We start from the raw sequence: 40,576 nt of genomic DNA on the forward strand, positions 1-40,576 counted from the left end.
CAGGTGCGCGTACTCGGGGATGTCAGTGATCGCCATCGTTTCCGTCTATCTCCAAACCCATCGACTACGTAACCGTAACTTACGCAATCGTAAGTTACGGTTACGTAGTTGTCCAGTACCGCCCGCCTCCCGATCCGGGCGACAGGCAACACACAGGCACGGCGCAGGCCGTCCCAAGCTCCGGCCCATACGTTCTTACGCATGGCAAAGATGACGAAGGTCACGGTAATCGCAGGTTCGGCGCTCGCCGCCGGAACGATCATGATGGGCGCCTTCGCCCCCATCGCGTCGGCGGCACCCAGCGGTCCCCAGAACCAAAGCAACCAGAACCAAAGCAACCAGAACCCCGGCAATCACCAGCAGACACCCACCCAGAAGCGGATCACCACGTTCGGATCGTGCGCCGCGCTCAACCGCACCTACCCGCACGGCGTGGCCCGCGCCGGCGCCCGCGACCGCACCACCCAAGGCCGGCGGCAGGTGCGCGGCTACACAGTGAACACCAACGTCTACAACCACAACAAGCGCCTCGACTACGACAACGACGGCATCGCCTGCGAGCGCTGAGCCCGCCGCCGACACAGCCTTCCGGTCCGGGTCCCCTCCCTCTCCGGCCGTGAGAAAAGGGTGTGTCTCCCCGATCCCCCATAGGATCGGGGAGACACACCCTTTTGCGGTCTCCGATGTTTGTGACCTACTGGCCTCACACGTCGAGCGTGCAATCCCCCGCGGCGGCGCTGACACAGGTCTGCACACGCTCGCCTTCCACGTGTTCGACGCCGGTGCGCAGGTCGCGGACAGCGCCCTTGTCGATCATGACCACGCAGCTCTGGCAGATGCCCATCCGGCAACCGAACGGCATCAGCACGCCCTCGTTCTCGCCGGCCTCCAGCAGGGTGGTCGCGCCGTCGACGGTCGCGGACTTCCCACTGCGGCCGAACGTCACCTGCCCACCCTGCGCACCCGACGCGCCGCGTTCGAGGGCGAAACGTTCGATGTGCAGGTTGCCGGGGGCACCCGCGTCGGCGAACGTCCGCTCAAGCAACTCCAGGAACCCGGCCGGACCACAGGCCCAGGCCTGCCGGTCGGCGAGATCGGGACAGAGTTCGGCGATGCGCCGCTCGGTCAGCTTGCCGCCCGAGCGCGTGAACACGGTGTGCACGGTGGCGAAGCCGTCCCGGGACAACTCGTCGAGTTCGTCACCGAACAGCAGGTCGTCGGGGGTCGGCGCCGAATGGACGACGACGAGATCGGTGCGCTGCCCGCGATGACGGATCATCCGCAGCATCGAGATGATTGGGGTGATCCCACTGCCGGCGGTGGCGAACAGGATCTTCTCCGGCAGCGGATCGGGCAGCACGAACTCACCGCGCGGGGCGGCCAGACGGACGATGGTTCCCGGCTGCAGGCCGTTGACCAGGTGCGTCGACAGGAAGCCCTCGGGCATCGCCTTGACCGTGATCGAGATCGTCTTGTCAGCCTGCGAGATGTCTGGCACCGAGGTCAGCGAATACGAGCGCCACGTCCAGCGGCCGTCCACCAGCACCCCGATACCGACGTACTGGCCGGCGGCGTAGTCGAAGGAGAACCCCCAGCCCGGTTTGATGCGGATGGTGGCCGAATCCTCGGTCTCGCCGGTGACCGACACGATCTTGCCGCGCAGCTCACGGGCAGACCACAGCGGATTGGCCAGGTGCAGATAGTCGTCGGGCAGCAGCGGCGTGGTGATCCGGGCGGCGGCGGCCCGGACCCAGTTGGCCGCGCGGTTACGCGAGGCCACCTCGGCAACCGGCGCCTCGAAACGTTCCCGCCAGGACCGCGAACGGGGCTCCCGATCGCCGGTTCCGCGTTCCTGCACACCCATGACCATGAACACCTTCAATCCCAGTTACGGAGACAACCTACGCTTGCGTAGGTTACGGTACCGGAACCTGACGTCGGCGGCCACCTCGGTGCGGGTTCGGTCAGAGCAGTTCGAGCAGGAACGGCAGCTCCTGCGTCGCATACCAGGCCAGATCGAAGTCCTCCACATCGCCGACGGCCAGCTCGGCATCCTCATCGCCGAGGTCCGCCGCGTCGACGACGAGCACCGCCGCGCGCACCGCATCTTCTGCATCGGAGACGTCGACATGCACCGACGCGATCGCCGACAGCGGTACCGGCCCGGGCACCTTGACCACCGCGGCGTCGAGATCGGGCCGCGGCTTCACCTCGTCGACATCGGCGGCCACCACCACCCGGCGCGGCGGGAATCGCGGCCTCTCACCGGCCGGTCCTGACCCGTCCGACTGCCCCGGCCCGTCCGCTTCTGCGGCCAGCAGGCGCAGCGAAGCCCTGGCCGCCTCCCGCATCGCAGCCTCCGACAGTTCTTCGTCGTCACCGGACAGATACGCCTCGCGCAGGGCCGGTGTGAGCGCGAACGCGGTACCGCCAATCGGCGTGAACTCCCCCACCTCGTTGAGCCGCATCAGCATCGCCAAGGTCGCAGGCAGGTAAACCCTCATGACCGGCAAGCCTAACCGCTTCTCGCAGTGCGTCTCACAGCACGGCGAAGAGCTCATCGTAGGACTCGGTGACGTACTCGGCCATCGCACCCAGGTCCGGTAGCACCCCTTGGTCGGCGATGAACGAGAACAGCAATGCGCCACAGTATTCGACGACGCCGATCGCCAGCGCATGCTGCTGCATGAATGCCGGCACCGCGTAGAGTTCCGAAACCTTCTGCCCCGCAATGTATCTGCGCGATATCGGGGCACTGGGCATGGTCACCGGGACGTTGTAGGGACGACTCGTGATACTGCTGAGCGCCCGGGAGCTGAACTCTGGAAAGGGCACCACGCCCAGTTCGGGAAGGATCGGGCGGATGCCCATCGACACCCGGCGCGAGGAATGCGCGTAGCGATTGGCCAGACCGGCGACCTGCACCAGCCGCATCGACGGGTTGTCTTCTCCGACAGGAAGATCGGTGACGAATCCGGGTGTTCCGACGGCCACCGTCCGAGGTTCGGCATCCATCCGCCGCTGCACCGACGGGTCACGCGAGGACAGCGGCAACACCACCCGCACCGTGTCACCCGGCGCGATCGTCGCCTCCACCGACAGCTTCCAGCGCCGCAGCACCCCGCTGATGATGGACAGCACGACATCGTTGACCGTGCAGTTATAGCGTTCGGCGATCTTGGCGCAGCCCCGGCGCTGTACCGACGCCTCGGCGAACGAGCGGGTGGGAGTGCTCGAGCGGTTCAGCGGACTCGCCGGCGCCGAATCCATAACCTGCTGAACCAGCGAGCCGGTGCGCCGCACCGTGCGCCCGGCCAGCGAACGGACCTCGGCGACCAGGCCGTTGCCGGTGAGGACCGAGCTGACCAGGTCACCCGGCCGCGCCACCGCCTCGGCGATGGCACCCAGCGCCAACTGTGAACCGCTCGGCACCGACCGCGCCATCCACAGATCCTCGGGCATCTTCTCCTGCTCGCGGGTCTCGTCGGTGAGGACCTCGCTGATCTCGCGATGGGTGTCCTCGTCGACCAGACAGCGATGCGACTTGGTCAGGACGGCCAGCTTGCCGTCGGCCAGGCCCTCGATCAGGTATGCCTCCCATAGCGGCCGCGTCCGGTCCAATGGCCGCGACATGATGCGCGCCACCAGGTCGTCGAGCTGTGCGGGACCCCCCGGCGCGGGCAGCCCGGCACGCCGGATGTGGAAATTGATGTCGAAGTCGGGATCGTCGGCCCACACCGGGCGGGCCAGACCCATCGTCACCGGGATGACCAGCTGCCGGTACCGCGGCACCAGCTGCAGGCGGTTCTCGATGAGCTCCACCAGGTGCTTGTAGTCGAGCACCGGCCGCTTCGTGGCGGAAGCGTCCTTCGCCGAGGCCGCCTTGCCGGATGCGGCGCCGCCCTTGGCCGTGCCGGGGCCGTCCGGGGTGACGATCAGCAGGGCACCGAGGTGCGTCGTCGATCCGGCCTCGTCGAGGAAGTAGAACGTCGCATCCCGGGGACTCAGCCGCGCCATGGGGCACCTCGATCCATCACCGGCATAACGGTACCCGGTGCCCACAGCCGTGTCGGGCGATCCCCGCTCCACCCGCACCGTCCCGCTCAGCAGAAGTCGAGTGCGGTGAGCTGCCACCGGTACTCCCAGCGCGCCGGCATGAGCACGTCCGCGTCGATCGGCCGGGGAATCCTGTGCGGCGAGCGTACGGCGACGCCGCAGAAGGCACGCACGCGGCCCCCGATCGTGTAGCTGCCGAAGATGCGCGCCGTAGCCTCGCCGCTCATCTGCACGTGGACGCGACGCAGTGTCGCCGAACCCGCGGCCGCCGGTGCGAGATCCCGCGCGTGCGGTCGCACCCCGAGCTGTCTCAGGACTCTGAACCTGTCGGTCAGTTCCGGTGACACGGACGTGGACAGCTGCCCGAAACCGCGGCGGCCGTCGAGCGCCTCGAACAGGACTGTGAGGGCGCCGACTGCGAACCTGCGCACCACGGCGCCCTCGTGACGGACGCCGGCAGGTTCGGGCTCGGGGCGATTGCCGTCCGGGACCTGCCGCGCCGTTGTGCGGTTACGGGACGCGACGAGCGCGGCCGGGTGTTCGTAGTCCGGGGCGGATCGAATCACGACTCGCGGTGTGTGTATGGGGAGCGGTGTCTGCATGGGGAGCGGTGTCTGCATGGGGATCAGACGCAGCGAAACACCGTTTGGTTCCATCCGAACCGGAATTTTTTTCACCAAATAAAGTGCAACGGCGTGCCGCCCCGCGACACGCCGTTACATGGATCTTTCCGACCTCAGTTCCGCTGCTTCTTCGACTTCGGTGGCTTGGTACGATTCTTCGAGTTGGCCCGCTTGGCGGCCCGGCGGTCCCGGCGGGGCGCCGCCAGGACCGGATCGCCCTCTTCCTGCTCGTCGGTGAGGGTCTCGACGCCGCCGTCCTCGGCCGGACCGGTGTAGATCACGCCCGAGGCCGACGTGCTCTGGTCGGCGCCACTCGCCCGCAACGCCGCCGGGGCCCGATTGCCCGCGGACTCCGTATCGGCGTCGGCACCGGCAGCCGCCGCCGACAACCTCGGCGCCGGCACAGGCTTGATCAGCGACGGCGCGGGCTCGATCTCCTGCGTCTGCACCTGCACGTTGTACAGGAAGCCGAGGGCCTCCTCCTTGATGCCCTCGAGCATCCCGGTGAACATGTCGTAACCCTCACGCTGGTACTCGGCGACCGGATCACGCTGGGCCATCGACCGCAGATGAATGCCTTCGCGCAGATAATCCATCTCATAGAGATGATCGCGCCACTTGCGGTCGATCACGTTGAGCAGGATGCTGCGCTCGAGTTGACGCATCGCGCCCTCGCCGGCGACCTGATCGATCTCGGCCTCACGCGCGGCATACGCCTTGTGGGCGTCGTCGAGCAGCGCGTCGCGCAGTTCTTCGGGGGTGACGTCGTCTCGCGCCCCGTCGATGTCGGTGCGGAAGACCAGGTCGGGATCGAGGTCGAGCGGGTACAGGGTCCGCATGGCGCGCCATAGTTCGTCGACGTCCCAGTCCTCGGCATAGCCCTCGGCGGTGGCACCGTCGACGTAGGCGCTGACGACGTCGTCGATCATCCGCTGCACCTCGTCGGCGTGATCCTCGCCTTCGAGGATGGTGCGGCGTTCTCCGTAGATGACCTTGCGCTGCTCGTTCATCACCTCGTCGTACTTGAGGACGTTCTTGCGGACCTCGAAGTTCTGCTGCTCGACCTGCGTCTGCGCACTGCGGATGGCCTTGGTGACCATCTTGGCCTCGATCGGCACGTCGTCGGGCAGGTTGACACGGGTCATGATCATCTCGAGCGCCGCGCCGTTGAACCGGCGCATCAACTCGTCGCCGAGCGAGAGGTAGAAACGGGACTCGCCCGGGTCGCCCTGACGGCCGGAGCGGCCACGCAGCTGGTTGTCGATACGCCGTGATTCGTGGCGTTCGGTGCCCAGCACGTACAGGCCGCCGGCCTCGCGCACGGCCTTGGCCTGCTCGGCGGCGTTGTCCCGGGCGACCGCGATGGCCTCGTCCCACGCCGCCTCGTACTCCTCCGGCGTCGTCACCGGGTCGAGTCCGGCCTTGCGCAGACGCATGTCGGCGATGATGTCGGGGTTACCCCCGAGCACGACGTCGGTACCGCGGCCGGCCATGTTGGTGGCGACGGTGACCGCGCCGAGCGTGCCGGCCTCGGCCACGATCTGCGCTTCCTGCTCGTGATACTTGGCGTTGAGCACCGAATGCGGGATACCGCGCTTCTCGAGCTGGCGCGACAGGTACTCGGAGCGTTCGACGCTCGTGGTACCGATCAGCACCGGTTGCCCCTTCTCGTGACGTTCGGTGATGTCGTCGACGACCGCGGCGAACTTGGCCTCCTCGGTCTTGTAGATGAGGTCGGTCTGATCCTTGCGGATCATCGGCTTGTTGGTGGGGATCGGCAGCACACCGAGCTTGTAGATCTGGTCGAACTCGGCGGCCTCGGTCTCGGCGGTGCCGGTCATTCCCGCGAGCTTGTCGTACATGCGGAAATAGTTCTGCAGCGTGATCGTGGCCAGCGTCTGGTTCTCGGCCTTGATCTCCACCTTTTCCTTGGCCTCGATGGCCTGGTGGAGTCCCTCGTTGAAGCGGCGGCCGTCGAGCACACGGCCGGTGAACTCGTCGACGATCACCACCTCGCCGTTGCGGACGATGTAGTCCTTGTCGCGGTGGAACAGTTCCTTGACCTTGATGGCGTTGTTCAGGTAGCCGACCAGCTGCGAGTTGGCCGCCTCGTACAGGTTGTCGATGCCGAGCTGATCCTCGACGAACTCGACGCCCGCCTCATGCACGCCCACGGTTTTCTTCTTGATATCGACCTCGTAGTGGACGTCCTTGTCCAGCAACGGTGCGATGCGGGCGAACTCGGCGTACCACTTGCTCGACGAGTCGGTGGGGCCCGAGATGATCAGCGGGGTGCGGGCCTCGTCGATGAGGATCGAGTCGACCTCGTCGACGATCGCGAAGTTGTAGCCACGCTGAACGAGTTCATCGAGCGTGTGTGCCATGTTGTCTTTGAGATAGTCGAAGCCGAATTCGTTGTTGGTGCCGTAGGTGATGTCGGCGTGATAGGCGTCGCGGCGCGCGGCGGGACTCATCCCGGTGAGGATCACCGCGGTCTCCAGGCCCAGGAAGCGGTGCACCCGGCCCATCCACTCGGAGTCACGTTTGGCCAGGTAATCGTTGACGGTGACCACGTGCACGCCGTCGCCGGAGATCGCGTTGAGGTAGGCGGGCAGTACACAGGTCAGGGTCTTGCCCTCACCGGTCTTCATCTCGGCGATATTGCCGTAGTGCAGCGCCGCACCGCCCATGATCTGGACATGGAAGTGCTTCTGGTCGAGCACTCGCCAAGCGGCCTCCCTGGCCACCGCGAACGCCTCGACAAGCAACTCGTCGAGCGACTCGCCGCCGGCGTAGCGCTTCTTGAACTCGTCGGTCTTGGCGCTCAGCTCCGCGTCGGACAAGGCCTCCATCTCGTCGGAGAGCGCCTCTACGTGCGATGCGATCGCATCGAGCCGTTTAACCATGCGGCCCTCGCCCATGCGCAGCAGCTTGTTCAGCACCGTGTTGCCAATCCTCACTGAAGTCCCTCGGAACCGTCCGTCCGACGCCCCGAATTCCCAACTCTGATCGTCAGAGCATAGATCGCAGCCCATCGTACTCAGGCAGTCTGAGTAGACGCTTACCGGCACACTCGCAGGCCGACGGCCCACTGCCGGGGTGGGGTACGTGTGCATACCCCACCCCGGCAGTGGTGTTTTTCGATACGTGCTACCGGCGCATACGGCCGTCAGTGCGTCTCGGCCAGGCGGATCAGTCCGTAGTCGAACGCATGCCGGCGGTACACGACGGACGGTTTGTCGGTTTCCTTGTCGTGGAACAGGAAGAAGTCGTGCCCGACCAGTTCCATCTCGTACAGCGCGTCATCGACGGTCATCGGCGGCGCCTTGTGCTCCTTGATGCGGACGATCTGTCCGGGGCTGTGCTCGGTGACGCCGTCGTCCCAGGTCTGTTCGACGTCGTCGGCGACGGGGCGCGTCAGCGTCTCGGTGAGCTGATCGCCACGCAGTGGCGGTGCGCCGACCTCGGTCGCCGCGGCCACCGATATCGGGGTGCGGCTGCCCCGCGAGACGCGCCGGCGGTCCTTGACCCGGCGCAGACCGGATTCGAGCTTGCTGACGGCCGATTCGAGTGCGGCGTAGAAGTTTTCACCACTGGCCTGCCCGCGTACCACCGGACCCTTGCCCTTGGCGGTGAGTTCCACCTGCTGACACACCTTGGACAGCCTGCGGTTGCGTTCGTGGCTCAGCCGTACGTCGAAGCGGAAGATCCCAGGATCGAATCGTTCGAGCCGAGCGAGTTTGTCACGGACGTGGACCCGGTAGTGGTCGGGTATCACCACGTTCCGGCCGGTGAATTCGACGGCGGCGTCAGGCTCCGCGGGCTCGGCGGACTGGACGGTCCCCGGCGGCACGACGAATGCCGACTCGATTTCGTCGTCGCGGATCGTGCGCGCGTCGACTTTTGATTCACGCTGGCCCTTGCGGTGGATGACACTGGACATGCAATTTCCTCCTGTGTTGCTTCCCGGGCCCACGCGGTCACCGTTGTTCGCGATCGGACAGACAGTTCTCCGGATATCTCCGAAACCAAGGCGAATCCTATTGTGCTGAAAAGGAATCTCACCTGCGGTGGCGGTGCGGTCGACGGATTGTGCCCGCCTCGGCGAATCCGGACGGCTCCGAATTCCGTGGGTCGGGGATGGTGGCCATGCCAGCCGACGGCTGACACTCACGAACGCGCTATCACCTCCCTGGCGCACGAACCGCCCTCTCCCGGCGGCCCCGGGCGGCCGTCGTCATCGACGGTCACCCAACGTGTATTCGACCGTAGCCCTAAGTTCGGCGGACGGCTACGTTTCCGGTCAGCATGTCGGTCAGTGGGAACGAATTGATCCGCCGGACCGTCTCCGCGCCGAGTGTGGACAACGCCGTTGGCTCCGGCCGCGCGCACTGGCAGGGTGAACCGGATGAGCACGCAACAACAGTGGAAGGCATTCTGCCGGAAAGTGGTTCGCGCGGGCGCCGATCTGGCCGTACCGCTGTGCTGCGGGGGGTGCGATAGTCCGGGTATCGGGTGGTGTCCGCGCTGCGCCGCGGTGCTGGCCGATTCACCCGAACAGGTGACCACCCGGGTCCCGGTTCCGGCGCCGGCGTGGGCGTGTGCCCGCTACCGGGGCCCGGCCCGGCGCGCGGTCATCGCGGCGAAGGACCACGGCCGGACCGACCTGGCGGCCCCGCTCGGCGACGCACTGGCACACGCGCTTCGTACCCTTGCCCGCTGGGGTGAGCTTCCCGATGTCACTCTGCTGCAACTCGTGCCGGCCCCGACTCGCGCCACCTCGGCCCGCCGCCGAGGCGGTGACCCGGTCACGGCAATGGCCCGGACCGCGGCGTCGCGACTCGGTCCCCGCGTCCGGGTGACGCCGGCCCTGTTCACGGCGGCCTGGACCGCGGACTCCGCCGGCCTGTCGGCACCCGAACGCGCCCGCAACCTCTCGGGCAGAGTCCGGCTGCGAAGGGACGCGCACCTGCATCCGCGCGCCGTCACCGTTCTCATCGACGACGTGATCACCACCGGCACCACCGCCGCCGAGTCCGCCCGCGTACTCGCCGCCCACGGCATCCACCTCGACGCCGTCCTCGTCATCGCCGCGGCGTGATGGTGAGCCCATGCCCTGGGCACCCGGATCGTGATATGACTTGGCGGTATGGCGGGTGTTAACGGAATAGCTCAGAACATGCCGCGCAGGATTCTTTTCGCCATCGGCACCGAAACCTACACCGACAACGAGTATGACGATCGGGACATGGTGCCGGATATCTTGGGCGGCATCGTCGATCTGTTGACGCCATTGGGATTCGAGACGCGTTTCGCCCCATCGGGATATCTGCTGGACCCAGGCCGAAACGTATTCCGTGAGGCGATCCGGCGGGCCAGAGCCGAAGGCGAGATCGTCGTGATCTATTACACCGGCCACGGCGACGACATCAAACACGAGGGTTACCACCTCATTACCACCGACTTCGATAAGGCGAGCCTCCCGGACACCGGCGTGAAGGTCGTTGATGTTCCACCGCTCATCGCCAACCGCACCGACACCGGCGATCTCCACCCGGAGCAGGCACTCACCCTGATCATTCTCGACTGCTGCTTCTCCGGGGGCGGCGCACTCGAGGTATTGCAAGACGCACTGCTCACGCAGCGAAAGAACCCGGTACACACCAACCTGTGGATCTGGGCCACGGCCGGCGACAGACAGTGGGCCGGCGCAGGGCTGTTCACCAAATCGCTGGCGCAGGCATTGACCGATACGACTGTCGGCGCATCACCGCGTGAAATACCCCTGCTCACCCTCCTCGGGAAGGTGAACACCGGACTCGAACGCTCGCAAGCAAATCAGACGTCTGAACTCTTTCCTCCGAATGGCCGACTCACCGGCAATCCACCGTTCTTCCCCAACCCGGGCTTTATGCCCGACGTCGCCGGCCTCACCGTCGATGCCCAGCACTGGACGTCGAAGGCACGTGGCACCGACAGCCCCGCGGCCACGGGGTTCTACCTGGCCGGACGCACCGGACGCCTCCGGGCGGCAACCGACCTCGCACAGTGGATCACCGATCCTGACGAGACCGAGCTCGCTGTCGTCACCGGCAGCCCCGGAACCGGCAAGTCGTCGCTGCTGGCACTGATGACACTCCTGGCCGACGACGCCACCCGCGACAACCTCTTGCGGCACACGACAACGACCTCACTCGCGCATCAAGCCGCGCAATCGTTGCCCGGAGCGACCGATATCGTCGCCATTCACGCCCGGGGCCTCAATGCCGATCAGATCGGGGCGCGTATCGCGACCGACCTCGAACTGGACGCGCACGGGGCACACTCACTCCTCGAACTGCTGCGAAACAACGCATCACCACCGGGGCGGATAGTTTTGGTCGACGCGGTCGACGAGGCCACCAAACCGCACTCGGTCCGCGACGACCTGCTCCTGCCACTGACGCAGTGCGGGGTTCGCGTCGTCTTCGGCGCACGACGACACGTTCTGCCGCCCCCTGACATGCCGGCGATGACGCTCGACCTGGATACGGCCGCATATCACGACCCTGCCGCACTCACCGACTACATATCGCACCTACTCGCTGCAACGCACGAACCGGATACCGACAGTCCGTATGCGCTCGGGCATCCCGACACGGTTGCCGTCGCATCTGCCATCGCCGATCGTGCGACCGATCACCGCGTCGAATCTTTTCTCGTGGCCCGGGTGATCGCGCACGCGCTACGCGCACGCCCGGAGCGTGTCGACCCGTCAACCGCGCATTGGACCGAACTGCTGCCGAACGGCCTCAGTGACGCCTTCAAAGAAGATCTCGACCGATTCGGCGCCCGAGCGCCCACCATGCGTGCGCTGCTCGAGGCTCTCGCCTGGGCTCGCGGGCCGGGACTGCCGTGGGAAATGATCTGGGTGCAGATCGCCCGAACGCTCGCGGGACTACGCAACGAGGACGCACACCTGCACACTTCTGTCGGCGACGCCCCCATCAGCGATGACGATGTGCGCACGCTCCTGAATGACGCGGGCGCCTTCATCATCGAAGACCTCGGCCCGGGCGGACGCTCGGTCTTTCGCCCGTTCCACGAAGAGTTGTCACGATATCTGCGGCTGTCGGCAACCGCCCCCACCGAATCGGGCAATGCCGAAGCAGGCACCAAAGATATCGAGTACGAGATCACCCGTGCACTTGTGCGCACCGTCCCCACAGACAGCACCGATGCCCGGCGTTGGGACCGCGCCCACCCCTATGTCAGCACCTACCTCGCCCAGCACGCGTACGCCGGGCCGGCCGGAACCCTCGACGACCTGATCAGGGACGGCGGGTTCCTCGCCACGGCCGATCCCATGACTCTGACACCACTGCTCATCGACGCGACCCCGGCAAGCACCGAGATCGTCCGTGTCTACCGCCGCGCCCGACCGCTGCTCGGGGACGACCCCACAGCCAATCTCGCGTATGTGCTCGAGAGCGCGGCGGCGGTCGGCGCACTTTCCCTCATCAACCCGGCAGGATTCGCTCCGCTGTACCGCACACTGTGGAGCAATATCTCAACTGACGACAGTGTCCTCACAATCATCGCTCACTCGGGCCCGGTACGGGCGCTCGCGGTCATCGCCACCAGCACCGGCGACCCACTCCTGGCCTCAGCCGGCGACGACGGCACCATCCGACTCTGGAACCCCCACACCGGCACCCCACACGGCCACCCACTCACCGGCCATACGGGCCCGGTGCGGGCGCTCACGGTGACCACCAGCTGCACCGGTGACCCGCTCCTGGCCTCAGCCGGCGACGACGGCACGATCCGACTCTGGAACCCCCACACCGGCACTCCCCATGGCACCCCACTCGTCGGCCATACCGGCCCGGTCCGGGCGCTCACGACCATCACCTGCACCGGAGAAACCCTCCTGGCCTCCGGCGGCGCCGACCGAACCATCCGATTCTGGAACCCCCACACGGGTACCGCCCGCGGCAAACCACTCACCGGCCACGACGACAAGGTGTCGGCGCTCGCGGTCACCACCACCGACACAGGCGAGCCCCTGCTGGCCTCCGCGAGTGCGGACCTCACAATCCGGCTCTGGAACCCCTACACCGGCACCCCACACGGCCACCCACTCACCGGCCACACCGGCTGGGTGAGCGCGCTCGCGGCCATCGGCGACAGCACGGGCGAACCCCTCCTTGCCTCAGCAGGCAAAGACGGAACCATCCGGCTCTGGAACCCCCGCACCGGAACCGCCCACGGTCACCCACTTACCGGCCACGACGGCCCGGTGTCAGCGCTCGCGGTCACCACCACCAGCACCGGAGACACCCTCCTGGCCTCCGCCGGCACCGACAGGACTATCCGCCTCTGGAACCCCCACACCGGGACAATCGTCGAGGTACTTCGCCGGCGGATCGCGCCGGCCACATTGCTCGGAAACGGATCGCGACTGGTCATCGGCGATAGCGAAGGCCTGACGACGATCGAACTGAATTGACACCGCCGACGAGAGTGCATCTTCGGTGTCATTCCCGTTACGGCAGGACCGGGATCGCGCCCGGGGTCATCGCGGTCTCGACTTCGGTCCAGTATTGGTCGGGTTCGCCGTTGGTGCGGCCGAGGCTGAGGACGCCGCGGCTGTCGCCGACGTAGACGGTGGCCACATCCGCGGCGACCGATCGGACGGGGGGTGACAGGTTGCCGCTGAGCAGGCCGACGGCCTGGGTGCCGTTGATGGACAGTTGCAGGACCGGTGATTCGGGTGAGTCACGGGCGAGCATCAGGGTGGTGGGTGAGGCCCAGTCGATGGCGGTGACTCTGCTGCCGACGTTGTAGGCGGCGATTCTGGGGCCGGTGAGCATGACGCGGCCTTCGGCGTTGGTGGCGACGACGGCGAAGACGAGTTGCCCGTCGACGACCATGGCGATGCGCACGCCGTCGGGTGCGACCTGGAGATCTGTGATGGCTCCGCGAACGAGGTTGTTGACTGCGGTGATGTCGACGGCGGCGGCGTGGTCGATGCCGTCGTCTTCGCGTTGCCATCGCTGGACGCGGCCGTCGACGACGGCCCACAGGGTGCCGGAGGTGCGCCCGAACGACGGCCGGGTGATGGCGGCTCCGGAGACGAGGGTGGCCAGTACGCCGCCGTAAGGTGCGACCACGAGTTCGGAGGATGCCGCTCCGGGACTGCGGGCCAGGACTCCGGCGACACGCTTGCCGTCGGCCGAGATGGTCGCGATGCGCAGGTCGTCGCCGGCGCCGAGTTCACCGGTGACGGGTGTGGTGGTGGTGTCACCGACGTGCAGCAGCGCCCCGTCGCGGATGACGTGGAGTCCTATGTCGGTGCCGACCGCCCCATTCGGGTCGAATTGCTCCACGTCGGTGGTCTTCCAGCCTTTGGGCCGGTCGGTTCGCAGTGGGACGCCGTCGTCGGTGATCTGGTAGGGCCCACCGATTTCGAGGCCTTCGAAGGTGTACACGATCTGGGCGACCATCACGTGTTCGTCGGTGTCGGAGAGTCCGCCGACTCCGGTGAGCGGCACTTGGACTCCGCCGTCACGCACGGCGCTCACTTTGCCGCGCAGCGCGGCGTTGCGGGGGAAGGCGGTGCCGGCGGCGGCTCGTAGGTCGGTCGACGGTCCGGCGATGAGCCGCTGGACAAGGGTGCCCGGATCGGTGTCGGTGCCCGCGTACAGCCAGCGCGGGTCGGGCACGAGAGCCGTGCGGTCGCTGTTGGGAAAGTACAGGGTGGCCGAGCGGTACAGCGATTCGAACTGATTCTTGTCGATGAGGGTGCCGTTGGGCAGCCGGCCGTCGATACGCCACTGGTCGTTGACGCGGCGCAGGTCGAAGGTGGCCGCGACACGTCCGGTGGCCGGTAGCAGTTGCCCGTCGGGTCGCAGGGTGCCCACGTTGTCACCGACCAGACGCAGTCGCACGGTGGTGGCGCTGCGTTCGTCGATGAATACGTTCACTTCGTCGACGACCACCATGTCGCCGCTGGAATCCCATTGCGCCGAGGCTGTTCTGGTGAGGAACTTGCGGGCGGCGCGGTAGTTGCCACGGGGGTTGGCGGTGGCTTTGACGAAGGCCCGCACGAGCGCTTCGGAGTCCATGTCCGGTTGTGGAACGGGGACGGCGTTGGGCGGGTTCTCACGCTGGAATGCGCGGATCGGCTGGGGTGAGGAGTTGTCGGGTATGGTTCCGCAGCCCCCGACGACCAGTGCGAGCACGGTGAGCAGCACCCCGATCACCGTCGCCCGGGTGCGGGCGGTCACGAGGTGTCTCCTTCGGTCGCCAGGACTCTGCCGTTGCCGGATTGTTTGAGCGGCAGTGGGCTACCGAGCAGTTTGTGGCCCCGCACGAGCGGCAGGGTGAGCCGGAAACAGGTGCCTTTGCCCGGTTCGCCCCACGCTTCGAGCCGGCCTTGGTGCAGGCGTGCGTCCTCGATGCTGATGGCCAGGCCGAGTCCGGTGCCACCGGAGCGGCGGACCCGGGACGGATCCGACCGCCAGAATCGGTTGAATACGAGTTTCTCTTCGCCTGGCCGCAGGCCGATGCCATTGTCGCGGACGGTGATCGCGACGGCGTCGCCGTCCGATCGCATGGTGAGGGTGACCGGCTTGTGCTCGCCGTGGTCGATGGCGTTGGCCAGCAGGTTGCGCAGGATCCGTTCGACGCGGCGCGGATCGATCTCGGCGAGGACGGGTTCGGCGGGCAGGTCGAGAACGAGTTCAGTACCGGTGTCATCGGCGAGGTGGCGGACGGTGGCCAGCGCCCCGTCGATGGGGATGGCCATGTCCATGCGTTCGGCGGCCAGTTCGGCCATGCCGGCGTCGTGGCGGGAGATCTCGAGCAGTTCGGTGAGCAGGGTTTCGAATCGGTCGAGTTCTTTGTCGAGGAGTTCGACGGATCGTTTGTACATGGGGTCGAGCTCGTCGCGGGCTTCGTAGAGCAGGTCCGAGGCCATGCGCACGGTTGTGAGCGGGGTGCGCAGTTCGTGGCTGACATCGGAGGTGAACTGGCGCTGGAGTCCGCCGAACTCCTCGAGGTGGGTGATCTGTTTGGACAGGCTCTCGGCCATATCGTTGAACGACGTCGCGAGCCGGGCGATGTCGTCCTCGCCGCGCACGGGCATGCGTTCCTTGAGGCGGCCGTCGGCGAATCGGACGGCGATTCGGGAGGCCGACCGGACAGGGATGACCACCTGCCGGGACACCAGCCACGCGATGGCGGCGAGCAATCCGAGCAGCACGACGGCACCGGTGAGCAGGGTGCCGCGCACGAGATTCACCATCTTTTGTTCATTGGTGAGCGGGAACACCAGGTACAGCTCAAGCCCGGCGATCGCCGAGTTGGTGGGCGTGCCGACGATGAGTGCGGGGACGTTGGTGCCGGAGCCGTTGTCGACGGACGAGTACTGGTAGGCGACCTGCCCGCCCTGCACCATGCTGCGCAGATTGGTGGGCACCTCGTTGGCCGGCCCGGCGATGGTTTCGTGGCCGTCGCGCACGGAGTTGCGCACCACCAGCACGGTGTCGAAGGACCCGACGTCGTCCGAACCCTGTCCGGAGTTGGTGCCACGGTCGGTGAGCAGCGACCGCGTCTGACGCAGCCGGGTCTCCGTCGACATGGCGCCGTCCGAACTCGACAGGTCGCGTTCGACGGTGACGCGGGCACGGTCGAGGGCTTCGGTGGCGGCGGCCAGTTTCACGTTGAGCAGGCTGTCGGTGATCTGGCTGACCAGCACCAGCCCGAGGACAAGCAGCACCACGAACGACAGCAGCAGCGTCGACACCACCACTCGCAGTTGCAGCGAGCGACGCCAGATCTTTCCGAAGGAGCGGCCGAAGCGTGCGGCTGCCCGTGTGATCCGCCCCAGGGTGCTGTTGATTCGCCTGGAACGTCGGATCACGGCGGTCCGGCCTTGTAACCGACCCCTCTCACGGTCAGCACGATCTCCGGGTTCTCCGGATCGGTTTCGACTTTCGCTCGCAGCCGCTGCACGTGGACGTTCACCAGACGGGTGTCGGCGGGGTGCCGATAGCCCCAGACCTGTTCGAGCAGGACGTCGCGGGTGAACACCTGCCGCGGTTTACGGGCGAGCGCCACGAGGAGATCGAATTCGAGGGGGGTAAGCGAGATGGGTACGCCGTCACGGCTGACCTTGTGCGCGGGAACGTCGATCTCGACGGGCCCGATCGACAGGAGTTCGGCGGGTTCGTCGTCGGTGCGGCGCAGCCGGGCCCGGATGCGGGCGACGAGTTCTTTCGGTTTGAACGGCTTGACCATGTAGTCGTCGGCGCCGGATTCGAGGCCCAGGACCACGTCGACGGTGTCGGACTTCGCGGTGAGCATGACGATGGGGACGCCGGAGTCGGCGCGCAGCACCCGGCACACGTCGATGCCGTTCATACCCGGCAGCATCAGGTCGAGCAGGACGAGGTCGGGCCGGATCTCGCGGACGGCGGACAGCGCCTGGGTTCCCTCCCCCACCACGAACGGTTCGAATCCCTCGCCACGAAGCACGATCGTCAGCATTTCGGCGAGCGCGGCGTCGTCGTCGACAACAAGGATCCGTGGCTTCATGGCTCCCATGGTGGCATCTTCGCCGGAAAACGACGACCATGACGCGCCGATCCGGTCGATACCCCACCCCCGACCTGGCCTTTTACCACCCGGGTCCGCCCGGCATCGGACCGCGGCGACGGTTACGATGTCCGGTCATGGGCCAACTCATCGCCATCGAAGGGCTCGACGGCGCGGGCAAGAACACTCTGGTGACCGCGCTGACCGCCATCTGGCAGTCAGCGGGGCTGCGCGTGGCGCACTTCACGTTCCCCCGCTACGGGCAGTCGGTGCACGCCGATCTCGCCTCGGAGGCGCTGCACGGCTCGCACGGGGATCTGTGTGAGAGCGTGTACGCGATGGCGTTGATGTTCGCGCTCGACCGGCGGGAGGCACGCAGTTCGATCGCCGCCGCGGCGGCCGACTGCGACATCGTCGTCTGCGACCGGTACGTGGCCTCGAACGCGGCCTACAACGCGGGCCGACTGCTTCAGGACGCCGGCGGCGAGGTGGTGTCGTGGGTGGACACGCTGGAGTTCGGCCGGTTCGGCCTGCCCGTCCCCGACCGGCACGTGCTGCTGGGCGTCACCCCGGAGGTCGCGATGTCGCGGGCACGGGGACGGGCGGAGTCCGACGCGGCTCGGATGCGCGACGTATACGAACGCGACGACAGTCTGCAGCGCCGCGTCGACGACGTCTATCACCAACTGGCGCAATCGAACTGGCGTTCCCCGTGGATTCTCACCGACGGTTCCGACCCGGCCGCACTCGCCGCCGAACTGCACCCGTGAACCACAGACACCCCCGTCGGATGGACGGGGGTGTCTGTATCACCGAACGACTTCCGTTCCGGCAGTTGACAACTCAGTAGCGGTAGTGCTCCGGCTTGTACGGGCCCTCGACGTCGACGCCGATGTAGTCGGCCTGCTCCTTGGTGAGCTTGGTCAGGGTTCCGCCGAGCGCTTCGACGTGGATGCGGGCGACCTTCTCGTCGAGATGCTTGGGCAGGCGGTACACCTCGTTGTCGTATTCGTCGTTCTTGGTCCACAGTTCGATCTGCGCGATGACCTGGTTGGAGAAGCTGTTGCTCATCACGAACGACGGATGGCCGGTGGCGTTGCCCAGGTTGAGCAGCCGGCCCTCGCTGAGCACGAGGATCGAGTTGCCCGACTCGAAGATCCACTTGTCGACCTGCGGCTTGATGTTGAGGCGAGTCGCCCCCGAGGACTCCAGCCCGGCCATGTCGATCTCGTTGTCGAAGTGGCCGATGTTGCCCAGGATGGCCTGGTTCTTCATCTGCTTCATGTGATCGAGCGTGATGATGCCCAGGTTGCCGGTGGAGGTGATGACGATGTCGGCGTCGCCGATCGCCTGCTCCACGGTCACCACGTCGAAGCCGTCCATGAGCGCCTGCAGCGCGTTGATCGGGTCGATCTCGGTGACCTGCACTCGTGCGCCCTGCCCGGCCAGCGACTCGGCGCAGCCCTTGCCGACGTCGCCGTAACCGCAGACGAGGATCTTCTTGCCGCCGATGAGGACGTCGGTGCCACGGTTGATACCGTCGACCAGCGAATGCCGGGTGCCGTACTTGTTGTCGAACTTGCTCTTGGTGACCGAGTCGTTGACGTTGATCGCGGGGAATGCCAGGTCGCCCGCGGCGGCGAACTGGTAGAGCCGCAGCACACCGGTGGTGGTCTCCTCGGTGACACCCCGCACGGAGTCGGAGATGGCCGACCACTTGGTCTTGTCGTTCTCGAACGAGACGCGCAGCAGTTCGAGGAACACCTTGTACTCGGCCGAATGATCGTCGTCGGCGGGTGGCACCACACCGGCTTTCTCGAACTCGGCGCCACGCAGCACCAGCATGGTGGCGTCGCCGCCGTCGTCGAGGATCATGTTGGCCGGCTCGCCGGGCCAGGTCAGCATCTGCTCGGCCGCCCACCAGTACTCTTCGAGGGTTTCGCCCTTCCACGCGAACACCGGCACGCCCTTGGGCTCGGAGACGGTGCCGTGCGGCCCGACGACCACGGCCGCGGCCGCATGGTCCTGGGTGGAGAAGATGTTGCACGACGCCCAGCGCACCTCGGCACCGAGGGCCACCAGGGTCTCGATGAGCACCGCGGTCTGCACCGTCATATGAAGCGAACCGGAGATCCGCGCGCCCTTGAGCGGCAGCACGTCGGCGTATTCGCGGCGCAGCGACATCAGACCGGGCATCTCGTGTTCGGCCAGGTCGATCTCCTTGCGCCCGAAATCGGCCAAAGACAGGTCGGCGACCTTGAAGTCGATCCCGTTCAGCGTGTCGACAGACGTCATCTATAACCCTTCGTCGATGCGCGGCGCTGTTTCTCGGCCGGCGCGTAAGCAGTCGACACCGAGGCTATCGGACGCCCTCCGGTTAGGGTGCCCTCAGGTGCGGGTACGGATCAGCCCGGGCCCTTGCCGAGGTCGACCTCCGGAGCCTCGCCGGGTCCGGACACCGACGCGAGCTCGCCGCGCTCGCGTCGCGCGAAGACGGAGTTGCGGCGGCCGAACGCGAAGTAGATGACCAGGCCGATCGCCATCCACACGAGGAACCGCAGCCAAGTCTCGATCGACAGATTGAGCATGAGCCACAGGCAGGCGAGCACCGAGAGGATCGGGATCACCGGCATCAGCGGGACCTTGAATCCCCGCGACAGCTCGGGCCGGGTCCGCCGCAGAACCACCACACCGATGCTGACCAGCACGAATGCGAACAGGGTGCCGATGTTGACCATCTCCTCGAGGGTGCCCATCGGGAAGATCGCCGCCAGCACGGCCGAGGTGACGCCGACGATGACGGTCAGCCGGGCGGGTGTGCCGCGCTTTCCGGTGTGTGCCAGCGAACGCGGCAGCAAACCGTCGCGCGACATCGCGAACGCCACCCGCGTCTGGCCCAGCAGCATCACCATGACCACGGTGGTCAGGCCCGCGATGGCGCCGAGGTTGATGATCCAGCCCACCCAGGTGACGCCACGGATCTCGAATGCGGTGGTCAGTGTGCTGTCACCGGCCAGGTCGGTGTAGGGCACCATGCCGGTGAGCACCAGCGTGACCAACACGTAGAGCACGGTCACGATGGCCAGCGAGCCGAGGATTCCCCGCGGCAGCGCCCGCTGCGGGTCCTTGGTCTCCTCCGCGGTCGTCGCCACGACATCGAAGCCGATGAAGGCGAAGAACACCAGCGATGCCGCTGCGAGCAGCCCGTACCAGCCGAAGTCGGTGTCGCCGCCGCCGGTGAGGGCTGAGAACAGCGTCTGGTGGATGCCCGATCCGGTGTCCGACGGCACCGAGTCGGGGATGTACGGGCTGTAGTTGGACGTCTTGATGTAGAACGCGCCGACGATGATCATCAGCAGCACCACACCCACCTTGATGGAGGTGATGACGAGCGAGACCCGCGAGGAGATCTTGGTGCCCAGCGCCAGCAACACGGTCAGGACCGCGATCAGCAGCACCGCACCCCAGTCGAAATCGAATCCGATATCGACGGTGGTGGTGATGTCGAGGAAGTCTCCCAGGTAGGCGGACCATCCCTTGCTCACCACCGACGCGGCCAGCGCCAGTTCCAGCATCAGGTCCCAGCCGATGATCCAAGCCAGGAACTCGCCGAACGTGGCGAAGGTGAAGGTGTAAGCACTGCCGGCGACCGGCACCGTCGAGGCGAACTCGGCGTAACAGAGCGCGGCCAGGCCGCATGCGACGGCGGCGATCACGAACGCCAGCGACACCGACGGGCCTGCGACGTTGCCGGCGGTGCGCGCGGTGAGCGTGAAGATGCCGGCACCGACGACGACCGCCACGCCGAAGACCGTCAGGTCCCAGGCGGTGAGGTCCTTGCGGAGTTTGGAATCGGGTTCGTCGGTGTCGGCTATCGACTGCTCGACCGACTTGACGCGACTGAACAGGGAACTCATTCGACAACCCCCGGACCTGTCTGGGCGAGAACGCTTCGGACCATGGGCGTTACGTTAGTTGACCGCTCCGTGGTCGATGTCGGGTTCGAGGTAGATCAGCCGCGCCTGCGGAAGTGCCGTGCGCACACGCAGTTCGGCCGCGTTGATGGTGTCGGCGATCTTGCCGATGTCGCTGCCCGGGGAGATGGCGATCTTGGCAGCCACCAGCATCTCGTCGGGACCGAGGTACTGGGTCTTCATATGGATGACCCGGTCGACGCCGTCGGCCGCGGTGAGTTCGGCCAGCAGTGCCTTCTCCTCGGCGTCGGTGGCTCCCTCACCGATCAGCAGGCTCTGCATCTCGACGATCAGGATGATCGCGATGACGCCCAGCAGCACACCGATCGACAGGGTGCCGACACCGTCCCAGACCGCGTTGTCGGTGATCATCGTCAGGCCGACACCGCCGAGCGCCAGGACCAGGCCGACGAGCGCACCGGTGTCCTCCAGCAGCACGACGGGCAACTCGGGGGTGCGTGCGTTGCGGATGAACTGCCACCAGGTGGCCCCGCCCTTGAGCGGCTTGGACTCCTTGTAGGCGGTGCGGAAACTGTAGCCTTCCAGGGCAATCGCGACCACCAGGATCACCACGGCCACGATCGGCGATTCGAGTCCGTGGTCGTCGGCGTGCCGGATCTTTTCGATGCCCTCGTAGATCGCGAACATCGACCCGAGCGTGAACAGCACCAGCGCCACCACGAACGAGTAGAAGTAGCGGCTGCGGCCGTACCCGAACGGGTGCAGGCGGTTGGCCTGCTTGGCCGCCCGGTTCTGGCCGAACAGCAGCAGCCCCTGGTTGGATGTGTCGGCCACCGAGTGCACCGCCTCGGCGATCATCGATGACGATCCGGTGATCAGGAAGCCGATGAACTTGGCGGTGGCGATTCCTGCGTTCGCCAGCAGCGCGGCGATGATCGCGCGCTTGGATCCCTCTGCGGACACGTCTCTCCTGGGTGTGGCGACGGTGCGGCCGGCCGCACCGGATCGGCAGCGCGGCGGTCCTCACGCCACGCTGACCGAGCCGCACGGGGCGCGGCTCGGTCAGCGTTGACGATACTGCCACGGCGGGCGAACGCCCCACCGAACCGGACGAATTCCCCGCCTGATCGCGGGGCCAGGTCAGGCGAAGCTGTCGCGCACCCGGCGGTCGGCGTTGCGCATCATGATGCCCGCGTTCTCGACGCCGCTGCCGAGACCGTTCAGCTGGGCCCGGGCGTCGGCGAAAGCGCTGTCCCACTTGGCCTGTGACGCGAGATAGGCTGCGGCGCCCTCCTGCGACTGCCAGTTGGCGCCGAGCTTGTTGACCTGCGCCTTGAGCTCGTCGGCGAGGGCGCCGAGTTTGGCGAACTGGCTCTTGAGGTCGCCGGACAGGGTGTCGAGGCCGGCGAAGTTGTAGGCGATGACGCCGTTGTTGGACATGGATGTACTCCTGACGGTTGTGGGGTCTGTGCGGGACGAGCGGGTTGATCAGGCGTGGGATCAGAGCTTGAGTGGCGATCCGCCGCCCACGCTCTGCGTCACCACGCCCGCGACCTCGGAGTCCTGACTGTCGTAGCCCTTGAAACTCGTGGTCAGGTTGGCCTCGATCTCGTCGAGTGCGGTGTTGAGCCGGGTGGCGAGGTCCTGCCAGTTGTTGTGGGTGTTGCCGAAGGCGGTGGCCGCCTGACCGCTCCAGCTCGCCTGGCCCGTACCGGCCGACGTCCGGATCTGGTTCAGGATGCCTTTCATCTCGCCGACGATGGTGCCGATGGAATCAGCCGACGACTGGCTGGCGGCCAGGTCGATGGAAACTCCGTTGGATGAACCGAACTGCATTGTTTCCTCCTCTTGTGTCATAACCGACCTGTTTGCCGATTATGTTGTGCTGTTGGTGAAGTGATGATCGGTCGGCAAGCGTGACCGCTACGCGCCGGCGGAAGGCGACAGGTTCAGCCGGAGGGCGATATCGGGCGCCGCTTGTTGTGCGGCACTGTGCTGTGCGGCACTGCCGGGGTCGTCGTCCGCACCGAAAACGGCCGGAGCGGTCGATCCGGCCTCACCGACGACACGACGCCCGTTGTCCTCACTGACCAGGTAGGCGGCGCCGCCCTGCGTCCCCTCACCCCCACCGCGGCCGGCAGCCCCGGCAGGTGCAGCGACCATCGGCGCGCCGGCACCGTACCCGTTGCCGCCGGCCGGGTTCCGGGCCACCGGCGTGGCGGTCGCCGAGGGTTCGGCGGCGGTGGGCACGGCCGGCCGGTAGGTTCCGGCCGGGGTCTGCGGCGAGGGCGATCCCGTCGGGGTGGCTCCGGCATTGCCGTACGGACCCGCCGACGGAACCCTGTCCGCCGAGGCCGTCCGCACCGCGGGATCGATCTTCTGCGCCGGCACCGGCCGCTCGTTGATGGTCGTGGGCACCGTGGCCACCGGCACACGTGTTGCGGTGGGAACCGTATTCGTGGCTGTCGGGGTGACCGGTGGCGCCAGTTGGGTCGGCAGTTGCCTCACCGCCCCAACGACCGGCGTGACTGTGTCGACCACGGATCCGGCCACCGAGAACGGGTTGATGCCCTTGATACCCGGCACATTGGTCACCTTGATCTTGACGCCGTTGGTGGTCATGTGGGTGGTGGGCCCGAGCAGTTGGGCACGGGTTGCGGTGACCACGGCGATCGCCTGCGAGAGCCCTTCGGCCGCGAAGCCGAGCGCGAGGCCCTGCCCGGCGGGCGTCACGATGATCGGCAGTGTCGCACCGATCTTGCTCACCGTCGCCGCGATGATCCCCTGGATCTGGCTGAGCCCGGTTCCGACGATGGCCGCCGCGGTCTGGATGTCGATCGACATCGTCGTGCCTTGGCGTGACACGGCCGTGGTGTCGGCGGTGACCTTGACGTTCTTGACGACGGCGGCTTCGGAGGCCTGACCGTCCCACACCTGCGCGGCCACCTTCAATGCACCCGACGATGTCGATACCGCGGTGTCGAGCACCCCCGACAACGCTGTGAACAGCTTCGACGGGTCGATGGCGGCGGTCGCCAGGTTGCCGGTGCCGAAGCCGCCGAGCAGGTCGGTGAGCGGTTTGAGCAGCGCGGTCAGGTCGAGCATGGGCAGGTTCGGCAGTCCCGGCAGAGGCGGCACCTCGGGCACCTGGGGCAGAGCGGGCAGCTTCAGGCTGGCCAAGACGTCACCGACCGGCCGATCCAGGATCGGACCGAGTGGTGTCGCGGCGATCATGTCGTTAACCGATACCTCCGAGACCGATCGGTTCACGGCGCCCGTGGCGCCGGACTCCGAACTGAAAGTCACTGCCTGGACGGATGATTCGCTTCCATTACCCGTCCCCGCCCCTGCCGATGACGCGGATGCCGGCGCCGATGTCGCGCGAGGTGCGCCGGCCGTGCTCATACCCGCATCCCGACGGTCCGGGTGATGCCGCTCGCACCGTCGGTGTCCGTGTTCTCGAAGTCCGCGGCCCCACCGATGGCGGCAGCGGCCGTCCCCAGGTGCACCGCGGCCACTTCGCTCACCGATGCCAGGTGGTTGGTCTGCGCACCGATGAACGAGGCCAGGAACTCCTGGCCGATGAGGCCGAACACCGGGATGAGTGCCAGCGTGTTTGCCCCGGCGTTGATGGCGCCGGCACCCGCTATGGCGACTCCCGTGGACGCCGCGCTCGCTCCGTAACCGCGCACCGCATCAGGAATGACAACAGTCGTGCTCACAGATTCCCCCTTCCTACGAACCCGGGTCCACCGCTCGGCACACCCGACGTCGCTCTATTTCCAATTTCATTGATCCACAAGGGAATCCGATCGATGCAGGCGATAGCCACGACACACCCGGCACCCGGATTCACACAGGATGAATCAGCATGTTCCGACAGGAGTACGAACCAACGCCGGATCAGGCGTGATTCGACCAGGACGTCGCGACGCGGTCAGCGAGGACGGCTGCCGAGAAGTTCGGCGAACGACTCGGCGAACTCCTCGGTGACCCGGGCGCGCTGCGCGAACGCCCGCTGAGCCGCCAAAGCCGCTGTGGCAACTACTGTTTCGCCGAGCCGCGCCGCACCGAGACGATCAGCACGCGGCGACAACACGATCTCCCGCACCCCGCCGACACCGTCGACCTCGATGGATACCAGACCATCCGGGGATGTCTCCCGAACCGTGATCGCCCCGAGTCGGTCCGAGAAGTCCTGCATCCGGCTCAGTTGCGCGCGCGCCCGAGCCTCCAATTCGTCCATCCCCCAAGTCATGTGAACGAGTCACCGGCCCGTCGGACGCACAGCGAAGTCGTCATGCTCGCCACGACGTTCGAAGTCGGCGAGCTCGTCGGCCGTCGGCAGCCCCATGGCGCCGATGATGCCGGCATCCACGCCGTCGTCGAGAAGTCTTGCGCGGAGACGGATTCCGGATACCATCGCGGCGCCGCGGCACAGCGCTGTCAATTCTGCGGCCAGGCCGGTCATGTCGCGCCGCATTTCACCCTCGGCGATCTTGACGGACACCGGCAAGCCCTGATGTGTGGCGGTCACGGTGACCGCCCCGCTGCGGGAGCGGACCGTCGTCAATGCGTCGGCGAATCCGCTGGAACAATCGCTCTGCGCCCTGGCCGACCATCTGTCGGTGAATGTTGTGCTTTCCACTCCGAATACCCCCGTATCGTTGCGATGCGCGCCTGGCGGCACCGTCTCAAACATTCGCAGAACTACATCAAATGCGCCGTACTGCAATGATCTTGACTACCGAGCCGACAAAACCGCCGAATGATGATTGTCCGGTTTGTCGTTGCGATGTGCAGATAGTGCCACATCCGTCGAGTGCTGACCATAGGCCCACCTCGGTCCTGTGGATAACCCCGGCGCACTTCCGTCGGCAATTTTGTCAGCATTGCTAACAATCGAAGTTGCCATTCAGGCATTGGTAACAAACGCATAACGGACTGGATGCGGAGTTGTGATCACGGTCGCAGCCCGGCTAGTCTTCAGGCGAAACTCCGGGAAGAAGGCCGGGAGTTCGGCTCGCATGATTGAAAAGAGATTCTCGATGCACAAGACCCGTGGTGGCGGAAGCGACCCCCTCGCTCAGATCCTCAACGTCCTGAACGGCAACGGAACCAACACCGGCTCTTCGGCGGGGCAGACGTCCACCGGCTCGTCCGCCTAGAACACGCACCGGACAAACCGTCTCGCGCGCAGCCGCGGGGCGGTTTTCTGCTGTCCGGAAGGCTTCACGGTACCGATCGACTACGGCGCCGGCTCCCATTCCAGGACCCACACCGTAGGACCATCAGTGAGCGTGTAGCTGCCCACTTCCACAGCACCGAACTTGCGAATATAGGCGTCGGCCAGGTCGCGATCACCGGCCCGGACGACGGCCGACAAGCCACGCCTGCGGCCTTCGGCGATCAGTGGCTGCAGCGCCACCCACAGCACGCCGGAGCGGCGATAGTCCGGTGCCACGGCCGCGAGAACCACACTGGCCACATCCGCGCCGGGTACGGATGCCTGTTCGGCATCGCTGTTCTCCTTGAACCGGGCCATGAACGCATCGTTGCCACCGACAAGTTCACGCCCCTCCTCGACGTGTTCGGGCAGCGGCGGCACTTTCACATGGTCGGGAGCCGTCCACACCACGACCCCGCACAGTTCGCCCGACCCGGTGAACGCGCCGTTCACCCCCGACGTCCGCTTGGGGTTGAGCTCGATCTCGGCAAACCAGCGCGCGAGCCGCGGCGACATGAGATCACCGAACAACCAGTTCAGATGCGGGATATCGGGGATACCCCGCGCCACGATCTCCACCGCCCGCGCCCGCTCCGCGGGATCATCGAGCCTGACGGGGCGCGCCACCATCTCACTGACCGATACAGACATTCAGACCTCCGAAAATCCTTGTGCGGCAGCGATAACGAGCCGTCTCCGGTGACCGCCGCTAAGCAGCCCGCCCACCGCCGGGCGGAACCTCGAGGACCCATACCGTCGACCCGTCACTGAGCTTATAGTTGCCAAGTTCGACCGCGGAGAACAGCCTGACGTACGCGTCGGCGAGGTCTCTGGTGCCGGTCCTGAGCACACCGGGCACATCGCGCCGCAGGCTTTCGGCGATCACCGGTTCGACTGCGGCGCGCAGCACGCCGCGGCGGCGATATTCGGGGGCCACCGTCGCCACCGACACCGAGAGCGCCCCGGGCACCGACCAGGTGCCCACATCGGGTTCCTGACTCTGCCGGTACCTCTCCATGAAGCCGACATCGTGGCCGAAAAGTTCGACCCCCCTCGCAACCAGATCCGGGTCGGGCGCGCACGCCGTGTGGTCCGACGCGGACCACACCACCACCGCGCAGAGTTCGCCCGAGTCGGTAAAGGTGCCGTGCACCCCGTCGGTCCGGGCGGGCGACAACGTGACCTCGGCCAGCCATCGGACGAGCTGTGTGGACATCAGCTCGCCCATCAGCCACTTGAAGTGCGGTATGTCCGCGATGCCCTGGGCAAGGAGTTCGACCGCGCGCGCACGCTCCTGCGGGTCATCGAGCCTGATAGCGCGAGTGGTCAAGTTTTCCGAGGGCCGCACACCGCCTCCATGTCGTCGTCGAACGTGATCTTTGTCTCATCCGGGGTCCCACTGCGCGAGACCCGAATCCATCACAGCAGTTCAGCGGGCCGACGGCACATGTCAGCAACCGTGCTCCAGGAAACCCGACCTGCGATCTTTACTATGCCGTGACTATCTCTTTACCAGTAGATAGCTGGTCATGTTAGGTTAGCCTAGCGCAACCTAAAGTTCGGGTTGCATACGATTCCCACCACCCAGATCGGAGTACAGACATGGGCTACACCGTGGACGAGGTTCTGAACGCCACCATGACCGACGTCGTGCAGGCCGTCGGAGGCAATCTGAGTTCGCAGGGCAGCGGCCAGGGCAGCACCGGATCCTGAGCCGGCAGCTCACTCACACCAATCGGGTCAGCGCCGGACCACCCGGCCTCCCAATTCCCATCCGGATACCCGACGCTCGGGACACCGCACACAATCCAAGGAGAACCACCATGGCAGGCATCGGAGCCGACACCACCGTCAGGGACGTCATCCAGCTGGTCGGCAACAGTATCTTCACCGGACTCGGCAGCACCGACTCCGGCAATACCGGCGGCGGCAACGGCAGCAGCACCGGCTCCTGAGCCCCACAGCCCGGCCCTGTTCGAGCCGTCCCGTACAACACACGGGACGGCTCGTTCGTTGTGTTCGGGGGCTTCGTATTGTTAGAGGGCTATGACAGATTCCGGTCGCGCCACGGCGCACTCCTCGCCCGACGGCACAGCGTCGACACCGCGCCGGCCGCTGTCGACGCTCTTCACCGAGGCGCTCGTTCCTCGGTGGCGGCTCGTCGCCGTGTTCGCGCTGTGCCAACTCGCTGCCACGTTCACCGCACTGGCGCAGCCCGCACTCAACGCCCGCATCGTCGACCACGGGATCATGGCCGGTGATACCGGCCAGATCTACCGCGTCGGCGGCTACATGCTGATCGTCGCGGTGGTCAACCTCGCAGTCTCCCTCGCCGCGGTCTACCTTTCCGCCCACATCTCGGCCTCGATGGCTCGGGACCTGCGGATATCCGTTCGTGATCGGGTCGCCCTGCTCTCGGACGCCGAGGCCTCCCGGTTCGGCATTCCCAGCCTGCTCACCCGCGCCACCGGCGACGTCGTCAATGTCCAGGTGTTGCTGTTCGCAGTGTTGGCGATAGCCGTCACCGCGCCGTTCATGCTGGTGGGTGCCACCGTCCTCTCGTTGATCCAGGGTTGGCGGCTGTCCCCGGTCATCGTCGTCGCCGGCACCATCCTGTCGGTGGGGATCGGCGTGTTCATCCGGCAGCTGATCCCCGCGGCCACACTCATCCAGAAGCGCATCGACAACCTGAATCGGATCGTCCGCGAACAGCTGTCGGGTCAGCGGGTGATCCGGGCATTCAGCCAGGAGCGGACCGAGCTCCGGCGTTACGACGAGGCCAACACCGACCTGTTCACCGTTGCCTTACATATGGGTCGTTGGCAGACCGCGCTGCTGCCCACTGTCACCGTCGTGGCCGGCCTCGCCTCGGTGACGGTGTCCGGGCTGGGCGCCATCTTTGTCGACCGCGGCTGGATGAAGATCGGGCAATTGATGGCCACCAGCGGTTACTTGATGCAGATCCTGATCGCGGTCTCCATGCTTTCTGTAGTTGCAGGAGTGATACCGCGTGCCAGTGCGAGCGCCGCACGCATCATCGAGATCCGCGACACCCAGCCGTCGATCGACCCCGACGGCGGACAGCTCGACGCCGATGGTCTGGCGGCCCTCGGCGTCACCGACCGCGCCCCGCTGATCGAGTTCGACGGTGTCGGCTTCCGGTACGCCGGAGCCGAAGCACCGGCACTCGACGCGATCTCGCTGTCCTTCCGGCCCCAATCGACCACCGGCATCATCGGCGGTACCGCGAGCGGCAAGTCGACGCTGCTGTCGCTGCTGCCCCGGCTCATCGATCCCACCTCGGGCGCCGTTCGCTGGAATGGTGCCGATGCCGCCGATGTCGCACCCGCCGTGCTGCGGTCCCGCATCGCCTACATCTCATCCGGGACGTCGCTGATCACCGGCACCATCGCCGACAATCTGCGCATCGGCAGGGCCGACGCCACCGACGATGAACTGTGGCAGGCACTCGACCTGGCCTCGGCCGGGTTCGTCCGTGAGCGAGACGGCGGCCTGGACGCCAAGGTCAACCCAGGCGGCAGAAACTTCTCCGGCGGTCAGCGCCAGCGGCTCGCGCTCGCCCGGGCGTTGCTGCGCCGCCCCGATGTCTTCGTTCTCGATGAGCCGTTCAGCGCCCTCGACACCGACACCGAGCAGGCGATCATCGGCGCCATCCGCTCGGCCTGCCCCACGTCGTCGATCATCATCGGCACGCAACGGGTCTCGTCGATCCGGCACGCCGACCAGATCGCGGTCATCGACGCGGGCCGGATCGTCGCGGTCGGCACCCATCGCTCGCTGCTGGCCGACTCGACCGTCTACCGCGAACTCGCCGACGCCCAGGCGGTGGCCGGTGTCTGAGAAGACCTCGCCGGACAACTCGACCGGCCTGAGAACCCTCATCTGGCTGCTGGCGCAGATCCGGGTAAGCCGCCCACGCATGGCGGCCGTGTCGGTACTCGCGATTGCGTCCACGATCTGCACCCTGGCCGCCCCTATGGTGCTGGGCCGGGTGACCAACGTCATCGTCGACGGCTCCACCGGGCTGGGCGGCGCGGGCTCGGGGGTGATGGACTGGGATCTGCTGTGGACCCTCGTCGCCGTGGCCGCATCGGTGTACCTGGTCGGCTACGCGTGCTCCCTGTCGCAGGGACTGCTGCTGACGACCACGGTCCAGCAATCGATCGCCCGCCTGCGCGCCAAGGTGTCGGAGCTGATTCCGCGGGTCCCGATCGGTTTCACCGAATCCACCCGGCGCGGCGAGCTGATGGCCAAGGCCACCACTCACATCGACAACGCCACCACGGTACTCGGTCCGGTGTTCGTATCCCTGCCGACCAACCTGCTGACTGCGGTCGTCACCGCTGTCGTGTTGTTCTGGATCTCGCCGCTGCTGGCGGTCATCGTCCTGATTTCCGCTCCGCTCTCGGGTGTCGTCGCGGCGTTCGTGGCCGCCCGGGCCAAGCCGCATCTGCTGAGCCAGTGGAAGGCCACGGCCGCCCTGTCGGGAAGTTTCGAGGAGGAACTGTCCGCGCGGCAGATGATCAGGGCCTACGACGCCGACGACCTGACCCGCGGCCGGTTCACCGCACTCAACGACACACTGTTCGGGTCGATCCGGTCGGCGCAATGGGCGGCCGGCACCCTCTCGCCCGTGTTGATGTTCCTGAACGCGATCGTGTTCCTTCTTCTCGCGGTGGTCGGCGGCATCCAGGTCATCAACGGCCATCTCAGTCTCGGCGCCGCGCAGATCGTGATCGTCTTCGCCACGCAGCTCGCCGGGGCGGTCAAGGAACTGGCGAGCTTCCTGCCTCGCATCCAGTCCGGTGCGGTCTCGGCCGCGCAGGTCCGTGACCTGTTGCTGACGCCCACCGAGACCGACCCTGCCGTCGACGCCACTGAACGCCCGGCCCTGCCCGCCGGTCCGCCGCGGATCGACTTCGACGGCGTCGAGTTCGGCTACGAACCAGGCACGCCGGTCCTACACGAGGTGACCTTCTCCATGCGGCCGGGCACCACCACCGCCATCGTCGGCACCACCGGCTCGGGGAAGACGACGCTCACCAGTCTGTTGCAGTGCTTCTACACACCCGGGTCCGGCAGCATCCGCATCAATGACACCGACGTCACCGAGCTGGGCCGGGCCGGGGTGCGCTCGATGATCGCGGCCGTGGCCCAGGAACCGTGGCTGTTCACCGGCAGCGTCGCCGACAACGTGGCCTACGGTCTCCGGGAAACCGACGGGCAGGACGATGAACGCGAGCTCCGGCTGGCCGAGGCCATCGTCGACAGCCACGTGGGGCAGATCGTGTCGGTGCTTCCCGACGGTCTGGACACCGTGGTCGGGCATGACGGCGGCAATCTGAGCGCCGGTGAACTGCAGCTGGTGACGGTCGCCAGGGCGATCGCGGCCCAACCTCGGATCCTGGTGCTCGATGAGGCGACCAGTTCCGCCGACCCGCGCACCGAGTTGCTGATTCAGCGAGCTTTGCTGAAACTGCGGAGCACGACCACGACGCTGCTGATCACCCACCGCCTCGCCACGGCGGCGCTCGCCGACCAGATTGTTGTCCTGGAGGATGGTCGCGTGGTCGAATGTGGTAGCCATCAGGAGCTGATGGCGGCAGGGGGCAGCTACGCTGAACGTTGCGCACGAGACAGCCAGGCAGATGTCTCGGACGCCGTTTCGCGCCTGCGTGGGCCTCGCCGGGCCAGTTACGACGAAACACCGACACAGGTATTGGGCCGTATCACCACGACGGCCACTTGGGAATAGATGGAGGACTTGTGTTCAACAGGCACATTCGGGGCGGGCGCATCCGGGCCGGGCTGATCGCCTCGGCGGTCACCGCGCTCACTGTGATCGCCTCGTCGGCGACCGGTGTCGCACACGCGGACCCGTCGTCACTGCTGGTCGACGCCGGCTCCAAAACGGACCGGATCACCGACATCATCGTGTACTCCCCCGCGATGAAATCGGATGTTCCGCTCACTGTCATCAAGCCCAAGGACCCGTCCAAGCCGCGCGGTGTGCTCTATCTCCTCAACGGTGCGGGCGGCGGCGAAGATACCGCCAACTGGTTGAACAAGACCGACATCGAAGAGTTCACGGCCAATAAGAACGTGTATGTGGTGGTCCCCAACCGGGGTGCGTTCAGCTACTACACCGACTGGCAGAAGCCCGACCCGCACCTCGGGCTGTACAAGTGGTCGACCTTCCTGGGCAAGGAATTACCCCCGGTCATCGATGCCACTTACAACACCAACGGACGTAACGCGATCGGCGGCATCTCGTCCTCGGCCACCTCGGTGCTCAACCTGTCGATGGAACACAAGGGCCTGTACAAGGCCGTCGGCGCCTACAGCGGATGCGCGCAGACCTCGGACCCCGTCGGGCAGCGGAGTGCGCGGCTGGTGGTGGAAACGCGTGGCAAGGGCGATGCGACCAACATGTGGGGTCCGTACAACGGTCCGGGATGGAAGGCCAACGACCCCGTCCTGCACGCGGCCGGACTCCGGGGCATGCCGCTGTACATCTCCAGCGGTGGTGGAATCCCCGGCAAGTACGACAACCCGCACTACGTCACCAAGACCAAGACACTGGCCGACCAGATCGTGATCGGCGGGGTCCTGGAAGGTGGCTCGGTGTACTGCACCCAGAACCTGCCCCGCAGGCGCAAAGGGCTGCGGGTCCCCGCGACGGGCGACCCACACCCGGCCGGAGCGCATTCCCGGCGCTACTGGCAGGACCAGCTCCACCGCTCGTGGTCGTTCTACGAGCGCCATCTGCGCTGAATCCCCTGCACCGGAGCTCCTCGCCGACACCGTCCGACGAGGGGCTCCGGTCATTTTGCCTGTACACCCGCCGCACCGTGTTGGGCGGTTCGGCACGCTACACCGTGGAAGTCCGTGCCCGGAGTCGTGCTATCGCCGCGGGCATATCGGCCACCTCTTGGCCCAACACCCAAGTGGTCGCGCCACTCGCATCGACATAGCTCCCGGTATCCACACACAGCAATTTCTCGCGATACGCGACAGCCAACTCAGGAACATTCGTCCTGAGCGTCAAGGGGTGGCCGCGCTCCATAGCAACCTCGTACGCGGCGATGGCAAGTGTTCGCAAGATGCCTGAATTGCGTAAGCGCGGTTCGACCACCGCATGGGCGACGTCGATCGCATCAGGGCGGACCGGATGTTGCTCCGCCGTCTTGCGCAGCATCTGGAACCGCCGCGCGATATCAAGGTTCGCTTTCACAAGTTCGGTCAGGAACGACAACTGATCGTCAGTCGTGGTCGGCGCCGGCTGTCCGGGATGATTGAGCACCAACAATCCCACCAGTCGGCCGTCGGTGTCGAATGCCCCTATGCTGCCGCCCTGCCGCACGCATCCGCACTTGCGCTCGGCCGCCCAGCGCAATGCCTCGTCCGACATGGCGTCACCGAAGAGCCAACGGTAGAACGACAGTTCCGCGACCGCGACCGTCACCAGTTCAACGGCCTCCGCAAACTCATCCGGAACCAGCAGACGACAGCGTACGCCGGCGCCGTCCGATCCTGCAATCGCAGACCCGTCTTGCCCGTCGTCAGCTGTCACGATAGCGATGCCTCCATCTCATCTTCAATTGCGCCTTGACCGGTCCTCAGTATTCCACCTCGATCAGCGCCGTAGGCGTGGCAATCGTCCAATCGGTAGTCGTGACCAACCACGTATCCGTGACGGTAAGCGCACGATCAGCTTCGCTAGATGCTGCCTTGATATTCAGTACAGCAATGTGTATCTTCGACACGTGGCTGCCCTGCCGCATCAACCTACTATCACAACGGAGTCATAATATGCCTCAGCGAGATACAGACGCCCTCATCGACGCCGCCGTCGGCCGGGTTATCGACGGAGTCGTCGACGGCCTCATCGGTGCAGTCACCGAGGCCGCCGGAAGCTGACCTTAGCGTCGCTAAATATATACAGCAGACCGGCTTTGGCAGATGCCAGAGCCGGTCTGCTGTTCGTCTTACCCCGCCAGGACAATTGGGCTTTACCACTCAGCCCCCGGAATGTCACCGATTCTGGCTACATTGCGCAATGAATCGGTCCCTAAGAATATACGCGTTTCGCACAGCAGGCGGACCATAACACTTACATAGCTTTGCGTACGAATATCTTCGAGGCCTTGTTTGTTGCTATAGCAGGTACACGAGTTGTTTTGATCGTGCTCCCGATACTCGCCCGCTTTCCTCGGTCCGCGTAGGACGTTGGCTCCACCGCCCGGTTAACGCTGTGCAACATGGCGAGCACATCCGGTGGACATACTGTTGACTGTTCAGTGGACTCCGAACCGTCGCAGCCGGTGTCCGAGCGATAGCAGCCCCGCGACACCTCGCCCGAGCGGCGAGCGGGCTGAACACTCACCGAGGAGTCCCCGTGCCCGGTCCCGACCAGCCCACCACCGTCCTGCCGGCGAAACGACCCAGCGCCCCGGCCCTGCATTCGGTCTCCGACACCCGCATGCGTATCGAGTACCGGACGGTGCACGGCTACCGGCGCGCATTCCGGATCGCCGGCAGCGGGCCTGCTCTGCTGTTGATCCACGGTATCGGCGACAATTCCTCCACCTGGGACGACGTCATCCCGACGCTCGCCCAGCACTACACGGTCATCGCGCCCGACCTGCTGGGGCACGGACTGTCCGACAAGCCGCGCGCCGACTACTCGGTGGCCGCGTTCGCCAACGGCATGCGCGATCTGCTGGTGGTCCTGGGCATTCCCAAGGTCACTGTGGTCGGTCACTCCCTCGGCGGCGGTGTGGCCATGCAGTTCTGCTACCAGTTCCCCCGCTTCGTCGAACGCCTGGTGCTGGTCGCCGCCGGTGGCGTCATGCGCGAGGTCAACCCCGTCCTGCGCCTGGTGACACTGCCCGGAGCCGGTGAGGTGCTCGCGATGCTCCGCATCCCCGGCGTATTGCCCGCGCTGCGATGGGGCATCGACACCCTGGCCGACGTCCCGGGCCTGCCCGGCGTCCCCGCCAACTGGTCGCCGCGCCGGCTCCTGCGAGACCACGACGATCTTCTGCGGGTGGTCGGCGGGCTCGCCGACCCGCACGCGTCGAAGGCGTTCCTGCGTACCCTGCACGCCGTCGTCGACTGGCGCGGCCAGTCGGTCACTATGCTCGACCGCTGCTACCTCACCGAGCGGCTACCGATGATGGTGATGTGGGGTACCGACGACACCGTCATCCCCTACCACCACGCGGTGCTCACCCACACCGCCATCCCGCACTCGGAACTCGTCACCTTCTCCGGCTCCGGTCACTTCCCGTTCCACGACGACCCCGAACGCTTCACCCGCACCCTCATCGACTTCATCGAGCACTCCACGCCACTGGACTTCGATCCGCTCATGTGGCGCGAGCTGATGAGTTCGGGCGGTGCACAGCGCGCCGACCTCGAGGGTGACGAGGAGACCATCGACGAGGTGCTCGAGGCACTTGAGGACGAACGCAGCGCCACCTGACCACCAGCACCGCGTCGGCGACACCTGTAGTCCTTGTACAAGTAGTCACCTATAGGGCACCCTAAGTGACAAGGATAACAATCCGACAACAACTCAATATAGGCATTTACCTCTCCACCATCCCAGACAGTCGAGCGCTATATTCAGAAGCGCAGGTCCAATTCAGTCACCCCCTCATGAACGGAGATCTCGATGAACCGCCCACAGAAAGACGATCCCCCCGTACTCACCTTCGACCAGTTCCTTTCGTTCCTCAGCGCCCTCGGCGGCTTTGCAAACGGGAGCTGACCCACCGAGAGCCGAAGACCGCCCTAGCCGGGTTAGCTTCACAGAGAACCGGATTCGCGTTCGCGAGTCCGGTTCTCTGCTTTCTCGTACACGTTCTCGCAGTTCATGGACCATGCCGTCACGAAACATTAGATGAGCTAATTAAATGACCGGATTCCTACGGTTGAGATAGATTTCAACCATTTGGACGACATCATTTAAAGCGACGTACGAGTATAAGGGTCCCGCAAGAGTCCAAGTCTTTTCACACTGAAGAGTGATGGGGAGACCCTCGATGAGGTGCCCAAAGTATTCGAAGACGAACGCCGCGCCACCCGAGTCAGCCTCCGCAACAACCGCCCGCGGTTCGCACGTCTCGGGTGATCTCATTGCGGGCGGCCAATTCGTCGTCGGCCGGATAGTCGACGCCGACCAGGCACAGTCCGCGTGCTTCGGCCACCGGAACCTGCTGGTTGCGTTCGGTGGCAGCGAGAAGTCCGCGACACCAATCGATGTCACGACGACCGTCGCCGACGCTCGCCACAGCACCGACCAGCGAACGCACCATCGACCAGCAGAACGCATCGGCGCTCACCGACCCGATCAGCACACCGTCGTCGCCGCTGCGCCACGAAAAGCGTTGTAGGTCACGGATGGTCGTAGCGCCCTCACGACGCCGGCAGAACGCGGCGAAGTCGTTGAGCCCCAGCAAGGTGTGCGACGCCGCGTTCATCGCGTCAACGTCCAGGGGGCGGCGCCAGGCGGCGGTGGTACGAGCGACCACCGGCTCGGCACCCCAGCGGGCATCGGTGAGCCGGTACTCGTAGTGGCGCCGCAGCGCCGAGAACCGGGCATCGAAATCGGTGCTCACCCTGGATACGGCCTTGACCCGCACATCGTAGGGCAGCATCTTGCCCAACCGTCCCACGAGCGCCGACGGATCACCCGAGATACTGCGGGTGTCGAGCGCGGATTCGGGGATATCGGTATGGCACACCTGCCCGGTGGCGTGCACGCCCGCGTCGGTGCGGCCGGCGACGGTCAGCCGAACCGGCACGCGCAGGACCGTCGCCAAGGTGTCTTCGAGGACCGCACACACGGTCCGCTGATCGGTCTGCCGCGCCCAGCCCGCGAAGTCCGTGCCGTCGTAACCCACATCGAGCCGCAGACGGACGAACCCGCCGCCACCTGATGAGGTGACGGCGGGTTCGTGGGCAGTGTTGCTGCTCAGTCTTCCGACTCCTGCTGGCTCGGCGGCAGCGAGTAGCCCGCGGCCTCCGCGTCGGCGTCGGTGGCGAACCAGATCTCGGCGATCGTCGAATCGTAGAACCGAGTGCCGGGGCGATGGTAGAGCTTGGAGCTCTCGTTGCCCTTGATCGGGAAACCTTCCGGCTGCGAATCGTCCTCGAGCGGGGCGTGCGAACCGGAGTTCGCGGGCGCATCGGAGGTGTCGAGCAGACCCACCGGAGCGGCGGTCTCGGTCTCAGCTTCGGTGTCTGCCGCTTCGGCGGTCTCGACAACCTCGACCGCGGGAGCCTCGGCGGCCTTCTTGGCCTCGGCTGCCTTCGATGCGGCCGCCCGGTTGGCGCGGCTGGCCTCGGTGGACACGGTCTCACCGGTCACCAGTTCGATCACTGCCATGGGAGCGTTGTCGCCCTTGCGGTTGATCGTCTTGATGATGCGGGTGTAACCACCGTTGCGGTCGGCGAACGACGGACCGATCTCCTCGAACAGCACGTGCACGATGTCCTTGTCACGGATGACCTTGAGGACCTCGCGCCGGTTGGCGAGCTTGCCGTGCTTGGCGTGGGTGATCAGCTTCTCGGCGTACGGACGCAGCCGCTTGGCCTTGGCTTCGGTGGTGGTGATGCGGCCGTGCTCGAAGAGAGCCGTGGCGAGATTCGCCAGGATCGCCTTCTGATGGCTCGCCGACCCGCCGAGGCGGGCACCCTTTGTGGGCTTGGGCATTGCAATCTCCTAGAAGAGACGACTCTCGATCTTCGACGACCGCGAGTCACGGGTTCTGATGGTGAGCTACAGCTCAGAGCTGTCGGCTACAGCTGTTCGGTCTCTGCGAAATCCTCGCCGCCGTCGTCGCTGAACGTGGCGTCGTCCGACCAGGTGCCGGTGGCCGGGTCGTAGCCGGCGACCTGCGACGGGTCGAAGCTGGCCGGGCTGTCCTTGAGCGACAGACCGAGCGTGTGCAGCTTGACCTTCACCTCGTCGATCGACTTCTGCCCGAAGTTGCGGATGTCGAGCAGATCGGACTCGGTGCGGGCAACCAGCTCGCCGACGGTGTGCACACCTTCGCGCTTGAGGCAGTTGTACGACCGGACGGTCAGCTCGAGTTCCTCGATCGGCAGGCTGAACGACTGGATGTGATCTGCCTCGGCCGGCGACGGCCCGATCTCGATGCCCTCGGCCTCCACGTTGAGCTCGCGGGCCAGCCCGAACAGCTCGACGAGGGTCTTGCCCGCCGACGCCAGCGCATCGCGCGCGCTGATCGAGTTCTTGGTCTCGACGTCGAGCACGAGCCGATCGAAGTCGGTGCGCTGCTCGACACGGGTGGCCTCGACCTTGTAGGTGACCTTCAGCACCGGCGAGTAGATCGAGTCAACCGGGATGCGGCCGATCTCGGCACCCGACGCCTTGTTCTGCACCGCGGGCACATAGCCGCGGCCACGCTCGACCACAAGCTCGATCTCGAGCTTGCCCTTGTCGTTGAGGGTGGCGATGTGCAGATCGGGGTTGTGCACGGTGACACCGGCCGGGGGCACGATGTCGGCGCCGGTCACGGTGCCCGGCCCCTGCTTGCGCACGTACATGGTGACCGGCTCGTCCTCCTCGGAGCTGACCACGAGGCCCTTGAGGTTCAGGATGATGTCGGTGACATCCTCCTTCACACCGGGGACGGTGGTGAACTCGTGCAGGACACCGTCGATGCGGATGCTGGTGATGGCGGCACCGGGGATCGACGAGAGCAGGGTACGGCGCAGCGAGTTGCCGAGGGTGTAGCCGAAGCCGGGTTCGAGCGGTTCGATGAAGAACTTCGACCGGTTGTCGGCCACGATCTCCTCGGTGAGGGCAGGTCGCTGTGAGATGAGCATTGAGTGGATTTCTCCTTGTGAAGCCCGCTATATGACTTCGTAGAAGGTTGACCGAACAGCGTGTGCTGTAAGGCTGTAGCTGTCTGAGGACTACTTGGAGTAGAACTCGACGATGAGCTGCTCGGTGATCGGGATATCGATCTGCGCGCGCTCGGGAACGTTGTGCACCAGGATCCGCAGCGTCGACGGAACCACCTGCAGCCAGCCCGGAACCGGACGATCGCCGACGAGCTCCTTGGCGATCTGGAACGGGGTGGTGGCCAGCGACTTCGGCCGGACGTCGACGATGTCGTACTGGCTGACGCGGTAGCTGGGCACGTCGACCTTCACACCGTTGACGGTGAAGTGGCCGTGGCTGACCAGCTGGCGGGCCTGACGACGGGTCCGGGCGATGCCTGCGCGGTACACGACGTTGTCCAGTCGGGTCTCGAGGATGCGCAGCAGCTCGTCACCGGTCTTGCCGGAGCGACGGTTGGCTTCCTCGTAGTACTTGCGGAACTGCTTTTCCAGGATGCCGTAGGTGAAGCGGGCCTTCTGCTTCTCCTGCAGCTGAAGCAGGTATTCGCTCTCCTTGATCCGCGCGCGGCCGTGCTGGCCGGGCGGGTAGGGGCGACGTTCGAACGCCTGATCTCCGCCGATGAGATCGACACGGAGACGACGAGACTTCTTGGTGGCGGGGCCGGTATAACGAGCCATTGTTCTCTAGTTCCTTTCCCGCTTAGACCCGGCGCCGCTTGGGCGGGCGGCAGCCGTTGTGCGGCTGCGGGGTGACATCGGAGATGGTGCCGACTTCGAGGCCGGCGGCCTGCAGCGACCGGATGGCGGTCTCGCGACCCGAACCCGGTCCCTTGACGAACACGTCGACCTTCTTGACGCCGTGCTCCTGCGCCTTGCGGGCGGCGTTCTCGGCGGCGAGCTGCGCGGCGAACGGGGTGCTCTTACGCGAACCCTTGAAGCCGACGTGACCCGACGACGCCCAGCTGATCACGTTGCCGTTGGGGTCGGTGATCGAGACGATGGTGTTGTTGAACGTCGACTTGATGTGTGCGTTGCCGTGCGGGACGTTCTTCTTATCGCGACGGCGTGTGCCCTTCTTGGGGCCTGCAGCGCGTGACTTCGGAGGCATTACTTCTTCTTCCCGGCGATGGTCTTCTTCGGGCCCTTACGAGTGCGGGCATTGGTCTTGGTGCGCTGTCCGCGGACCGGCAGACCACGACGGTGGCGCAGGCCCTGGTAGCAGCCGATCTCGATCTTGCGACGGATGTCGGCCT

Annotated in this window: 37 protein-coding genes; 10 read left to right on the forward strand and 27 right to left on the reverse strand. The window is 66.0% G+C overall.

All coding sequences use genetic code 11. From position 1 onward, the window contains the following. Positions 1-201: 201 nt before the first annotated feature. Complete coding sequence (locus tag Q0627_RS11905; protein WP_291019625.1) at positions 202-567, forward strand: excalibur calcium-binding domain-containing protein; 366 nt, start codon at positions 202-204, stop codon at positions 565-567. 136 nt (positions 568-703) lie between these two features. Here the strand turns inward: Q0627_RS11905 and Q0627_RS11910 are convergent, their stop codons facing one another. The 6 genes from Q0627_RS11910 to raiA all read right to left on the reverse strand — a co-directional run bounded on the left by Q0627_RS11910 (position 704) and on the right by raiA (position 8,622). Further along, on the reverse strand, positions 704-1,864 hold the full coding sequence (locus Q0627_RS11910) for a ferredoxin reductase (protein WP_291019624.1): 1,161 nt from the start codon (positions 1,862-1,864) through the stop codon (positions 704-706). 100 nt (positions 1,865-1,964) lie between these two features. After that, entirely contained in the window at positions 1,965-2,504 is a 540-nt protein-coding gene (locus Q0627_RS11915) for a DUF6912 family protein (protein WP_291019623.1), read from the reverse strand. Positions 2,505-2,538: 34 nt separating this feature from the next. Next, entirely contained in the window at positions 2,539-4,017 is a 1,479-nt protein-coding gene (locus Q0627_RS11920) for a wax ester/triacylglycerol synthase domain-containing protein (protein ID WP_291019621.1), read from the reverse strand. A gap of 86 nt (positions 4,018-4,103) precedes the next feature. Further along, positions 4,104-4,622, reverse strand: coding sequence for an Rv3235 family protein (locus Q0627_RS11925; protein WP_291019619.1), 519 nt, complete (start codon positions 4,620-4,622; stop codon positions 4,104-4,106). Between the two features lie 170 nt (positions 4,623-4,792). Further along, positions 4,793-7,621: a preprotein translocase subunit SecA gene (gene secA, locus Q0627_RS11930; RefSeq protein ID WP_291019675.1), complete on the reverse strand. Its 2,829-nt coding sequence runs from the start codon at positions 7,619-7,621 to the stop codon at positions 4,793-4,795. A 227-nt stretch (positions 7,622-7,848) separates the two neighbouring features. Next, on the reverse strand, positions 7,849-8,622 hold the full coding sequence (gene raiA / locus Q0627_RS11935) for a ribosome hibernation-promoting factor, HPF/YfiA family (protein ID WP_291019617.1): 774 nt from the start codon (positions 8,620-8,622) through the stop codon (positions 7,849-7,851). 465 nt (positions 8,623-9,087) lie between these two features. On the opposite strand from raiA, the gene Q0627_RS11940 reads away from it, so the two are divergent. Further along, positions 9,088-9,780 (forward strand): ComF family protein, encoded by a 693-nt coding sequence (locus Q0627_RS11940; RefSeq protein ID WP_291019615.1) that lies wholly within the window; start codon positions 9,088-9,090, stop codon positions 9,778-9,780. A 78-nt stretch (positions 9,781-9,858) separates the two neighbouring features. Next, positions 9,859-13,170, forward strand: a complete 3,312-nt coding sequence (locus tag Q0627_RS11945; RefSeq protein ID WP_298810116.1) for a caspase family protein — start codon at positions 9,859-9,861, stop codon at positions 13,168-13,170. A 37-nt stretch (positions 13,171-13,207) separates the two neighbouring features. Here the strand turns inward: Q0627_RS11945 and Q0627_RS11950 are convergent, their stop codons facing one another. From Q0627_RS11950 to mtrA, 3 genes are read right to left on the reverse strand one after another with little or no spacing between them, the layout of a single operon-like run. Then, complete coding sequence (locus tag Q0627_RS11950) at positions 13,208-14,950, reverse strand: LpqB family beta-propeller domain-containing protein (RefSeq protein ID WP_291019612.1); 1,743 nt, start codon at positions 14,948-14,950, stop codon at positions 13,208-13,210. After that, positions 14,947-16,587, reverse strand: a complete 1,641-nt coding sequence (gene mtrB / locus Q0627_RS11955; protein ID WP_291019610.1) for an MtrAB system histidine kinase MtrB — start codon at positions 16,585-16,587, stop codon at positions 14,947-14,949. The genes Q0627_RS11950 and mtrB overlap by 4 nt, the downstream gene beginning before the upstream one ends. Next, positions 16,584-17,270, reverse strand: a complete 687-nt coding sequence (mtrA, locus tag Q0627_RS11960; protein ID WP_298810121.1) for an MtrAB system response regulator MtrA — start codon at positions 17,268-17,270, stop codon at positions 16,584-16,586. Before mtrA ends, mtrB begins: the two co-directional genes overlap by 4 nt. 128 nt (positions 17,271-17,398) lie before the next feature. Between mtrA and Q0627_RS11965 the strand changes: the two genes are divergently transcribed. Beyond that, entirely contained in the window at positions 17,399-18,031 is a 633-nt protein-coding gene (locus tag Q0627_RS11965) for a dTMP kinase (RefSeq protein WP_291019606.1), read from the forward strand. Between the two features lie 73 nt (positions 18,032-18,104). On the opposite strand, the gene ahcY is transcribed toward Q0627_RS11965, so the two are convergent. The 9 genes from ahcY to Q0627_RS12010 all read right to left on the reverse strand — a co-directional run bounded on the left by ahcY (position 18,105) and on the right by Q0627_RS12010 (position 25,844). Then, positions 18,105-19,556 carry an adenosylhomocysteinase gene (gene ahcY / locus Q0627_RS11970; RefSeq protein WP_291019603.1) on the reverse strand — a complete coding sequence of 484 codons (1,452 nt, stop codon included), beginning with the start codon at positions 19,554-19,556 and terminating at the stop codon, positions 18,105-18,107. Between the two features lie 110 nt (positions 19,557-19,666). Further along, positions 19,667-21,178 carry an amino acid permease gene (locus Q0627_RS11975; RefSeq protein WP_291019600.1) on the reverse strand — a complete coding sequence of 504 codons (1,512 nt, stop codon included), beginning with the start codon at positions 21,176-21,178 and terminating at the stop codon, positions 19,667-19,669. A gap of 54 nt (positions 21,179-21,232) precedes the next feature. Next, entirely contained in the window at positions 21,233-22,159 is a 927-nt protein-coding gene (locus tag Q0627_RS11980) for a cation diffusion facilitator family transporter (RefSeq protein ID WP_291019598.1), read from the reverse strand. 177 nt (positions 22,160-22,336) lie between these two features. Continuing rightward, the gene (locus Q0627_RS11985; protein ID WP_291019594.1) at positions 22,337-22,636 is read right to left on the reverse strand and encodes a WXG100 family type VII secretion target; all 300 of its coding nucleotides are present in this window, start codon (positions 22,634-22,636) and stop codon (positions 22,337-22,339) included. A gap of 60 nt (positions 22,637-22,696) precedes the next feature. Continuing rightward, positions 22,697-23,032, reverse strand: coding sequence for a WXG100 family type VII secretion target (locus Q0627_RS11990; protein WP_291019591.1), 336 nt, complete (start codon positions 23,030-23,032; stop codon positions 22,697-22,699). Positions 23,033-23,119: 87 nt separating this feature from the next. Then, entirely contained in the window at positions 23,120-24,430 is a 1,311-nt protein-coding gene (locus Q0627_RS11995; protein ID WP_291019588.1) for a hypothetical protein, read from the reverse strand. Positions 24,431-24,597: 167 nt separating this feature from the next. After that, positions 24,598-24,918 (reverse strand): hypothetical protein, encoded by a 321-nt coding sequence (locus Q0627_RS12000; protein ID WP_291019586.1) that lies wholly within the window; start codon positions 24,916-24,918, stop codon positions 24,598-24,600. A gap of 215 nt (positions 24,919-25,133) precedes the next feature. Continuing rightward, a complete protein-coding gene (locus Q0627_RS12005; RefSeq protein WP_291019584.1) occupies positions 25,134-25,454 on the reverse strand; it encodes a YbaB/EbfC family nucleoid-associated protein in 321 nt (106 codons plus the stop codon). 9 nt (positions 25,455-25,463) lie between these two features. Continuing rightward, complete coding sequence (locus Q0627_RS12010; RefSeq protein ID WP_291019582.1) at positions 25,464-25,844, reverse strand: hypothetical protein; 381 nt, start codon at positions 25,842-25,844, stop codon at positions 25,464-25,466. 379 nt (positions 25,845-26,223) lie between these two features. Here Q0627_RS12010 and Q0627_RS12015 point away from each other — a divergent pair, with 379 nt between their 5' ends. Further along, a complete protein-coding gene (locus Q0627_RS12015; RefSeq protein ID WP_291019578.1) occupies positions 26,224-26,364 on the forward strand; it encodes a hypothetical protein in 141 nt (46 codons plus the stop codon). 80 nt (positions 26,365-26,444) lie between these two features. Here Q0627_RS12015 and Q0627_RS12020 read toward each other — a convergent pair whose 3' ends face one another. Together Q0627_RS12020 and Q0627_RS12025 are read right to left on the reverse strand one after the other, a co-directional pair. Further along, a complete protein-coding gene (locus tag Q0627_RS12020) occupies positions 26,445-27,074 on the reverse strand; it encodes a hypothetical protein (RefSeq protein ID WP_291019577.1) in 630 nt (209 codons plus the stop codon). Between the two features lie 58 nt (positions 27,075-27,132). Next, entirely contained in the window at positions 27,133-27,753 is a 621-nt protein-coding gene (locus tag Q0627_RS12025) for a hypothetical protein (protein WP_291019574.1), read from the reverse strand. A 493-nt stretch (positions 27,754-28,246) separates the two neighbouring features. Between Q0627_RS12025 and Q0627_RS12030 the strand changes: the two genes are divergently transcribed. From Q0627_RS12030 to Q0627_RS12045, 4 genes are all read left to right on the forward strand, one after another. Beyond that, positions 28,247-28,378, forward strand: coding sequence for a hypothetical protein (locus tag Q0627_RS12030; RefSeq protein WP_291019571.1), 132 nt, complete (start codon positions 28,247-28,249; stop codon positions 28,376-28,378). 91 nt (positions 28,379-28,469) lie between these two features. After that, the gene (locus tag Q0627_RS12035; RefSeq protein ID WP_291019569.1) at positions 28,470-30,284 is read left to right on the forward strand and encodes an ABC transporter ATP-binding protein; all 1,815 of its coding nucleotides are present in this window, start codon (positions 28,470-28,472) and stop codon (positions 30,282-30,284) included. Further along, entirely contained in the window at positions 30,277-32,199 is a 1,923-nt protein-coding gene (locus Q0627_RS12040; protein WP_291019566.1) for an ABC transporter ATP-binding protein, read from the forward strand. Before Q0627_RS12035 ends, Q0627_RS12040 begins: the two co-directional genes overlap by 8 nt. 41 nt (positions 32,200-32,240) lie before the next feature. Beyond that, positions 32,241-33,218, forward strand: a complete 978-nt coding sequence (locus Q0627_RS12045; RefSeq protein ID WP_298810143.1) for an alpha/beta hydrolase family protein — start codon at positions 32,241-32,243, stop codon at positions 33,216-33,218. A gap of 97 nt (positions 33,219-33,315) precedes the next feature. Here Q0627_RS12045 and Q0627_RS12050 read toward each other — a convergent pair whose 3' ends face one another. Beyond that, positions 33,316-34,017 (reverse strand): hypothetical protein, encoded by a 702-nt coding sequence (locus Q0627_RS12050; protein ID WP_291019563.1) that lies wholly within the window; start codon positions 34,015-34,017, stop codon positions 33,316-33,318. A 909-nt stretch (positions 34,018-34,926) separates the two neighbouring features. On the opposite strand from Q0627_RS12050, the gene Q0627_RS12055 reads away from it, so the two are divergent. Next, entirely contained in the window at positions 34,927-35,931 is a 1,005-nt protein-coding gene (locus Q0627_RS12055; protein WP_291019671.1) for an alpha/beta fold hydrolase, read from the forward strand. 607 nt (positions 35,932-36,538) lie between these two features. On the opposite strand, the gene truA is transcribed toward Q0627_RS12055, so the two are convergent. From truA to rpsM, 6 genes are all read right to left on the reverse strand, one after another. Beyond that, entirely contained in the window at positions 36,539-37,429 is an 891-nt protein-coding gene (gene truA, locus Q0627_RS12060) for a tRNA pseudouridine(38-40) synthase TruA (RefSeq protein WP_324383765.1), read from the reverse strand. Beyond that, complete coding sequence (gene rplQ / locus Q0627_RS12065; RefSeq protein WP_291019555.1) at positions 37,426-38,166, reverse strand: 50S ribosomal protein L17; 741 nt, start codon at positions 38,164-38,166, stop codon at positions 37,426-37,428. The genes truA and rplQ overlap by 4 nt, the downstream gene beginning before the upstream one ends. Positions 38,167-38,252: 86 nt before the next feature. After that, a complete protein-coding gene (locus Q0627_RS12070) occupies positions 38,253-39,305 on the reverse strand; it encodes a DNA-directed RNA polymerase subunit alpha (protein ID WP_291019552.1) in 1,053 nt (350 codons plus the stop codon). Between the two features lie 90 nt (positions 39,306-39,395). Beyond that, positions 39,396-40,001 carry a 30S ribosomal protein S4 gene (gene rpsD, locus Q0627_RS12075; RefSeq protein ID WP_291019549.1) on the reverse strand — a complete coding sequence of 202 codons (606 nt, stop codon included), beginning with the start codon at positions 39,999-40,001 and terminating at the stop codon, positions 39,396-39,398. Positions 40,002-40,023: 22 nt separating this feature from the next. Continuing rightward, positions 40,024-40,431, reverse strand: a complete 408-nt coding sequence (gene rpsK / locus Q0627_RS12080) for a 30S ribosomal protein S11 (protein WP_005187705.1) — start codon at positions 40,429-40,431, stop codon at positions 40,024-40,026. After that, a partial coding sequence (gene rpsM, locus Q0627_RS12085) for a 30S ribosomal protein S13 (RefSeq protein ID WP_298810148.1) occupies positions 40,431-40,576 on the reverse strand: 146 nt, incomplete at its 5' end. The genes rpsK and rpsM, both read right to left, overlap by 1 nt.

Source organism: uncultured Gordonia sp. (genome assembly GCF_937858515.1).
Lineage (GTDB): Bacteria > Actinomycetota > Actinomycetes > Mycobacteriales > Mycobacteriaceae > Gordonia.

Excerpts from the sequence above, each read along its gene's own strand:
- Q0627_RS12035 (WP_291019569.1), top strand. The coding sequence starts at position 28,470 with ATGACAGATTCCGGTCGCGCCACGGCGCACTCCTCGCCCGACGGCACA.
- rplQ (WP_291019555.1), bottom strand. The coding sequence starts at position 38,166 with ATGCCCAAGCCCACAAAGGGTGCCCGCCTCGGCGGGTCGGCGAGCCAT.
- Q0627_RS11905 (WP_291019625.1), top strand. The coding sequence starts at position 202 with ATGGCAAAGATGACGAAGGTCACGGTAATCGCAGGTTCGGCGCTCGCC.
- Q0627_RS12030 (WP_291019571.1), top strand. The coding sequence starts at position 28,247 with ATGGCAGGCATCGGAGCCGACACCACCGTCAGGGACGTCATCCAGCTG.
- Q0627_RS12020 (WP_291019577.1), bottom strand. The coding sequence starts at position 27,074 with ATGTCTGTATCGGTCAGTGAGATGGTGGCGCGCCCCGTCAGGCTCGAT.
- Q0627_RS11965 (WP_291019606.1), top strand. The coding sequence starts at position 17,399 with ATGGGCCAACTCATCGCCATCGAAGGGCTCGACGGCGCGGGCAAGAAC.
- Q0627_RS11910 (WP_291019624.1), bottom strand. The coding sequence starts at position 1,864 with ATGGGTGTGCAGGAACGCGGAACCGGCGATCGGGAGCCCCGTTCGCGG.
- rpsD (WP_291019549.1), bottom strand. The coding sequence starts at position 40,001 with ATGGCTCGTTATACCGGCCCCGCCACCAAGAAGTCTCGTCGTCTCCGT.
- Q0627_RS12055 (WP_291019671.1), top strand. The coding sequence starts at position 34,927 with ATGCGTATCGAGTACCGGACGGTGCACGGCTACCGGCGCGCATTCCGG.
- Q0627_RS11995 (WP_291019588.1), bottom strand. The coding sequence starts at position 24,430 with ATGATCGCCGCGACACCACTCGGTCCGATCCTGGATCGGCCGGTCGGT.
- Q0627_RS11990 (WP_291019591.1), bottom strand. The coding sequence starts at position 23,032 with ATGCAGTTCGGTTCATCCAACGGAGTTTCCATCGACCTGGCCGCCAGC.
- Q0627_RS11940 (WP_291019615.1), top strand. The coding sequence starts at position 9,088 with ATGAGCACGCAACAACAGTGGAAGGCATTCTGCCGGAAAGTGGTTCGC.
- Q0627_RS12070 (WP_291019552.1), bottom strand. The coding sequence starts at position 39,305 with ATGCTCATCTCACAGCGACCTGCCCTCACCGAGGAGATCGTGGCCGAC.
- mtrA (WP_298810121.1), bottom strand. The coding sequence starts at position 17,270 with ATGGGAGCCATGAAGCCACGGATCCTTGTTGTCGACGACGACGCCGCG.
- raiA (WP_291019617.1), bottom strand. The coding sequence starts at position 8,622 with ATGTCCAGTGTCATCCACCGCAAGGGCCAGCGTGAATCAAAAGTCGAC.
- Q0627_RS11985 (WP_291019594.1), bottom strand. The coding sequence starts at position 22,636 with ATGTCCAACAACGGCGTCATCGCCTACAACTTCGCCGGCCTCGACACC.
- Q0627_RS11915 (WP_291019623.1), bottom strand. The coding sequence starts at position 2,504 with ATGAGGGTTTACCTGCCTGCGACCTTGGCGATGCTGATGCGGCTCAAC.
- Q0627_RS11945 (WP_298810116.1), top strand. The coding sequence starts at position 9,859 with ATGCCGCGCAGGATTCTTTTCGCCATCGGCACCGAAACCTACACCGAC.
- Q0627_RS11920 (WP_291019621.1), bottom strand. The coding sequence starts at position 4,017 with ATGGCGCGGCTGAGTCCCCGGGATGCGACGTTCTACTTCCTCGACGAG.
- rpsK (WP_005187705.1), bottom strand. The coding sequence starts at position 40,431 with ATGCCTCCGAAGTCACGCGCTGCAGGCCCCAAGAAGGGCACACGCCGT.
- Q0627_RS12015 (WP_291019578.1), top strand. The coding sequence starts at position 26,224 with ATGATTGAAAAGAGATTCTCGATGCACAAGACCCGTGGTGGCGGAAGC.
- ahcY (WP_291019603.1), bottom strand. The coding sequence starts at position 19,556 with ATGACGTCTGTCGACACGCTGAACGGGATCGACTTCAAGGTCGCCGAC.
- Q0627_RS12005 (WP_291019584.1), bottom strand. The coding sequence starts at position 25,454 with ATGACTTGGGGGATGGACGAATTGGAGGCTCGGGCGCGCGCGCAACTG.
- Q0627_RS11975 (WP_291019600.1), bottom strand. The coding sequence starts at position 21,178 with ATGAGTTCCCTGTTCAGTCGCGTCAAGTCGGTCGAGCAGTCGATAGCC.